At 39.1% G+C, this 57,671-nt stretch carries 48 protein-coding genes, 2 tRNA genes and 1 riboswitch (1 of these 51 running past the window's edge); of the genes, 1 reads left to right on the plus strand and 49 read right to left on the minus strand.

Features of this window, described 5'->3' with window-relative positions; genetic code table 11:
- Window positions 1–5: 5 nt before the first annotated feature.
- From J6O61_RS15725 to J6O61_RS15780, 12 genes are all read right to left on the minus strand, one after another.
- Window positions 6–94 (minus strand) — tRNA-Ser (locus J6O61_RS15725).
- A gap of 60 nt (window positions 95–154) precedes the next feature.
- Window positions 155–240 (minus strand) — tRNA-Ser (locus J6O61_RS15730).
- Window positions 241–368: 128 nt separating this feature from the next.
- Complete coding sequence (locus J6O61_RS15735) at window positions 369–875, minus strand: acyltransferase (RefSeq protein ID WP_292215120.1); 507 nt, start codon at window positions 873–875, stop codon at window positions 369–371.
- 2 nt (window positions 876–877) lie between these two features.
- Entirely contained in the window at window positions 878–1,951 is a 1,074-nt protein-coding gene (locus J6O61_RS15740; RefSeq protein WP_292215122.1) for a glycosyltransferase family 4 protein, read from the minus strand.
- Between the two features lie 56 nt (window positions 1,952–2,007).
- A complete protein-coding gene (gene ispD / locus J6O61_RS15745) occupies window positions 2,008–2,715 on the minus strand; it encodes a 2-C-methyl-D-erythritol 4-phosphate cytidylyltransferase (RefSeq protein ID WP_292215124.1) in 708 nt (235 codons plus the stop codon).
- Window positions 2,716–2,800: 85 nt separating this feature from the next.
- Window positions 2,801–3,889 carry a tRNA (adenosine(37)-N6)-threonylcarbamoyltransferase complex transferase subunit TsaD gene (tsaD, locus tag J6O61_RS15750; protein ID WP_292215255.1) on the minus strand — a complete coding sequence of 363 codons (1,089 nt, stop codon included), beginning with the start codon at window positions 3,887–3,889 and terminating at the stop codon, window positions 2,801–2,803.
- Between the two features lie 55 nt (window positions 3,890–3,944).
- On the minus strand, window positions 3,945–4,835 hold the full coding sequence (locus tag J6O61_RS15755) for a ChbG/HpnK family deacetylase (protein ID WP_292215126.1): 891 nt from the start codon (window positions 4,833–4,835) through the stop codon (window positions 3,945–3,947).
- Window positions 4,836–4,853: 18 nt separating this feature from the next.
- Window positions 4,854–5,417 carry a DUF6715 family protein gene (locus tag J6O61_RS15760; RefSeq protein ID WP_292215128.1) on the minus strand — a complete coding sequence of 188 codons (564 nt, stop codon included), beginning with the start codon at window positions 5,415–5,417 and terminating at the stop codon, window positions 4,854–4,856.
- A gap of 25 nt (window positions 5,418–5,442) precedes the next feature.
- Window positions 5,443–6,363 (minus strand): ribonuclease Z, encoded by a 921-nt coding sequence (locus J6O61_RS15765; RefSeq protein ID WP_292215130.1) that lies wholly within the window; start codon window positions 6,361–6,363, stop codon window positions 5,443–5,445.
- Window positions 6,364–6,366: 3 nt separating this feature from the next.
- Window positions 6,367–7,578, minus strand: a complete 1,212-nt coding sequence (gene tsaB, locus J6O61_RS15770; RefSeq protein ID WP_292215132.1) for a tRNA (adenosine(37)-N6)-threonylcarbamoyltransferase complex dimerization subunit type 1 TsaB — start codon at window positions 7,576–7,578, stop codon at window positions 6,367–6,369.
- A 13-nt stretch (window positions 7,579–7,591) separates the two neighbouring features.
- Window positions 7,592–8,029 carry a tRNA (adenosine(37)-N6)-threonylcarbamoyltransferase complex ATPase subunit type 1 TsaE gene (gene tsaE, locus J6O61_RS15775; RefSeq protein ID WP_292215135.1) on the minus strand — a complete coding sequence of 146 codons (438 nt, stop codon included), beginning with the start codon at window positions 8,027–8,029 and terminating at the stop codon, window positions 7,592–7,594.
- A 149-nt stretch (window positions 8,030–8,178) separates the two neighbouring features.
- Window positions 8,179–8,961 (minus strand): ECF transporter S component, encoded by a 783-nt coding sequence (locus J6O61_RS15780; protein ID WP_292215136.1) that lies wholly within the window; start codon window positions 8,959–8,961, stop codon window positions 8,179–8,181.
- A 93-nt stretch (window positions 8,962–9,054) separates the two neighbouring features.
- Window positions 9,055–9,180, minus strand: a riboswitch (FMN riboswitch).
- Between the two features lie 144 nt (window positions 9,181–9,324).
- Here J6O61_RS15780 and J6O61_RS15785 point away from each other — a divergent pair.
- Window positions 9,325–10,413: an HD-GYP domain-containing protein gene (locus tag J6O61_RS15785; protein ID WP_292215138.1), complete on the plus strand. Its 1,089-nt coding sequence runs from the start codon at window positions 9,325–9,327 to the stop codon at window positions 10,411–10,413.
- A gap of 69 nt (window positions 10,414–10,482) precedes the next feature.
- Here the strand turns inward: J6O61_RS15785 and J6O61_RS15790 are convergent, their stop codons facing one another.
- From J6O61_RS15790 to J6O61_RS15970, 37 genes are all read right to left on the minus strand, one after another.
- Window positions 10,483–11,772, minus strand: coding sequence for a UDP-N-acetylglucosamine 1-carboxyvinyltransferase (locus J6O61_RS15790; RefSeq protein ID WP_292215140.1), 1,290 nt, complete (start codon window positions 11,770–11,772; stop codon window positions 10,483–10,485).
- Between the two features lie 93 nt (window positions 11,773–11,865).
- Window positions 11,866–13,353: a peptidoglycan DD-metalloendopeptidase family protein gene (locus tag J6O61_RS15795; RefSeq protein WP_292215141.1), complete on the minus strand. Its 1,488-nt coding sequence runs from the start codon at window positions 13,351–13,353 to the stop codon at window positions 11,866–11,868.
- A 139-nt stretch (window positions 13,354–13,492) separates the two neighbouring features.
- A complete protein-coding gene (locus tag J6O61_RS15800; protein ID WP_292215142.1) occupies window positions 13,493–13,882 on the minus strand; it encodes a hypothetical protein in 390 nt (129 codons plus the stop codon).
- Between the two features lie 322 nt (window positions 13,883–14,204).
- Window positions 14,205–14,861 (minus strand): GTP pyrophosphokinase, encoded by a 657-nt coding sequence (locus J6O61_RS15805; protein WP_292215143.1) that lies wholly within the window; start codon window positions 14,859–14,861, stop codon window positions 14,205–14,207.
- A gap of 1 nt (window position 14,862) precedes the next feature.
- Window positions 14,863–15,801 carry a glycosyltransferase family 2 protein gene (locus J6O61_RS15810; protein ID WP_292215144.1) on the minus strand — a complete coding sequence of 313 codons (939 nt, stop codon included), beginning with the start codon at window positions 15,799–15,801 and terminating at the stop codon, window positions 14,863–14,865.
- A gap of 122 nt (window positions 15,802–15,923) precedes the next feature.
- Entirely contained in the window at window positions 15,924–17,261 is a 1,338-nt protein-coding gene (locus J6O61_RS15815; protein ID WP_292215146.1) for an LCP family protein, read from the minus strand.
- 130 nt (window positions 17,262–17,391) lie between these two features.
- Window positions 17,392–18,795 carry an undecaprenyl-phosphate glucose phosphotransferase gene (locus tag J6O61_RS15820; protein WP_292215148.1) on the minus strand — a complete coding sequence of 468 codons (1,404 nt, stop codon included), beginning with the start codon at window positions 18,793–18,795 and terminating at the stop codon, window positions 17,392–17,394.
- Window positions 18,792–19,763 (minus strand): glycosyltransferase family 2 protein, encoded by a 972-nt coding sequence (locus J6O61_RS15825; RefSeq protein WP_292215149.1) that lies wholly within the window; start codon window positions 19,761–19,763, stop codon window positions 18,792–18,794. The genes J6O61_RS15820 and J6O61_RS15825 overlap by 4 nt, the downstream gene beginning before the upstream one ends.
- A gap of 11 nt (window positions 19,764–19,774) precedes the next feature.
- Window positions 19,775–21,187: a glycosyltransferase family 2 protein gene (locus J6O61_RS15830; protein WP_292215151.1), complete on the minus strand. Its 1,413-nt coding sequence runs from the start codon at window positions 21,185–21,187 to the stop codon at window positions 19,775–19,777.
- 100 nt (window positions 21,188–21,287) lie between these two features.
- A complete protein-coding gene (locus J6O61_RS15835; protein WP_292215153.1) occupies window positions 21,288–23,027 on the minus strand; it encodes a phospho-sugar mutase in 1,740 nt (579 codons plus the stop codon).
- Window positions 23,028–23,228: 201 nt separating this feature from the next.
- A complete protein-coding gene (locus tag J6O61_RS15840) occupies window positions 23,229–25,265 on the minus strand; it encodes a glycosyltransferase family 2 protein (RefSeq protein WP_292215155.1) in 2,037 nt (678 codons plus the stop codon).
- Between the two features lie 59 nt (window positions 25,266–25,324).
- Window positions 25,325–27,433, minus strand: coding sequence for a glycosyltransferase family 2 protein (locus J6O61_RS15845; protein ID WP_292215157.1), 2,109 nt, complete (start codon window positions 27,431–27,433; stop codon window positions 25,325–25,327).
- Between the two features lie 11 nt (window positions 27,434–27,444).
- A complete protein-coding gene (locus J6O61_RS15850) occupies window positions 27,445–29,607 on the minus strand; it encodes a class I SAM-dependent methyltransferase (RefSeq protein WP_292215159.1) in 2,163 nt (720 codons plus the stop codon).
- Window positions 29,608–29,686: 79 nt separating this feature from the next.
- On the minus strand, window positions 29,687–31,051 hold the full coding sequence (locus J6O61_RS15855) for an ABC transporter ATP-binding protein (protein ID WP_292215160.1): 1,365 nt from the start codon (window positions 31,049–31,051) through the stop codon (window positions 29,687–29,689).
- A gap of 115 nt (window positions 31,052–31,166) precedes the next feature.
- Complete coding sequence (locus J6O61_RS15860) at window positions 31,167–32,168, minus strand: ABC transporter permease (RefSeq protein ID WP_292215162.1); 1,002 nt, start codon at window positions 32,166–32,168, stop codon at window positions 31,167–31,169.
- Window positions 32,165–32,710, minus strand: a complete 546-nt coding sequence (gene rfbC, locus J6O61_RS15865) for a dTDP-4-dehydrorhamnose 3,5-epimerase (RefSeq protein ID WP_292215163.1) — start codon at window positions 32,708–32,710, stop codon at window positions 32,165–32,167. Before rfbC ends, J6O61_RS15860 begins: the two co-directional genes overlap by 4 nt.
- Before the next feature lie 93 nt (window positions 32,711–32,803).
- Entirely contained in the window at window positions 32,804–33,310 is a 507-nt protein-coding gene (locus tag J6O61_RS15870) for a hypothetical protein (protein ID WP_292215165.1), read from the minus strand.
- A 45-nt stretch (window positions 33,311–33,355) separates the two neighbouring features.
- The gene (rfbA, locus tag J6O61_RS15875; protein WP_292215167.1) at window positions 33,356–34,225 is read right to left on the minus strand and encodes a glucose-1-phosphate thymidylyltransferase RfbA; all 870 of its coding nucleotides are present in this window, start codon (window positions 34,223–34,225) and stop codon (window positions 33,356–33,358) included.
- A gap of 226 nt (window positions 34,226–34,451) precedes the next feature.
- A complete protein-coding gene (rfbB, locus tag J6O61_RS15880) occupies window positions 34,452–35,537 on the minus strand; it encodes a dTDP-glucose 4,6-dehydratase (protein WP_292215169.1) in 1,086 nt (361 codons plus the stop codon).
- Window positions 35,538–35,577: 40 nt separating this feature from the next.
- Window positions 35,578–37,011 (minus strand): hypothetical protein, encoded by a 1,434-nt coding sequence (locus J6O61_RS15885; RefSeq protein WP_292215171.1) that lies wholly within the window; start codon window positions 37,009–37,011, stop codon window positions 35,578–35,580.
- A gap of 41 nt (window positions 37,012–37,052) precedes the next feature.
- Entirely contained in the window at window positions 37,053–39,986 is a 2,934-nt protein-coding gene (locus J6O61_RS15890; RefSeq protein ID WP_292215173.1) for a GH25 family lysozyme, read from the minus strand.
- A gap of 12 nt (window positions 39,987–39,998) precedes the next feature.
- Window positions 39,999–41,714 carry an LIC_10190 family membrane protein gene (locus J6O61_RS15895; protein WP_292215174.1) on the minus strand — a complete coding sequence of 572 codons (1,716 nt, stop codon included), beginning with the start codon at window positions 41,712–41,714 and terminating at the stop codon, window positions 39,999–40,001.
- 142 nt (window positions 41,715–41,856) lie between these two features.
- Entirely contained in the window at window positions 41,857–43,503 is a 1,647-nt protein-coding gene (locus J6O61_RS15900) for a hypothetical protein (RefSeq protein ID WP_292215175.1), read from the minus strand.
- A 4-nt stretch (window positions 43,504–43,507) separates the two neighbouring features.
- The gene (locus tag J6O61_RS15905; protein ID WP_292215176.1) at window positions 43,508–43,852 is read right to left on the minus strand and encodes a multidrug ABC transporter; all 345 of its coding nucleotides are present in this window, start codon (window positions 43,850–43,852) and stop codon (window positions 43,508–43,510) included.
- Window positions 43,845–44,216 carry a transporter gene (locus J6O61_RS15910; protein WP_292215178.1) on the minus strand — a complete coding sequence of 124 codons (372 nt, stop codon included), beginning with the start codon at window positions 44,214–44,216 and terminating at the stop codon, window positions 43,845–43,847. Before J6O61_RS15910 ends, J6O61_RS15905 begins: the two co-directional genes overlap by 8 nt.
- Window positions 44,213–45,169, minus strand: coding sequence for a hypothetical protein (locus tag J6O61_RS15915; protein WP_292215180.1), 957 nt, complete (start codon window positions 45,167–45,169; stop codon window positions 44,213–44,215). The genes J6O61_RS15910 and J6O61_RS15915 overlap by 4 nt, the downstream gene beginning before the upstream one ends.
- Before the next feature lie 12 nt (window positions 45,170–45,181).
- The gene (locus J6O61_RS15920; RefSeq protein WP_292215182.1) at window positions 45,182–46,369 is read right to left on the minus strand and encodes a hypothetical protein; all 1,188 of its coding nucleotides are present in this window, start codon (window positions 46,367–46,369) and stop codon (window positions 45,182–45,184) included.
- 13 nt (window positions 46,370–46,382) lie between these two features.
- On the minus strand, window positions 46,383–47,861 hold the full coding sequence (locus J6O61_RS15925; RefSeq protein WP_292215184.1) for a DUF6056 family protein: 1,479 nt from the start codon (window positions 47,859–47,861) through the stop codon (window positions 46,383–46,385).
- Window positions 47,862–47,877: 16 nt separating this feature from the next.
- Window positions 47,878–48,873 (minus strand): hypothetical protein, encoded by a 996-nt coding sequence (locus J6O61_RS15930; protein ID WP_292215186.1) that lies wholly within the window; start codon window positions 48,871–48,873, stop codon window positions 47,878–47,880.
- A gap of 153 nt (window positions 48,874–49,026) precedes the next feature.
- Window positions 49,027–50,571, minus strand: coding sequence for an MBOAT family O-acyltransferase (locus tag J6O61_RS15935; protein WP_292215188.1), 1,545 nt, complete (start codon window positions 50,569–50,571; stop codon window positions 49,027–49,029).
- 8 nt (window positions 50,572–50,579) lie between these two features.
- Window positions 50,580–51,293, minus strand: a complete 714-nt coding sequence (locus tag J6O61_RS15940) for an IspD/TarI family cytidylyltransferase (protein ID WP_292215190.1) — start codon at window positions 51,291–51,293, stop codon at window positions 50,580–50,582.
- 48 nt (window positions 51,294–51,341) lie between these two features.
- A complete protein-coding gene (locus J6O61_RS15945) occupies window positions 51,342–52,220 on the minus strand; it encodes a LicD family protein (RefSeq protein WP_292215192.1) in 879 nt (292 codons plus the stop codon).
- Between the two features lie 60 nt (window positions 52,221–52,280).
- Window positions 52,281–54,473, minus strand: coding sequence for a CotH kinase family protein (locus J6O61_RS15950; RefSeq protein ID WP_292215194.1), 2,193 nt, complete (start codon window positions 54,471–54,473; stop codon window positions 52,281–52,283).
- Between the two features lie 27 nt (window positions 54,474–54,500).
- Window positions 54,501–55,283: a hypothetical protein gene (locus tag J6O61_RS15955; protein WP_292215196.1), complete on the minus strand. Its 783-nt coding sequence runs from the start codon at window positions 55,281–55,283 to the stop codon at window positions 54,501–54,503.
- A gap of 9 nt (window positions 55,284–55,292) precedes the next feature.
- On the minus strand, window positions 55,293–56,420 hold the full coding sequence (locus tag J6O61_RS15960; RefSeq protein ID WP_330613808.1) for a DUF6077 domain-containing protein: 1,128 nt from the start codon (window positions 56,418–56,420) through the stop codon (window positions 55,293–55,295).
- Entirely contained in the window at window positions 56,421–57,041 is a 621-nt protein-coding gene (udk, locus tag J6O61_RS15965; protein ID WP_292215199.1) for a uridine kinase, read from the minus strand.
- A 60-nt stretch (window positions 57,042–57,101) separates the two neighbouring features.
- Window positions 57,102–57,671, minus strand: the 3' portion of a protein-coding gene (locus tag J6O61_RS15970; RefSeq protein WP_292215202.1) for a hypothetical protein. The gene runs 918 nt beyond the window's last position; only the last 570 of its 1,488 coding nucleotides appear in the window; the start codon falls outside the window, past its right edge; the stop codon is at window positions 57,102–57,104.

Consider the following 57,671-nt stretch of genomic DNA (forward strand, 5'->3'; position numbering starts at 1 on the left):
GGCAACGCAGAAGGAGGGATTTGAACCCTCGCGCCGCTATTAACGACCTGCACCCTTTCCAGGGGTGTCTCTTCAACCACTTGAGTACTTCTGCAAAATAGTTGATTAACAATAAATATGTTATTGTTTGTAAAGCAGCGTGTTCATAATTAAGCGGAGCGAAAGGGATTCGAACCCTTGTGGCGTTGCCGCCAAACGGTTTTCAAGACCGCCTCGTTATGACCGCTTCGATATCGCTCCGAATATTTACAACTCTGCGGAAGATTTGTTTTGTTCTCGCCGCAGCGCAAGAATTATATTAACAAAGGCCGCCCACTATGTCAAGCATATTTTTCAATTTTTTTTAAAAATTTTCTCCACGTGAACTTTTATACTCTTTTTTGAATAACTTTTTCACCTTCAGAAACCTCTCCTTTAATCACGCAGCCCGCACCAATCACGGCGTTGGCTCCAATTTTGGTTCCTCGAAGGATAGTTACATTGGCTCCAATCCAGGTTCCATTCCCAATTTCAATTTTTGAGCTGATAAACTCATTTTCACCATCGTTTTTGAAGTTATGATCATGGTCAACTATAACAACATTATTTCCGATTTTGCAATTATCACCAATAATAATCTGCTCAGTAGAAGAAATACAGGTTCCTGTATTAAAAAAGCAATGATTGCCTATTATAATCTCTCCTCCGTCAGCCACAAGGTAAAGATTACCCCTATTCTGATTATAGCTTCCAAGCTTTACTTTTCCGCTTCCATGGATTTCAACATGCAGTTTATCAAAAGTTTGAATTATGCCTGCCGAAAATTTTGACATATATCTTATCTTTTTTAATCCTACTACAAAAACATTTTTTAAATACAGTAACGGTGAACGCATTTTTATCCCTCATATCCCAAAACCAAATCGTATACTTTGAACAATTTTTCCAAATGTGCATCAAAGCTGTAGTTTTGCCCTGCAATCCTGTAACTTTCTCTTGAAGCAGAAATATACCTGTCTCTGTCTGACAAAAGTTCTTTTATACGTTCTCCCAGAGCTTTTGTATCTCCCGGCTCACACAGAAAACCATTCTTTCCGTTTTCCACAAGCTGCGGTATTCCGCCGACATTTGTAGATACCACCGGCAGACCATAGGCCATTGCATCAAGAATAGACATGGGTAGTCCCTCATCATAGGACGGAAGCATAAACACGGCAGACTCCCTGAGAATGTTATCCTTTTCATTTCCTCTCACCCATCCCGGGAAAAGAGCTTTCTCTTTGGAAGTCACCTTATAAACAGCTTCTTTTATCTCGTTAACTTCAGAATCTGTCCCACTTCCGCACAATGCAAATTTTATATCTATATCACCCTTATGTGCATTATCTATGATACCGGCAAAATCAAATCCACCTTTTCTTTTACCAAGTTCCCCAAGAAAAAGAACCTGCTTTCTTTCAAAACGCTCCGAAAACAGCTTCTCAATCAATTCTTCATTCTTTGGTTTACAGTAGTTCTCAATAACTACCATCTTATCGTCAGGAAGAACCTCTCCCATTTTTTTCTTCCATTCATCAGAAAGAACAATAACTTTATCGAAATCGTTATATACTTTACGAATACGTTTTTTCTTTTTGTCTGATGCATTTACGTAAAAGGTGTTAAAATCAGCGCCATGGCAATGATCTATTACCGGTATATTCTTCTTTTTTGCCATGTAAAGAAATGGCTGCATTCTGTAAAAGCTTGGCCCAAATGAGGAATGAACATGAACCAATTCAGGCTTAAAACCTCTGAGACATTTATAAAATTGTATATATGATTTTAACGCTTTAACAGCTTTTTTTATCTTACTCCCGTCACAATATGACTCTATATAACAAAGTTTGTATTCTTTTTCCAGTCTACTGTCGTAATAACCATTTGTAACTGCAGCAATTCCGCCCTTAACGTCAGGTTGCTGGACAATCATACAAATTCGGGGATTTCTGCTACCTTTTTCCATATATTTTCACCCGGTTTTCAAAATCAAATATTTTTCAAAATTGCCTCTGCAGCCGGAATATCCTCCGGTGTTGTAATTTTGATATTGTTGTAAGACCCTTCAATTAACTTGACTTTTTTATCCGAGAAATACTCTACAACCATGGCATCATCAGTGATATTCACACCTTTCGCCATAAGTTCTCCCTCTTCTCTGTCAAGTCTTTGGTACAATTCCAGAATCAGTTTATATGAAAAGACCTGCGGAGTCTGGATCATCCATGTTTTGGCCCTGTCAGGTGTTTCCTTGGCAAACCCATTTTCGTCTGCAATCTTTATGGTATCCTTTACGGGCATACCAACCACGCAGGCTCCAAACTCTTTAACTCCATGAAGAGCCCTCATGATAATATCGTTATCCACAAAAGGTCTCGCCCCATCGTGGATAAAAGCATAGTCGCAGTCACTATCTGCTGCCTGAAGTCCCAGTCTTACACTGTGATATCTGTAAAGTCCCCCTTCAACAACAGCTTTAACCTTATCAAACCCGTATTTATCCACAATTTCCGTTCTCACATAGTCAATGTCTCCGCGTGAGACCACCAAAACTATGTCATCTATAACACTTTCTTCAAAAGCCTTCAGAGAATAATATATAAGGGGTTTTCCGCCTATCTCCATATACTGCTTTTTGACATCGCTTTTCATCCTGCTGCCACTTCCGGCAGCAAGTACCACTGCAACTGTCTTCATACCTCAACACCTCATCCCCTTGTAAAACGTTATTAACATAAGTAACGCAGCTATAGACGCTGTTTTTCATATGCATTCAGCATATTTATCGCCTTCCGTGGAATCTCCGCTCACGGTCTCCCAAAGGCAAATTAGGCACAGCATTCATATCAAGCCCAAAGCGAACACCTTTCTTGTATTCATAGTAAGCTGCTGCCCCGATCATCGCCGCATTGTCCGTACAAAGAACCGGTGAAGGCCTATAGAAACTGATATTTTCCTTTGCGCACTCTTTTTCCATAAGCTCACGAAGTCCTGAATTAGAGGCAACACCTCCTGCAATTGCAAGCTTATCGTGGCCATATTCTTTGCAGGCTTTTATGGCATGAGAAACAAGTACTTCAACCACTGCCTTTTGGAATGAAGCGGCAACATCAGCCTGATCAAGGTCATGCCCCTGCATCTTGGCCTGATTTATATAATTCAGCACTGAAGATTTTAATCCACTAAAAGAGAAATCGTATTCCGCATCAGCTATCTGAGCCTTGGGAAAAGTAAAGGCATCAGGATTTCCCTCTTTTGCTGCCTTATCAATTTTAGGTCCCCCCGGATAGCCGAGCCCAATAGCCCTTGCCACCTTGTCAAAAGCTTCTCCTGCCGCATCATCTCTGGTCTGTCCGATAATCTCATACTCGCCATAATCCTTAACAACTACCAGATGGGAATGTCCGCCGGAAACCACAAGACACACAAAGGGCGGCTTTAGATCTTTATTTTCGATGAAATTTGCACTGATATGACCTTCGATATGATGAACTCCGATAAGTGGTTTTCCTGTAGCAAAAGAAATCGCTTTAGCTTCGGAAACCCCAACAAGAAGTGCCCCTACAAGTCCCGGACCGTAGGTCACTGCAACAGCATCAATATCCTCCAGTGTCAGATTAGCTTCAGATAAAGCCGCCCTTATGCACCCATTCATCTTTTCAACATGTTTTCTTGATGCAATTTCAGGAACAACTCCGCCATATATCGTATGAAGCGCAATCTGGGAAGAAATAATATTGGAAAGGACCTCCCTGCCGTTTCTCACAACTGCTGCCGCCGTCTCATCACAGCTGCTCTCAATAGCAAGAATTGTCACATCTGAGTCCACCGCCCCCTGCTGCTCATTATTTTTCCCCTCTTTTATCGACATGAAGATAACACCGTCATCCTCAATATTCTTGTTTATTTCCATATCTGTATTACCTTTATCTCTTAAGATTACCGCCGAATTTCTTTAGAGCCTGTGCCTCTTTAAACCTGTTCTCACTTGTAAGGAAATTATAGTCATCCTTGCTGGTCAAAAGAGCTATATCTGCATCGTTTGAAACATCTCCGGGATGGAATAAAATTTCCATTTCACTTTTTCCTCTGTCCGCAAGAATATCTCCGGCTATTGGAAGGCACGCCTTTACATTGTCGTAGAACATATGTCCCGACATCATAACACCCATGAAAAGCTTGTCTTCTACCTTTAAAATCTCAAGTTCATTTCTGTACTTTCTTATATTTCTTTTTGAAAGAAAATTAAGAATAAGAACCTTTAAGACATTAACAAACGAAATACCGCTTAATTTCGAAGCTGCCTTCTGATAAATTGATATCTCTTCTTTAGGAAATCTGATATAGGAAACATTAAGATTCTTTTCTTTAATAACTTCCATAACAGAGTCAAAAATAACAGGCAACATGTGATAATGCACATGGCCGTCAATTCTGAAAATTCCGTCGTTCATATAAGGTCTGCAGGCTTCAATCTGAGCCTCAACCTCTTTTTTTATCTGCTTTTTGTAAAGAAGCCTTAAAACAGGCAGATAACTTATAACCAATAACTTAATAAATCCAATATTAAAATTACCATCAGAATTTATAAGTCTCGAAGCCTTGCTTCCTGTAAGTGGTTTTCCCTCTACAAAATTAAGGTGAACAGTAACAAAAAGCTCCTTTTGTATATCCTTTATCTGCTCCATGCACTCTTTAAGGTACGGACTGTTTGGCATAATACTTATGCCATTAAGAGCCCCGTTATGATAACAATCTATAATATGACGACTTTGCTCGGGAAAAAGACCATAATCGTCTGCATGGTACTCAACCAAAATACTTTCCTCCTAAACTCAATTAGATACTTCCGACCACCCAAGAATCTTCCATTTGCCGGAATCATCCTGTCTCAAAATAAACATGTAATAAAGCCCCTGACTTGACGTTCCCTTCCTTAGGTTAAAATAACAGTCAACATTGCACATTTTCCTGCCATCGACTGTAACGACTTCAGGTTCCCTGCTTTGAACCTGATATGAAGGAATGGAGTAATCCTCATCACGTTTTGTCTTTACCTCATTTTTCATGGACTGATAAAAATTGGACTGATTGGCTAAAAGCTCATCATCCATTATACCCGCAAGAACTTCCAGCATTTTTTGTTGCTGATCATCAGTATAAGTCTCCTTGTACAGAACCTTCATGATGTTGGCATACATATCCACAACCTTCCTGGGATTGGCAGGATAATTCTTTTCAAGGTTGGTTGTTGTAATCTGATCTACAACCGTCAGATCATACTTTTCCTCATTGGATGTCTTATTTCTGGTAAAAAGAAGAAATAATCCCAAAACCACAAGTGCGCCAAAAACTACAAGTAATACTGACTTAATTACTGCTGATTTAGTGTTTTCCATAGCCCCCTCGCTTTCTTAAGCTCTTTTAATCTTCAAACTTAAGTGTGACACTTCTGCCGTCTTTTGCTGCAACTACATTTTGGAAAATCTTTTTTGTTTCAGGTAAATACTCAGCAGGGTTGACCAGTGAAGGGCTGTAGTGAGTAAGCCACATCTCTTTTACCTCTGCTCTTTTCGCCATCTTGGCTGCTTCATAAAATGTCATATGCTTGTATTCCTTGGCCTTTACAATTTTGTCAGGCTCGCCATACATCCCCTCGCATATGAAAAGATCTGAATCTTTCGCATTTTCCACGATACTCTCCGTCGGGCGGGAGTCCGTAGTATATGTAAGTTTCAGCCCCTTTCTGGTCTCTCCAAGAACCATCTGAGGGGTGAATACTCTTCCATCCTCAAGCTCTATTATATTACCCTTTTGAAGTCTGTTCCAATACTGTCTGTCAATACCTGCTGCCATGGCAGCTTCTACATTAAATTTCCCTTGCCGCTTAAGTTCTAAAGTATACCCATAACAGGTTATATTGTGATTAACTTTGAATGCTTTGATAGTAAACTCAGGAAATCCATCCAAAGAAAATATGGTCTCATTTTCAGTTAATTCTTTAAAAATAATCTTAAATGGCAATTCAGGTGCAATCACACGAAGTGAATTGACTACTTTCTCAAGCCCCTTTGGTCCTACCATCAGCAACGGTTCCGTGCGCTCTGCGTTTCCCATTGTTAAAAGAAGTCCCGGCAGACCACTGATGTGGTCGGCGTGATAATGGGTAAAACAGATAACATCAATTGGTTTAGCGCTGATTCCCTTCTTTTTCATGGCAATCTGAGTTGCTTCACCCGAATCAATCAAAACACATTTTCCGTTGTATCTCACAAGAAGCGACGTGAGATAGCGGTTTGGAAGCGGCATCATTCCGCCGGTTCCAAGTAAACAAACATCTATCATATATTATTTCCTTTTCCAATAAATAACGGCATCCTCTTTGGGTTCCTCGTAAAATCCGGGTCTTTTCCCCTCCGAGACAAATCCCAATCGCTCATATAGGCCTATCGCAGGTGCGTTACCTGCTCTGACTTCCAGAGTATATGCCTCGATTCCAAGTCCACGTCCCCTTTCAAGGAGCTGGCGCATCATCTTATATGCAACACCTTCCCTTCTGGTATCCATGGACACAGAAACGTTAGTAATCTCTCCATCACCAGATATATTCTGAACGCCGCACAATCCAACAATCCTGCCGGCCTTTTCAGCCACAAGATAAATAGTGTCATCCCTTGTCATAGCATCAAGAAGCTGCTTTCTGGTCCATGCCTCTTTTCCCAGATTCATCTCTTCCAGTTTATAGGCATCATCCACATCCTCAGCTGTCATCTCCCTGACTCTGATAATTCCGGGAGCCTTTGGATTGTTATCCTTTTTAGGTGCTGCCCCGCCATTTTCCGCAGCTTCGCGCTCTGCCTGTGAAAGTCTCAAGTAATCAGGTGCAAACTCATCCGCACTTACAAACCTGTTCTCTGCAGCATAGACGTTGGCAAGGGCGCAAAGAGCCGCCGCATTCTGCCTGCTCTGATGAAACGGCGCAATAGAGTATGGAACAGTTAACAGTCCCTCAAGTTTATCCCTGTAAACAGGTACACCATCGCCCAAAAGGACTACCGGCTTGCCAATCTTGTTAATCTCTTCCGCAATATTATCCACAGAAGTAGCAAATTGCTCATGAATAACCTGCATGTCAAAAGTCTGCTCGCGAACTTTCCCCTCCTGCCTGTTTGGCACAAAGGTATAAAGACCTGTATAAACTTGATTTCTCCTGGCATCCATAATAGGACATATTATCTTTTCAACACCATAGAGATTGTAGGCAATTCCATCAACCGTAGGAATTGCGACTATAGGCTTATTCAGCGCAAGAGCAAGTCCCTTGGCCGTTGCGCTTCCTATCCTAAGTCCTGTAAAAGATCCGGGCCCTTTAGCCACAGCAATAGCATCAATCGTGGATAAATCCAAGTGAATCTTTTTGCATATGTCATCAAGCATAGGCATTAGGATCTCTGAGTGTGTAGTTTTGTACTGAATAAGGAACTGTGAAAGCAACATGTCACCATCTGAAACAGCAACAGCCCCCACAAGTCCCGATGTATCAATTGCTAAAATCTTCATGTATATCTCCGGGTTATTTCTTTGTCATTGTTATAAGGCGATAATCAAAGCCTTTCTCTAAATTTTTTTCTATAACAATCTCTGTGTAATGTTCAGGTAAAATTTCCTCAATAAGATTGGCCCATTCAACAAAGCAGATTCCATCGCCATAGAAATAATCCTCATAGCCAATCTCATCCATCTCACTGACATCGCCAATTCTATATACGTCAAAATGATAAAACGGAATTCTTCCCTCATCATAAACCTGCAGGATTGTAAAAGTCGGGCTGCTGACAGGTCCACTAATCCCAAGGCCTGCCGCAACTCCCTGGGTAAGAACCGTCTTGCCAACTCCAAGGTCACCAATTAGTGTGTAAACCATCCCGGGAGCAGCGCTTTCACCTATTCTTTTTCCTATTTCGAAGGTTTCCTTCGCACTATTTGTCTCAAGTTTGGTTACTATATCCATATAAAACCTCACAAATATCACATTCTAATTAATAGTATAGCATATTAACCAAGGCACAAAAAGAGCCGCACTTTTACATGCGGCTCCTATACCATGAATCATTTCTGATATGAAATGTGAAACGCCCTCATAATAAACGGCGTTTACCATCACGCGTCAGCTTCGACAGTTTTCTTTTTGGCTACAATCATAGGCTCTGCCTTTAAAATCGGACTAATCTGCTTGTAGATAAGGAATGTCACTGCACTGTGAACTACACCCTTAATCAGGTTAAATGGTGCTACACAAAACAGACAGAATGTAAAAAGATTATCGACAAATGGATAAATCTCTGTTCCTGCTTTTAAAATATTCTCAATGCCGCCAAACATAAGAGCATATGCCGGTATCATAAAGAATGCATTTAATGATGCTCCGATAATAGCAATGCAAAGTGTTGCGAGAATACATCCGATAAGAGCAGTAGTCCTTGTTCTCTTAAATCTGTAGACAATAGAGGCAACCATTACAAAAGACGCTCCGATCACAAAGTTTGCTATCTCTCCGACAAAAGCAGATGTTGTTCCCTGAATAAGAACATTGAGTGTGACCTTGATAAATTCTACCATAACGCCGGCAAACGGACCTGCCGCAAATCCAACTATAAGAGCCGGAATATCGCTGAAGTCAAACTTGTAAAAGCCAGGTGCAATTGGAAGCGGAAACTCTATAAGCATCAGCACAAAAGAGATTGCTGAAAAAACACCGATAATTGCCATCTTTCTGGGTGTTAAGATTCCCTCCGTTTTTCTTCCTTCCTTCAAATCTTTCTTCGCCGCTATCTTTTCAGCCAGATAAGCCAGTGCAAATGCAAGTACTATTAACAGCACCAACCCTATAAATCTGCCTGAATTCCCCGCAATGATCTGAAGTAAACTTTGTTCCTGTTTCATTTCTTCCTCCTTTTGTTCGGGGGAGGAGTCCTATACACAGCTGTTGTCAAAAAAACCCAAGTACACAGTACTTGGGGTATGCAAACAAAACTATGCATTCTTCTCTCATCCAGACTTTACTGTCGGTTTTGGAATCTCACCAAATCAGCCGCTTGCATAAGCAAACGGGTCGCGGACTATACCGCCGGTTGGGAATTACACCCTACCCCGAAGAACTATATTTTTTCTATAGCTCATACTATTATGGTTTACCTCATATGTCAAGGTGTTTGACAATAAAATTTTGCACAACTATAATTTTAATATATTTAGTATGATACATAAATGTGTGCATTTACGCTTATCAAAATCCACGAGGTTATCATGAAAAAAATTGACCGTAAGAGCCTGAAGCCCGGAATGGTTCTGGCCGAAGACGTCTATGTTAATACACAAAAAGTTGTTCTTTTGAATAAAGGAGATGTAATCAGCAGAAAAGATTTAGCAAAGCTTGCTTTCTACTCCATTGATGAAGTTCTGGTAGATGACAAAAAAGCTATAGACACTGATGACTACTCAAATGATTTTAAACAGAATCCAACCCGTTCCGAACGCATACAATCGTCCTTGGAATTTCGGGAGTTCAAAAAAGATTTTGAAGAATGTTCATTAGCCTTCGAACATTCTATAAATGACATCATACTAAAAAACAAAGAATTCAAAATTGATGAGCTTATGGCTCCCATATATAGCCTTATTGAAAAGGGCGGCAGCACAAATGAAATTTTTGATATGCTTCACAACTTAAGGCTTTACGACGACGCAACTTATGCACACTGCATCAATGTAGCCCTCATCTCCAACATCCTGGCAAAATGGCTTAAGATGGATGATACAGAAATAGATATCGCCACACAGTCAGGTCTTTTCCACGACATAGGTAAGATAATGATTCCTGACAGCATAATAAAGAAACGTGGAAAACTGACAGCCAAGGAATATGAAGAAATAAAAAAACACCCTCAGATAGGATACGATGTTTTAAGCAGGCAGTCCATCAATAATCATATAAAAAACGCCGCTCTTATGCACCATGAAAGATGTGACGGTTCAGGTTATCCACAAGGTCTTTTGGCTCCACAGATTGATCGATATGCAAAGCTGGTTTCGATTGCCGATGTTTATGACGCAATGACAAGTGCAAGATACTACCGTGAACCACTTTGTCCTTTTATTGCAATTGAACTTTTTGAAGAAAATGGATTTACCAAATATGACTCCGAAATGATAATGACTTTCCTAAAGCATATTGTGGAAACCTACATTGCAAGTACCGTCCAGCTAAACTCAGGTGAAATCGGAGAAATAATATTCATAAATCAGGATACTCTGTCAAAACCAACAGTTAAGATTGGTGATGATTATATAGACCTTTCCAAGTGTCCCAAAATATTTATCGAAAAGATTCTTTGATTATTATAACCGTAAAAAATAAAAGGAAAGCTGTCAGCCCCTTTGGGAGACTTACGGCTTTCCTTTTTTTTAGGCATTTTTCAATTTAAATTTCTGCATATCGTAATCCGAATCTACTTTTTCAATGTGAGCTCCCAGTTCTCTAAGCTTCTTATCAAAGTCCTCATATCCTCTTTCTATGTACATAATGTCCTCGACAGATGAGAAACCTTCAGCTGTGAGAGCTGCAATTACAAGGGCTGCTCCCGCCCTAAGATCCGGAGCAGATACTGTAGCTCCGGTGTACTTATCAACACCTTCAATAATAGCAGTGCTACCTTCTACCTTAATACATGCCCCCATCCTTGTGAGCTCATCCACATATTTAAATCTATTTTCAAAAATACTCTCTGTAACAATACTGATTCCGCTTGCAAGTCCAAGTGCAACCGTTATCTGAGGCTGCATATCGGTAGGGAATCCCGGATATGGAAGAGTCTTGACATGAGTGTTTGTAAGACGTTTAGTAGCAACTACTCTTACAGCATCATCTGATTCATGTATCTGGCATCCCATTTCTATAAGCTTGGCGCTGATGGACTCCAAATGCTTGGGAATAACATTTTTGATAGTGATATCACCTTTGGTGGCAGCTGCTGCCATCATAAATGTTCCGGCTTCAATCTGATCAGGTATGATGGTATATTCTGTTCCGTGAAGCTTCTCAACGCCCTTGATTCTGATAACATCAGTACCTGCGCCTTTAATATTAGCACCCATACTATTGAGAAAGTTTGCAAAATCAACTACATGCGGTTCCTTGGCTGCATTCTCGATTATAGTCTTACCATCAGCCATAGTCGCTGCCATCATGATATTGATAGTAGCTCCTACACTCACAACATCCAGATATATATGGCTTCCTATAAGCTTATCTGCGTGAGCGTCAATAATTCCATGTTCGATACTCACCTGTGCACCGAGGGCTGTAAAGCCCTTGATATGCTGATCGATAGGACGAAGTCCGATATTACATCCGCTTGGTAAAACAACTCCGGCCTTTTTATACTTGCCAAGAAAAGCTCCAAGTAAATAATATGAAGCGCGAATTTTCTTAATGTAATCCTCTATTGTAAATGTGTGGATCTGCGAAGCATTGATCTTAACTGAATGTCTGCCTGTTCTCTCCACAAAAGCACCTGTAGAACTTATGGCCTGAAGCATAGCATTAGTATCTGACTCATCAGGCATATTGTCTATATATACGGTTTCGTCCGTCATTGTAGCAGCGGCCAAAATGGCAAGAGCAGCGTTTTTTGCGCCGCCTATTTCAACCTCTCCCACAAGAGGAACGCCACCCTTTATTACATATTTATCCATAGGAATCCCATCCCAAATAACCAAAATTTAATATTTTTAACACTTTTGCCAAATAATATTAATAGCACAATATGATACATGTGTCAAAAAGCCTCAGTTTAGATAGTTCAGTGGATTAACCTGAGAGCCACCTATAAGTATCTCAAAATGCAAATGAGGTCCGGTTGAGACACCTGTATTACCCGAAAGAGCAATCTTCTGTCCCTGAGATACTGACTGGCCTACAGATACAAGCACTTTAGAAAGATGTCCGTACCTTGTTTCTCTTCCATCCGAATGTCTGATATATACGCAATATCCGTATCCGCTTCCCCAACCGGCTCTTGTAACAACACCGGATGATGATGCAACAACCGCCGTACCAACAGGAGTAGCCCAGTCAACCCCCTTATGGTAGGAGCTTGCTCCCTTAGTCGGGCTGGTTCTTTTTCCAAATCCCGATGTTAAACGACCGCCGGAAATAGGCTTAATATAAGTAGGAGGAACAATGGTGCCTTTCTCTACAATTTTTGGAACAGCCTGATAAGTGATCTCCTCTTTTTGAATTTCACTTGAAACTTCAGTGTCGTCATTGTAAGTGACAAGAGCCACCACCTTTCTGTGCCCTGCAGACGGCTCCTGAATAACTTTGCTCTGAGTCGTGTACCATGAATCATTGTAGACATACTCAACCTCAGCCTCGTAATCCTCTTCATAGTACTCCTGAACAGTATAAACTACTGAAAGTTCCGGTTCAGGAACTGTAACTATAAGTTCATCCCCTGTTCTGATGGTTGTATTCTCACTTTCAAGAAATCCATTCATGGCAACGATGTCCGCAACTGTCAGATCATACTTAAGCGCAATTGAGCCCAGCACATCACCTTCCTGAACTTCATAAATCTGGTTAGTTTCTTTATCCTTGGTGACCTCGTCAATAGCAGCAGAAATATCCGTTATCTCTTCTTCAGGAAGGTAACTCTCCACGATTTCAACCTTATCGGCAAATTCTATGGACATAAGCCCAAGCTCATAATCCGAAAAATCTTTATCATAAGAAAGAGGTGTAGCTTCCTTAACTGTCTCAGTAAGCATAGCTGAAAATCCTGCTTCAGGCATGCCTGTCTGAGCGCTTTCCTCTTCTTTTTTTACTTCTTCCTTGCTCATTACAACAGGTGTCAAAACGTTAACTTCTCTTGTAGGATCAAGTTTTAAAGTGACATCATATTGATCCTCCGTATCATAGTTTGAAAGGGCTGTTTCAAGAAGAGTCATCACATCATCAATTGATGAAAGATTAACCGAAAACTCATTTATTTTAATGGAATAAGCTCTGTTTAACGTACTTTTTCTGCTACCTGTCAACACATCAACCATGGCAGATGTCACATCAGATATAGAACTTACAACACCAAAAACTTCATTGCTGCCCTCGACAGTAAGGTCAGCTCCTGCCAACGTCAGTTCATCGTTACTTTCTGATATCTCTTTTCTTGCAGATCTGTATGCTTCATATGCATCTTTTTTGGCTGCAACTGTACCTACAATCTGTCCATTAAGAGTAATGGTAAAAAGATTACTGCCTCCCCTTTGAAATTTCACAAATGTGGGCATAAACAGTATCCAAAATGCTATCACTATCAAAGTAGAGTGTAAAAACCATATTTTAATTCTATTTCTAAAAATTGTATTTCTAAAATTCATGCTTTAAATCTTTCTATGGAACATTTTTCTCGCAATATCAAAGTATGCCGATTATTTTGAGAATATTTATAACAAGATCAGCTCCTGCAACCAAGAGGGTAACAATCAGAAGTGGAAGAAGTGCAGTATTCTTTGTTTCAACAGCAACCTGAACCTCCTCAAATCTCTTTTGGATTTCCTTGTACTCTTCCTGATGTTTTTCTTCCTGTTTGTTCAATACTGCCTGAATATTTCGATAGGTCTGAACCCCGACATCATGAGTTTTTGTGCTGTTTTCATCAAACTTCTTGTTAAAGCTCTCTTCCATTTTCCTGGAGACAGCTTCAACCGATTCACTGATAGCAGATTCAACCTCAGCCTGAGTGTTAGCTTTAATCATATCCTGGGCACTGATCTTTTCAGCAAGTTTATCCATAATGTTATCCAAAATATTCCCTCCCAACATCGTTTGTTCTTCCTCTATTCTGCATACAATATAGATTATCATCCATTGTGCAAATTAGACAAGACAATATTTATAAAAAGTGATTTGTTGTTCACTTTTACCATTTATTTACGTTTTGTTCATAATTTATTAATATTTGAATTGTATATTAATACCATAGCCGATGGAAATACGGCAACCCAATTTAGAAAGATAGATTTTTTCATAATAGGCCAGGTGCGGGAAACCGTGTCTGGCCACTCCTCATTAATTATCAGTTTACATATTCAACAGTAAAGCAATTCGTTCTTCTCTCGACCGATTCCTATTCTTTCTTTTCTCCTACGGCCTGAATTTCTTCATTAAGCGAAAGCATACGTGCATCAAGATCCGCAACCATCTGTGCGCACTGTGTAAGTTCCGAATTAATGTGACTCGGAGCCTTACCTTCAAATTTGTACTGAATTTTATGCTCAAGAGACGCCCAGAAATCCATAGCTACAGTCCTGATCTGAATTTCAACCTTTACATTTACAATTCTGTCTGACAAGTAAACAGGAAGGGAAACTATCATGTGATAGCTTCTGTAGCCACTGTTTTTGGGATTCATGATGTAGTCCTTGACTGTTAAGACCTGAATATCCTTCTGATTGCTTATCATCTCGGCAATTCTATAAATATCCGAAGTAAAAGAACAGATAATACGGATTCCGGCAATATCATTGACATAACGGACCATATTACCAATAGTGGACTCATAACCGTTTCTCTTAAGTTTTTTTACAATACTCTCAGGAGCCTTAACCCTAGCCTTAACATGCTCTATAGGATTGTACCTGTGAACCTCCTGAAATTCCTCGTTGAGGATTTCAATCTTGGTTGTAATCTGTTTAAGCGCAGCATTATAAAGGAGGCTTACTTCCTCCCATGTATTAATATCATCTGAAATCTTGATGCCGGTTCCGGCTAAATCCAATTCCATATCAGCCCCTCGTTTTCCAATAGTCCTTGTTCAGACTACAAGCTTTCACTATGCACATCGGAAGCTTCCGATAATTTCTTCCAAGTTTGTAGCCCATCCATCTAAAGCCACACATTACTATATATCCGGGTATAAGATATGCCTTACCTATATGTCTGAAATGATCTATAGTCTGGCGCACCATCTTTTTACCTTCAGACTCTGACTTGAGCCTGCCAAAAATCTCAGGATGATCAGTCTGTGAAACTCCCAGATCAAAGTTCCTGTGGAACTGTTGCATGCAGGTGTAATTGTGTGAGTGAATAACTCCGGCCTCCGGAACATACATAATAGCATATCCTCTCTGACAGGCATTACCCGCATAGACCATATCCTCGTTGAAAATAGTTCTATGAGTAAATCCACCAATTACATTATATACATCTCGCCTATACATCGCACACACATTTGAACAAAAATATGTTTTTATACCAAGCTTATCCACATCAGCCTGTGTCTTTTTCATAGGTTCGTTTGGATAATTGAACTTTCTTGAATATCTCTCCGCAAGATTGCAGTCGGTCTTGGGATACTGTCTTGCATATGCTGCAGCCACATCCGGAGAGAGTGCCTTTGAAAGACTGCTGATAAGCATCTTATCCCTCGGGAACGCATCCTGTGTCATCATCAAAAAGAAATCCGCATCAGATAATGCAACACCCTGATTTCTGGTCTCGCCGTGATCAAATTCTGCCTTGGTCACATGCCTTAAAATAATATTGTCATATTTCTCCAATGGGTTCTCATTTGAACTGTCTAATAGTTTATCCCAATACTTTTTTTCCGTATTCATGATAATGATATGACTTGGTCTAAGTGACTGTCTCTCAAGATCATCAATAAGTCTGAATAATGAAATATCCGGTTTGTATGTTGGTATTATTACATCAACTGTATTCATGTGTTTCCTCATCAATGTAAAGAGTCGCTTTTATATCATAGAAAATTTCCCATGATGTTAAAAATGGTATGTGCAGTTTTGTGCAAGCACAATACGCACATACCATCTAAGTGTTTATGCATTTAATTCAAATATGGATCAGTATCTGACTTGATTTTGTCGCTGTACTTCTGAACATCAGAAGAAATTGTATAATCTGCATCATCAAACAGGAACTCGTGAAGCCACATAACATTGCTTGCAAGATCAACCGGAATTACGCAACTTCCTTTCTTACCGATAGTACCTGTTGCTCTCATGCTCTCCTCAGGGAATCCACCATTATCTACTACATTGTAGTTGGCAACATTCTTAAGAAGCTCAAGAATCTCTGAAATATCAAGAGAAGTATATGTTTCATCAAATGCCTTGTTTGCAATTGTTTCAAGATCTGAATAGTTTTTGGTCTTAGCTTTTTCAAGACAAGCCATCAGGACCGTTCTTTGTCTCTCGGCACGCTTAAAGTCATCTCCTGCTGTGTATCTGATACGGCAGTAAGCAGTTGCCTGAAGTCCGTTTAGAGTCTGAAGTCCTGTGCTTGTTACAGGCACATATTCAAGTCCAAGCTCTGTAGCCATTGTAGCCTGATAGTTGTTAAGATGCGAAATCTCAGCCTCTGTAACTTCAATATCAACGCCGCCCAGAGCATTAACTACATCAGTAAGTCCCTTAAATCCTATAGTGATAAAGTCCTCAATATCCATATCAAGGTTCATGTTAAGCATTGAAATTGCCTGTTCAGGACCGCCTTCAGCATAAGCTGCGTTACACTTTGTATATTCATCATTACTAAGGTTAAGGTAAGTATCACGATATACTGAGCAAAGCTTAACCTCACCGTTTTCATTGTTAATAGAAGCAATAATAATCGTATCTGTTCTGGTGTTTTTCTTGATAGCACCCTGATTCTTGGCTTCGTCTCTGGTATCAACACCAAACAGAGCAATATTGGTATATCCCTTCATCTGCTCATTTTCAGCAGCTGTCTCACTGATACTGTTAGAGATAACTTCCTCATTCATGTTGACCTTGCCAACCTTTGTGACATCCACCTTAAAGAATACATGGTAAGCAACAAGTACGAGAATACATGCTACCAAAACCTCTGCAATAAGAATGATAATTGCTTTCTTATTATTTTTCTTTTTACCTGATCCGCCATGCGAACCACTTTTTCTGGAAGAATGGCTTCTGGAAGAATTTGTATGACTCCTTGTTCCACTCTTCGAAGACGAATGACTCTTAGATGAACTACCTGAGCTTCTCCTTACAGGTCTGTCTTCATAGTCATCGTAATCATCATAGTCCTCATAATCATCACGGTATCTATCATCTCTGGAAGACTTTCTTATTTCATTATTATTTCTATGAGAAGAACGTCTTTCATCTCTGTCATAGTATTCATCATCACGCTTTGACATTTTCTATCTCCTTGTCCCAACAAAAAAATTATAATTTTCATAAACAGAAAACCACATTATACTATGCCACAAAACAAAAAAATATACAAGCACAGGATTGAGACATCACTCTGCGCTTGTATATGTATTTTTAGTAAGCATTCTTATTGACAAAACCGTAACGGATAGTTCCAAGCATTATCTTGAAATCAAAAGTCATGGTCCAATTTTCGATGTAATAAATATCGTATTCAATTCTTTTCCTGATAGAAGTATCACCGCGATAACCATTTATCTGAGCCCAGCCGGTAAGTCCCGGTCTAACCTGATGCTTCACCATATAACGTGGGATCTGCTCTTTAAACTTTTCAACAAATTGCGGTCTCTCTGGGCGAGGTCCAACCAGAGACATTTGACCGATAAATATGTTAAAAAACTGCGGCATCTCATCAATACTGGTCTTTCTAAGAATTGCTCCAACCTTGGTAACTCTCGGATCCCCCTTTGTCGTCCAGCCCTTCTTTTCCTCCGCCTCAGTCTGAACCTTCATGGTTCTGAACTTATACATCTTAAAAGGAACACCGCCAAGGCCGATTCTCTCCTGCTTATATATAATAGGCCCCTTACTTGTAGCCTTAACTGCAATAGCCGCAGCCAGCATGACAGGTGAAAAGAGAATAATAGCAAATAAAGATCCCACAATATCCACCAGTCTTTTTGCTACCTTGTTGAATGAATTGGAAAGGGGCACATATCTTATGTTGATGACCGGCATTCCCTGAACATCCTCTGTGTAAGGATTACTCGGAAAAAGAGATGAATAATCCGGAATGAACTTGGTATGAACACCTGATTTTTCACACTGTGCCACAAGCTCTTCCAATCTGTCATAATCATCCAAAGGAAGTGTTATCGTTATCTCATCATAATTGTTATTTTCAAGGTAAAGCCCCAGCTGCTCGATTTTGCCTACAACCTTAACTCCGTGGTAATTGGTTCCAAGAGGTACAAAATCATCCAAAACGCCTGCAATCTCATAGCCCCATTGCGGATTGTCAAGAATACGACTGATATAACCTTCTGCTGCCCTTGAGTAGCCAACCAGCAAAACGTGTTTTAAATTGTATCCCTTTTTCCTGATATATCTGAGAAACTTTCTAAGCACAATTCTGAAGGCAGTTGCAAATGTTACATTGAGCACTGCAAATATAATCATCATTGATCGCGAAAAGTCGTTGTGCTTTAAAAGGAAAAGAATTACCCAAAAGCCGAGGATTCCAGCCACATTGGCCTTGACCACATCCATGAACTCATCCCACATTCTGAGGGCTCGCCTGGGTGTGTAAAGCTGAACCATATAGTAAAGAACAAGGTACGCAGGCACCAAAAAATAAAGCGCTCTGAAGTAGATTTCCATAGGCAAATGACCACCCGGAAGTCTCTTACTAAATAATTCAAACTTTATAAAATAAGACGCAATGTAAGAACCGGCTACAATGAGCCCGTCCGCAACCACGTGCGCCCTGTTTAAATGAACCTGATTGTCTTTTATCATAAAAATACAGCCCCAAACTTCCTGGCACAGTTAATCCACAGCTCCAGCTGCATCCTAAAACTGTTAAAAATTTCTTTTCTCCCAAATGCCACTTTTTTGTCGGCATTATTTATAATCTTGGAAAAGCCTATAGACAGCCCCTTTAGATGTGCTCCTCCAAGTCCCCTCTTTGTATAGAAAACATGCTTTATCAATATGCCTGCTATAATAAGCGGCAGATTTATCACTATTTGCCAAAGCAACATATTTTTATAGATAAAGTATAAATTATTTCCAGCCGTAAGTTCAACCTTAAATCTGTTATATCTTGAGCCGCTTGTTCCGCTCCCTGCATGATAAACAACAGCCTTGGGCTCACAAACATTTATATAACCTTTGAGCCTTGCCCTGTAGCCGATATCCACATCCTCAAGGTAACAAAAATGTACCTCATCAAACAGCCCCACCTCTGAAAAGAGCTCTCTTCTGTAAATTGCAGCTCCGGCACAGGCGCTGGTCACAGGCTCTAAGCCCGAAAAATACTTATTGTCCTTATCTCTTCCCGGTGAAAAAGCCCATCCAAGAGCGCAGTACAAATCACCCGAATCATCAATAAGATGCGGCTCTTTAAACTGAAGCATTTTTGCCTGAGCACTGAATATCTTCTTTTTTCTGTCCATTGTTGCAACGAGCTTTTCCAAGACATCTTCGCAGCAGACAGTATCATCATTTAATAAAAAAACATATTCCGCATCACAGGATTTTATTCCCACATTCACAGCGTGGGCAAATCCCGTATTCTCCGGAAGAGCAACCAGTGTCACCCTCGGATAATTATGCGCTATAAACTCCTGACTTCCATCAGTTGAGCCATTGTCAATTATATACACTCTGAAATCCCTAAAAGTCTGTTTTTTTAAACTTTCAAGGCAATCAGTCAAAAACTTTTTTCCATTGTAATTAGGTATAATAACGCCTACTTTATCCATAAGCGATGTCCTCATATATTCCTTATGATCTGCGGATCCCACATAACTCTAAGTCCACGCCTTTTCATCTCTTCACCGATTTTCAGGTTAATCCTAAGGATTTCTTCCTCTGTCAAAGTATCAATCTTTTCACGATAAGATTTTAATGATTCAGTATTACCTGTAGATTCATCCACGTAATCAAAACCTGCAATTTCATTAAACACTTTCGCAAGTTCCGGTCTTAAGTTCATGCACCTTATATCTACTGCAAAACAATCCTGCTGTACTACAGCCTTGTGCTGAAGACCGCCACTATAGTAGACTCGCATTCCCTTATAGAGAGAAGTGCCATCCTTCTTATAAATACCACCTGCGATTCTGCCTTTCTTGTTAACGAGCTTACCTCCGACACATCCTATATCCTTCCTCTGAGAAAAGATATCCTGTGTATAATTAATGCGATAGAAACCAAGATGAGGTAGCCCTACTACTTCGCAGTCTATGCCAAAGCTTTTCATATTGTCTCGTACAGCATCTTGCCCTGCCTGATAAGCATACATCTTACTGGTCGGATTGGCCGCAGTAGATCCCTTGTGACATCTCCAATGATAAAGAACTTTATCTATATGCGCTATCTGATCCTGTGCCATAGGCATAGACAAAGTTGCCTCTAAAGTAGCCCTAAGAAATAAATCAAAATCCTGAGCTCCGTCGTATTTTTTTCTGAATTTAAGCCTCTTTATAACATCTGCTCTCATTACAGTAAAATGGCAGATATAATTATTGGACAAAAGATAATCCAGATTAAAAGAAGGCTTTGCATGATGCTCATAGTATAAATTCTTATTGTCATCAAATTTGTCTTCATCAGAATAGATAAGCCTTATGGGGCATGCCTGAAACTGAGACAGGCGGTTTCTTTTCATGCTCTTTATGATAACTCTGGACATTTCAAACAAGGCATCGGGAGTAAGGATATCATCGTGATCCAAAAGACCTATGTAATCGCCCTTAGCTTTCTCAATACCTCTGTTGGTATTCTCTGAAATTCCATCATTGGAATCAAGATGATAATACTTGATTCTGGGATCCTCCTTCACATATTCTTTTACCAGATCTGATTCTTCCAAGGATGCATCTGCAAGTACCAGTTCCCAGTTCCCATATGTTTGGTTAATTACAGAATCAATCATCTGGCGAAGGTAATTTTCAGGAGTATTAAAAAGAGGCACTACGATGCTAAAACGCACAGCGCCTCCTGTTTCTGCCAAAGACTTGTATTCCTGTTTCTGTTCTGCAAGTACAGCTTCGGACAGATTATTATAAGTATATTTTTCATTGAAATTATTGGAGATTCTCTCAAGAGCAGCAAAGAATGCGGGCTTTAAGCCATTGCGTTTTGCATATGCTATTGTTTTCTTTGCCGCATTCTTTATGCTCATGTGAAATAATTCTCCATTTTTTATAAGGAAGTTTTGCTCTCAGCTAATGCTTCGCCAAAACACGTTCACACCAGACTCGAAATTACCTCGTCAAGTGTTCTCAGCCTATTACAGCCTTTACAGCGTTAGTAAGTTCATCCTGAAGCTTGTCTGCATCAGCAAGGTCTTTACCCTTAACTCCCATATAGAATTTAATCTTAGGCTCAGTTCCTGAAGGTCTTGCGCAACACCAAGCGTCATTATCCAGTGCAAAGTAAAGAACATTTGATGTAGGAAGTCCTGTCTCGCCTTCTTTACCTGTAGCCATTTCAAGAGTCTTACCTGTCTTGTAATCTCTGAACTCTTCAACCTTCCACTGACCAAATTCCTTAGGTGGATTGCTGCGGAGCTTATCCATAAGTGCTGCGATCTGCTCTGCGCCTTCCTTGCCCTTCATTGTGATTGAGTACTGGCCTTCCTTGTAATAACCGTACTCCTCGTACATATCGATCATAGCGTCCCATACGCTCTTGCCCTGCTTTTTGTAGAAAGCAGCAAGCTCGCAGAGACACATAACTGCAACAACAGCATCCTTATCTCTTGCGTGTGTTCCTGCAAGACATCCATAGGACTCCTCAAGACCAAATACATAGTTGTGAGACTGACCGTTCTGTTCAAAGAGCTTGATCTGCTCGCCGATGTACTTAAATCCAGTAAGAACTTCAATGTAGTGGCAGCCGTACTTCTTAGCAACAGCCTTAGCCATGTTTGTAGTAACGATTGTAGTAACAAATGCAGGGTTAGCCGGCATTGTGTTTGTCTTTGTGCGCTCTCTTAAAATATAGTCACCAATGAGCATACCTGACATATTTCCTGTAAATCCAACATACTCGCCTGTCTTTGTATCTTTTGCATAGATTCCAAGACGATCTGCATCAGGGTCAGTAGCAAGAACGATATCTGCATCTTTTTCTTTTGCAAGCTCAAGAGCCAGCTTAAATGCCTTAGGATCCTCGGGGTTAGGATACTCAAGTGTTGTGAAATCAGGATCCGGAAGCTCCTGTTCAGGAACTACAAATACATTCTTAAATCCAAGCTCTTTAAGAACTCGTCTGACAGGAAGATTTCCTGTTCCATGGAATGGTGTATAAACAATTGTAAACTTATCAGCCATCTCATCAATAACATCCTGATGAATGATCTGCTTTTTAAGTTCAACCATGTACTTGTCATCAAGTTCTTCGCCAAAAGACTCATAAAGACCTGCCTTTACAGCTTCTTCCTTTGGCATTGTCTTTACTTCATTGTAATCAGTAATTGCCATAACTTCACTGATGATTCCGGTATCGTGAGGAGGTGTAATCTGTGCGCCATCCTCCCAGTAAACCTTGTATCCGTTATATTCAGGCGGGTTGTGTGAAGCTGTAACCATTACACCTGCGATACATCCAAACTCTCTAAGTGCAAAAGAAAGCTCCGGTGTAGGACGAAGAATATCACTAACGTAAGCCTTGATTCCATTAGCAGCAAGGCAAAGAGCTGTTTCCTCTGCAAACTCTGGAGAAAACCTTCTGCAGTCATAAGAAATTGCAACACCCTTTTTAGCTGCATCAGCGCCGCCATGCTTCTTGATATAGTTGGCAAGTCCCTGTGTAGCCTTTCTTACAGTATATTTATTCATTCTGTTGGTGCCGGCACCGATTACTCCGCGAAGTCCGCCTGTACCAAATTCAAGCTCTCTATAAAAACGATCCTCAACCTCATCTTCATTATTTCTGATTGCAAGGAGTTCATCTTTGGTCTCCTGATCGAAATAATCATTGTTAAGCCAATACTCAAATTGTTCTGTAGCTTTGCTCATCTCTCTTTCCTCCTGGTATTTATCTGTGGACGCTACATATCCATTTCAGGGACGTTTTCACTCTATCTCGCACGCAACGGTACTAATGCATCAAAAAACAATGCATAAGTACCGGCGTGCTCAAAAGCCCTAAAATGAATATGTAGCTTTCCACAGTTTAATATTCTGAAACACTTATAATATTATAGCATATAAAGCCGCTTACTGCGTTCTTAAGCTGGAATACCCTTCAACATTCAAACTGAAATCACTTCTGTCAAGTGAGAAGTTTGGATTGTAGTATGGATCTCCTTTATCAAGAACTTCTTTCCATTTAGTCCTGAAGTGCTCTGACTCTGCCTCGTAGCGCCTTGCATTTTCTCCCTCAAGGTCAAGGCCTCTGGAAAGTGACTCAAAGTGGAAAAGCTCTGCAAACGGTGTAAATACGTTCAGGTATCCCTTGTCACGAAGCTTTAAGCAAAAGTCCACATCATTAAGACTAACCTGGAAACTCTCGTCAAAGCCACCGACTTCGTCATATTTAGCTCTGCTTACCATAAGGCATGCACCTGTAACTGCGCTGACATCCTGAGCGTAGCAAAGTCGGCCCATATATCCCAGATTCATTCCTGCCTGTCCGTAATGGGAATGTCCTGCTGTCCTGTGCGCTCCAAGCTTTAGAACCACTCCGGCATGCTGGATCTTCCTGTCAGGGAAGTAAAGCTTGGCACCAACTGCGCCGACATCCTTACGCTGAGCGTACATCAAAAGCTCTTCCATCCAATTTACCGTAATAACCTGTGTATCATTGTTCAAAAGAACTACATACTCACCTGTAGACTTTGAAACACCGTAGTTAACAACTGCCGAATAATTGAAAGATGGCTTTGAACCATCAGCATTTAAATGAATACCACCTTCATAATAGTCAACAACCTTAACTATATCCTTTAAGGCGCCGTTTCCTAGTTCCTCGTAATAGCCCTTAATCTCCGATCCTGTGCTTCCATTCTCAACAACAATTATCTCGTAGTTGTCATAAACCGATTTCTCATAAATAGAATCAATGCATCTCTTAAGATCCTGTGCGTGCTCACAGTTTGGGATCACTATACTGATTTTTGGAGTGCCCACAACTTCATATGAAATCTTAAAGATAGTTTCAAAAGCTCTGGTACTTGTAATCTTAAAGTGGTCATAACCATGACGGCGAAGATGATCTGCCACCGCCCCCTTTGCCGCTTCGATAGCATAGGGCTTGGCATTAATATCAGATGCCACAGAGCCTGCATGACTTCTCCAGTAATACAAAAGCTTTGGAATATGTACTATATGCTCAGCCCTATCTGTAAGACGAAGAATCATATCATGATCCTGACTTCCGTCAAATTTCGTCCTAAAGAGTTCTGTTCCATCCAAAAGAGTTCTCTTGAATACACTAAAGTGGCAAATGTAGTTATTGGCTCTTAAGTTATCAATTGCATAATCAGGCTTAAAATGCATTGTTATCATCTTATTGATGTCATCACCTTTAAAGGTAGTCTCATCACAGTAAAGATAATCAGCCTTTTCCTCATTTATAGCCTTAACATACCAGTAGAGAACTTCAGGATGCAGAATATCATCATGGTCAAAAAGACCTATATATTCCCCTTTTGCAAGTTCAAGACAATGGTTGGTATTTCCTGAAATACCTTCATTTTTTTCAAGCTTCATGTAGCTGATACGATTTTTCCCATCTTTGTCCCGGTACTCTTTTACAATTCTTGAAACCGATTCAATATGCTCAGCATCTGATCCGTCAGCAAGGCAAAGCTGCCAGTTTTTGTAAGTCTGAGCCAAAACGGACTCCACCATATCTCTCAAAAACTTCTCGGGAGTATTGTACAAAGGCACAAGGATTGAAATTAGCGGTTCATACTCAAATACAGTATTCTCCTGCTGCTTTCTGGTATCTTCACTTGGGAAGCTTTCAGTTCCATAGTGAGTCATGGCTTTTTTTTCAATCTGCTTATACTTAATCTTGGCAATAACACCTTTTAAAGAACCCTGATTTCTTATCCTATCCCTCTGCCTGATAACCCAGTGCATGGTATTTCGGGCAGGTGTAGAAGCCTTCCAGATAGGATTGTTTTTGATTCTGTCCAGTTTAAACTGAAGCTCCTGGTTTTTATCTTCAAGCTCTGCTATACGACTTGCAAGATCCGCAGTTTTCAGCTTTTCTCTCTCATAAGCAGCCTTATAATCTAAATCACTCATTTAAATCTCCAAATCAAATGCTGTTTCACATAATACAGCTCATAAAATAATTGCCGGCCTTACTTAATATTCAGGATATTGGGTACCCAGTTAACCAACTTAAGATGACTTGTCTTATCAACAGCCAGCATTCCAATCTGATAATACCCGGGCGCAAGATCTCCTTTTTTAATCTTGGCTTTATAACCTGTAAGATCGACATTTACCTGATCCTGAAGTCTTATACGTATGTCAGGTCTGTACCAGGTATAAAACGGCACGACATACACCCTTGAATCAGCCGGTCCTGCGCCATCCTCATGCCGCTCCACAAGGCGAAGCAAAAGCTTTTTCTCAAAGATGGCATTGTCCGAACCAATTACAAAGCTGTATCCTTTGAGATAATATCCTTCATCATTGCCCTCAGCAGTAACGCCGTAAAGCCAGTTGTCCAAAGTGCCGTTATATTCACACCCAATCCTAAGGCACTGATCCTCTCTGGCGTCAACAATTCCTTTATCCTGGGCTGTTATCTTGCTGTAAGGAATATCCTCTACAGGCAGATAATCTTCCTTGGGTATGATAGCCGAAATAGTCTCATCATCAGTGAGGTGTGGACTATAAAATGGATCAAAATTATACAAATGGGAATGACGCCTCATAAGAGCATCTCCCTCACGGGCAAGTCGCTCCATCTTTTTGGGATCAAGATTATCAAGCCCTCTGGTAAGAGACTCATGATGATACAAATAGATATGATTACAGCATACATTGTAGTATCCGGCCTCTATTACTGAATAGCAAAAATCCACATCATTAAAGGCAACCTTAAGCTCCTCCGAAAGACCGCCCACGTCATTGTATTTCTTGCGGCTTATAAGAAGGCAGGCTGCTGTAACGCCAATATGATTGTGAACCCCTCTGTTATAGCCAAAATAGTGATTCTTGCCATCATGCATCTTTTGAAGCTTATGAACAGGACCTCTCCTTACATTGGCAATTCCTGCATGCTGAATAAGATCAGAATCCGGGTAAAGAAGCTTTGCCCCGACTGCCCCAACATGTCCAAGCTGAGCCTGGGAAAGCATCTCGCGAAGCCATCCTTCCTTTTTTGCCTCAATGTCATCATTAAGGAAAAGAAGGTAATCCCCGCTTGAATTTCTCACCCCTTGGTTACACATGGCAGAGAAATTAAACTCCTGAAGCTTATAAATATAATTGATATTGGTAAGACCGTTCTTTCTGGGTGCACGGCTGCAATAAACGCCATACTTTACCCTGTTGGCCGCAGAAGAACCATTATCAATAATGATTATTTCGTATTTTATATTGTCATCACGCGTGGTCTCAATAACAGAATTAATACACTGTTGAAGTACCTCGGGGTGATCTTTTGACGGGATTATGATACTGACTGTCGCAGGTCTTAAAAGCATATGTCTTGAATTGTGGAACGACCTTCCGTAAAAAACATCCTGCTCAGCGCTTCGATGAAACAAAACCTCCCTTATATGACCAATCGGGAGCTCCATACCGGTTCTTTTAGCAAAAGCTCTTTCATGAATTGCCAGCATGCAAAACAAAACATCTGCAGAAAGAAGGGACGCCTCAAGCCCCATCTGCTCAGGTGAATTCTTTTTATTAGAGACTCCTCCCAGCATCCTGACAGCATTGTCATACTCAGGTGCTGAATCGTGCATTATTTCAGATCTGCAGGCAAAAAAACTGCCTATATAAAAAGCATTTAAATATGAATCCGGGGACCAGTCAGGCTTAAAATACGGATGTATATACTTGCCACCGTTTCCTACTTCATCCTCATCTCCATATACAACGTTATGCTCCGGATGAGCAATAAAATACTGTTTGATGACATCAGCTGCCCTCTTTGTAAGCCTCCCTTTAGGACTTACAAAGATATATATAGTATTCTCATCGTCCTTGACACCCGAAGCTTCCCAGACCTTGGCATAAGGTATGATTTTAATCTGAGGCTCCGGCTTTTTGTGAGGTACAACCTCACCTGTTTCCAAAGTCTCCATGATCACAGGAGCTTCTGCCTTTCTAACAGTCTCCTTCTCAATAGCTTTCTGCCACTTGTCATAAGCTGAAGACTTAGCATTAACTGTTCTGTTGTATTTAGCTACACATATGTTTATTAGAGCACTTTTTGCCAGGTCTTTAAGCATTTCCCCTTTATTTACTCCTCATCGTCTTTGTAGTAACGTTCTTCACGCTTACTGATTATCTTTTTTCCAATCTTTTTTATTATATTTTCCTTGGGTTCAAAAATATTTTCAAGCTCAGGAATAGAATTTACCACTGCATCAGCAGCATTCTTTGGAATAAGCGTAGTCAATAAAGTCACACATAAATGGTTTCGTTCCTGAATACTGAGCTTGTTACTTGTCAGCTTAAATTCTATACCGGGGTCGTCACTGTTGAAAACAAAGGAATCATCAGATATCCACTGTCCGTTAACAGGATTTATATTTACATCAGCTCCGCCATCAGAAATAGATATGCCATTCCATGTAGCCTCAACAATGGTAACAATACATGGTGCAAACGCAGGATCAATCCTTGCTACTTTGCAATCGGAATCTACCCTGATATCCAGACTCACAGTATTTTTCTCATCGTACTGTTCCTCCGGATAAATTGATTCATCCTCTGAATAGCCTTCGCCCTCATCAAGATAAATCTGAATAACATCTGCAGGCCTTGCTGCGGTTGTTGTCCCTGAAGCAACTTCTTTGGGCACAATGACCTTGCGACCTATTTCCTTCCAGATCTCAACCATTGACTTTCTATTTCCTGTCACATATTTCTGGAACGCATATTCCTCTTCAAGAAGAATCCTGATTTCCTTCTCGGTAAGGCCAAGCCTGTTAAATAAGAGCTTTGGATCAAACTTTTCTCTTTTCCTATCTTCCAACCTGTAGCAGTATAGTGCTCTCCACATCTGTTCTTTGGCAGGAATACACTTACCATAGGTCCACTCATAATCTATTATAGTCCAAATAGGACCATTAACCATAATATTTGAAAAAATAAGGTCATAATCCGATACAGGATAATCCTCTTTATATCTGATTCTCCGATAATACTCATTTATAAGAGCATTAAATCCTTCAATGTCATCCTTATCTATACACTCATCGAGAAGTGATGACAACGGAACACCGTTAACAAATGAAAAGATGGCGCATCCGGACTTTTCGTCAAGCTGACAATCATTGATTTCAAGATCTCCGCCCCTGAACTTCTCCACAAGACCAAGGTAAGCATCTCTCATACCATAGACATGCTCTTTTGCCGCCTCTGTCAAAGGATACTTCTTTATTATTTTTCTACCTGCCCTGTCTATTGCAATATCAGTACGGATTTTGAACTCATCCACCCTGTCATTACTGTACTTACTATATATTGTATCAAATCCGGGACCTAAAATTACCAAAAAAGAGTTGGCAAAATCCTGATACATTCCGTCTTTAATGAGATCTTCATAAGCATGTTTTTCATTAAAGAGCACCAATCTGTCCCTGTCATAATTTCTGACATTATCCTGTAGCTCCCCGAATTTGGGGAGATATGAATCCGAGTGCAAAAGAGTCATAAGCTTATAGTCAGGATATGGATAGTAGAAATGGTAATCATTCATCCCACACTTTTTGAAAATGTTAATGAGACCGTTTCTGGTGAAGGTTTTAGCCACACTGTCCGGTGAATAGCCTTCAATTCCGGTAAAATAGCTTCCAAGATGATCCTCGGCACATCCGGCGAAGTACTTAAGCCCCAGACGATTCTCAATGGCAATTACAATCCTTCCGCCCTTTTTAAGATGCCTTGAGAGCATTCTCAAAAACTTCTCGTAAGGATTATCAGTTCCAATATAGCCCTGACCGTATTCGAAAACACCGATCAGAAAAATATAATCAAAATCATTGTCAAGATCAGGCTCAATGTCTCTAAAGTTACCAACGTGAATAGTAACATTTGAACACTCCTGATTTCTGGTGGCATTAATCTCAGAGCGCCTTCTTGAAAGGTCACAGGCAACAACCTGCCCGGCTTTACTTGATAGCATTCCTGTGATTGCTCCGCAGCCTGCCCCTACTTCCAAGACCTTTGCCTTGGGATCCATTGGAATCCACTCTACAATATTGGCCCTTTGATCCGATAAATGATAGAGAATAGGCCAATTTGCTCTCTCTTCAATTATCTGCTGATATTCTTCTTTTTTATGCTTTTTTACAATTTCGAGAAGATCGTTCTCAATAGCTCCGTCGCTGTAAAGATCAACCCCTGAATAATGTCTGAAGTTAAGGGTAACTTCTCCAATCTTAATTTCTTCTTGCATTCTGCATGTACCTCGCAAGTGTTATAATGCCAACAAAATCCTCTTTAAGTAACAATATTCTAACACTTGTTTAATATTTTTAAGTCTCTTTAGCGTCACTAACCTTGCATATTGTATTCATGTCGTAGTATCCAACAGTATTTTTATCGGAAACAACAGATACACTAAGTGCATCATAAAGCCTGTGATATACTGTAAAATCGTTTTGCTCAAAGCCTGTTACTCCAAAGCTCAAAAGATAATCCCCGCCTTGAAGGGACATGTTCTGAGTAAATGTAATGTCTTTTTCGGCACCTGCTTTTACAGGTTCCAGAAAAGCCTTCTCAACCATGGAATTAGTTCCGGTTATCTCAATACCCATAACATTTTTAAAGGTCATGGCAAAAATAGGAGCTGAAACATCTCTGTTGAACTTAACTCTCATATGAACTGTAAAGTCTGTCCCCTTTATAATCGAATTGGTGCGAACATTCTTGTTGTCAGTAATGTAATACTCCGTGATAACAGCAGCTCCATCTCCGTACTCAAGCGCATCAACTTCAGATACCGTTTCCGAATTTTCAGAGTTATTTCCTGTTCTGTCAACTTTAGATGCCTTCTTATCCTCTTTAATCTTGGAATCTGCTTTTCTGTCAGCAGTTGCAGCTGCCTCTCTGATAGACTCATCATCTAAAAGATTCTCAACATCGCTACTCGGAAGTGGGTACTGTCCGACTAAAACCTGTTTGTAAATATCAATCATTTTTTTGGGAGTTCCCTCACCAAGCAATACCCCCTGATTTAATAAAACTGCTCTGTCACAGTATTTACTTATGCTGGACAAATCATGAGATACAAAAAGAATTGTCTTACCTTTCTTTTTAAATTCCTCAAACTTGTGATAACACTTGGCCTGGAAGAATACGTCTCCTACCGATAAAGCCTCATCAACGATAAGAATCTCCGGATCTATGTTTATGGCTACTGCAAAGGCAAGTCGCACAAACATACCGCTTGAATATGTTTTCACCGGCTGATAAACATAGTCACCAATATCAGCAAACTCTAGAATCGCATCCATCCTCTTTTCTATCTCTTCCTCAGAAAAGCCAATCATCATACCGTTTAGATAAATGTTGTCGATTCCGTTGTATTCCATGTTAAATCCGGCTCCCAATTCCAAAAGAGCTGAAATATGACCATCTACATTAACTTCGCCCTCAGTAGGAGAAAGAACTCCTGTGATGATCTTAAGAATTGTAGACTTTCCTGATCCGTTTGTTCCAATGATACCGACAGTCTCGCCTTTTTTTACAGAAAGACTTACGTTGTTAAGTGCCCTGTGCTCCTTGAACTTCCCCCTTTTAGCAAGTCCAAGAGAATCTTTTAGCCTGTCAATCGGCTTATCGTAGAGCTTATATATTTTAGTCAGATTTTTGACTTCGATAGCTATATCTTTATCCATTTAAATCTCCGATCATAGTTAGTTATGATACTACGGATTGCTTCACTTCGTTCCCGCAATCCTACAAGCATTCGGAATTCGGCAAATATACCTTCTTCCTCATGTTTGTTCGGTATCATAATACATCTGCAAAATGTGGTTTGGAGCGTTTGAATATCAGCGAGCCGATACAGAATACCGATACAACAAAAATCCAAAAATATGTGGAAGAATAAAAATGTTCAAAGAACCACGTATCACCATAGATTGCATTTCTGTACCCCTCAACAATGTATGTCATGGGATTCAGCTTAAAAATCCATTTAAATTTATCAGGGATGATCTCAAGATTCCAAAGAATAGGAGTCGCCCACTGAAAAAGCTGAAGACCAATGTTGATAATCTGCAAAAGATCTCTGAAGAACACAACTATTGCACAGGTAGCGTAGCTTATGGATAAAACCAGTATAAACTCGCATCCCACGTAGTAAATAAGCTGAAGCCAATAAATACTTGGATAATAACCATATACACAGGCAATGACCAAAAGTACACAGATAAAAAACACGTGGATAAACATAGCTGCTATTATCTTTATAATAGGCAGGATACTTATCTTAAAAAGCACCTTTTTTACAAGATAGTTATACTCCAGAAGAGATGTGGTTCCGTTAGTTAAAGCCTCTGAAAAGAAGAACCACGGCACAAGGCCTGCTGTCAAAAAAAGAACGTATGGAACTTCAACACCTTCAGATACAGCCTGAGCTCTTGACTGAAAAACCTTATCAAAAACAATGTAGTACATCACAACAGTAACTACAGGCTGAGCCAATGCCCACACGATTCCCATATATGATCCGGCATATCTTTTCTTGAAATCATTTATAGAAAGTCTTTTTATAAGCTTTCTTGAGTTGTACAATTCTACAGGCAAAACCAAAAGCCTGTCATACCAAAAGAAGACCAGAACACAGCTGATGCCTATCAAGATACATCCACATATCTTTTTAAGCATCTCTGTGTGCGGGTCTGCAAGAGTGTTTGTATGAAAAATAACTAGAAGTGCCAGTGAAACTGCCAGCACGTAGAAAAGTCCCAAGCCTGCACGCTTGGGAAGTTTCTTAAGCCCCCTGATCAATACTCTTTAATTCCTTTCCACTTTGTGTCCTTGTCTGAAAGGTCTATTTCTACGCCGTCAAGAAGCGGCCACTCTACTCCGATATCCGGATCATTCCAAATAAGACCGCCCTCATCATTAGGATGGTAGAAGTCAGAACATTTATATGCAAATTCAGCATAATCGGATAAAACATAGAATCCATGAGCAAATCCCTTAGGAATAAAAAACTGCTTTTTATTCTCTGCTGAAAGAGTAACACCGTACCATTTTCCAAAAGTTTTAGAATCTCTTCTAAGGTCTACAGCCACATCAAATACTTCACCGTTGATGCATCTTACAAGCTTATCCTGTGGAAACTGTTTCTGGAAATGAAGACCTCTAAGTACTCCCTTATGACTGGCTGACTGGTTGTCTTGAACAAACTCCACATCAATTCCGGCTTCCACAAAATCATTTTTATTGTAAGTCTCAACAAAATAGCCCCTTGAATCTCCAAAAACTGTAGGTGTTATCACTTTAAGTCCTTCGATTTCACATGTCTCTACTGTTATCTTACCCATTTTTAAACTATCTCCATTATATATATTTATTCTTTAAAAACTCATTTGTCCCTTGTGCACAAAATACACGATTATTTTTATTTTTATGTTCGATCAATTTCCCGGCACTGTACCGACAGGCGTTCCGGGTGCTGGCCCTGCAGGAGGCGGTGTCTGCGGCATTTCTCCATTATACTGAAAAAGGCTCACATCAAGAGTGCTGGGATCAACTCCCTGACCATTTGGATTTATGAGTTCTCCCACAACTGCCATTCCTGTACCCGTCTGTTCCTGAGAATTCCCCAGTGTAGAGCTCTCGGAAGACTCCACTGAAGACGAACTCTTTTTTATGACTACAGCAGAAGAAACTTTCTCGGTCTTATCAAAAAACTCCTGATCAGCCAAAAATCCGTCAAGGTCATCGCCTATCTGCTGTCCATACTCAGATAAATCTCCGCTATAATAGGAGGCCGCAACTTCTGCAGTATCATCTGCTGCATTCTGCCCCCATCCAAATAGTTCGTTTATCTTTTCAGTATTAGCGGCATACACTATAACAAGTACCAGCAAAAAAGCACTGATAATAGTGAGTATCGCCATGCGAAAAACTCTCTTATCCATACATAAGCCCCCTCAGTAAGTGATTAGAAAAAACCCGGTAAGTGCTCACAGCCCCTCTGCTACTTCTTTAAGATACTTACCGTAATCTGTTTTCATTAATGGCTCAGCAAGTTTTAGAAGCTGCTCCTTATCAATGAAACCTCTCTTATATGCAATTTCCTCTATGCAGGAAATGTACAGTCCCTGTCTCTTTTGGAATGCACATACAAAATCTGAAGCATCAAGAAGTGAATCGTGATTACCTGTATCAAGCCAGGCAAAGCCTCTGCCCATTGTCTCTACGCGAAGCTCACCTCTTCTTAAGTACTCATTATTGATACTTGTGATTTCAATTTCGCCTCTGGCTGATGGTTGCACATTAGCTGCTATATCAACTACCTGATTGTCATAGAAATAAAGACCCGGCACTGCATAATTACTCTTTGGATGTTCAGGTTTCTCTTCGATGCTGATAGCCTTGCCATTTTTATCAAACTCAACAACACCGTAAGCTCTTGGATCTCTTACATAGTAGCCAAATATTGTTGCTCCCTTATCTCTTGCTGCAACTTCTCTAAGAAGCTTTGAAAAACTCTGACCGTAAAAAATATTATCTCCAAGTACAAGTGCAACCGAATCGTTTCCAATAAACCCAGCACCGATAATAAATGCATCTGCAAGTCCACGGGGCTTGTCCTGAACGGCATACTCAAACTTCATTCCAAGTTGTGATCCATCTCCAAATAGTTCCTCAAACATAGGAAGATCTCTGGGAGTTGAAATAATGAGAACTTCTCTGATTCCTGCGAGCATAAGTGTTGAAAGCGGATAATAAATCATTGGCTTGTCGTAAACAGGCATCATCTGCTTAGACATTGCTCGTGTAAGTGGATAAAGTCTTGTTCCTGATCCACCTGCTAATATGATTCCTTTCATAAATCCTCCTTAAAAGGACGGCAAAAGCCTTGTGGCCTTGGCTGGGAATTGCTCGTGTACATACCAATTTCGGGACGCTTTCGCTCTATCTCAGACGTAGCAGTACTAAGTTGCTAAAAAACAGCAACTAAGTACTGACGTCCTCAAAAGCCCTCAATTGATATATACACTTAGCAATTCCTAATTAAATTCAAATATGCTTTTGCCTGTTTATTTGTATTCTTGATTATTTATTTTTGTACATTTTCTCATAGTACTTCTCGTAGTCACCGGATGTCACGTTGTTCATCCAGTCCATATTATCAAAGTACCATCTGATAGTTTTCTTGATTCCCTCAGCAAACATTGTCTCAGGCTCCCAGCCAACTTCAGATTTAATCTTATCTGGAGCGATAGCATATCTGCGATCATGACCTTTTCTATCAGTAACATATTTGATAAGGTCGTAAGAAAGATGTGCTTTACGTGGATCACTGTCATCCAAAACTTCTTTTAATGTGTCGATAATTGTCTTAACAATCTCAATGTTCTGCTTCTCGTTGTGTCCTCCGACGTTATATGTCTCAAAAAGACGTCCTTTTTCCTGAACCATATCGATGGCCTTAGCGTGATCCTCAACATAGAGCCAATCACGAACATTCTTACCATCACCGTATACCGGAAGTGTCTTACCTGCAAGAGCATTATTGATGATAAGCGGAATAAGCTTTTCAGGGAACTGGTAAGGTCCATAGTTGTTAGAGCAGTTTGTGATATTTGCAGGGAACTTATATGTATCCATATAAGCCTTTACAAGCATATCTGAACTTGCCTTACTGGCTGAATATGGGCTGTGAGGTGAATATGGAGTTGTCTCATAGAAGAAAGCTGTAGGGTCATCATCAAGCGAACCATAGACTTCATCTGTTGAAACATGAAGAAACTTCTTGCCCTCTTTAAATGTTCCATCAGGATTTTCCCAAGCTTTTTTGGCAGCATTGAGCATTGTTGCTGTTCCCAAAACATTGGTCTGAACAAAGATCTCAGGATTGACAATCGATCTGTCTACATGACTCTCTGCTGCAAAATGAACTACTCTGTCGATGTCGTTTTCCTCAAAGATTTTGTTAATAGCATCTCTGTCGCAGATATCAGCCTTTACAAATGTATAATTATCTCTGCCTTCGATATCCTTTAGATTCTCAAGATTACCTGCATATGTAAGAGCATCAACATTGATGATTCTGATTTCATTGTCATACTTTTTGAACATGTAGTGAATGTAATTTGAACCAATGAAACCTGCTCCGCCTGTTACAAGATAAGTTCTCATTTATTTTTCCTCTTTTCATTAAATTACATAATTAATCAAGTTAGAGTATATCACAAGTTGCCATTAAGTAGAAGAGCCCCATTGAGTAACACATATATCTTGGCTGAGGAAATATCATTGAGCCCGTAACCACGCTGTTTATACATATTCCTGCCAGCACAATAAAAGACATTAAAACAAAATCTTTTCTCTTTTGAAGCACTCCCATTCTGAACATCAAAGTCAGATACAAAATATAAATTACTAAAGAAGCAGTTATTAAGATTCTTGGAGAAATGTTGGCTACAGAAATAACAAAAGCCTTAAGCACATTAGCCTTAAGTACATAAGTAAACGCTTTAGACTGCCCCTTAAACATTCCCAATAAATCGTTTTTTAAAAGTTCTGTCAAAAGAACTTTCTCAACCGCATCCTCTTTTAGCTGAGCTGAAACCTCATCAAGTTCAGGGAAGTTCTCTGCCACATACTCCTCACATAGAGGAAGTACCACATCAAAACCTATAATATCATAACAGTCAGCATAGTGAGCTGCCATAGATACCCAGTCAGAATTCGAAATTGCAGACTCATCACCAAGTTCATAACCTGACGGAGCAAAGTCAATTGTAAGTTCCTTCTCTATAAGTACATTATATATATCAGTATACAACCGGCTTAAGTCTGGATAATCTTCAGAATCGTCATATTTCTCATATAGAGCTGAATCTGAAGGTTCTGCAGTATAAAGAACTGTATCAAGACCTCCCTTACTGTTTCCTGTATGTTCTGCAAAAACACCTCTGACACAGTAGTTGTATCCTCTGTCCACAAGGCTGATACAAATAACCGCAATTACAATAAGGATGCAGTTTTTCACAAATTTTCCAAAATCTCTGGTTCTTTTCCACAAAAGGTGCAGAACAAAAGACACAAATCCCCATATAAGAAGTGTTATAAGCATCTGTTTTCTGATACCGGATATAAAAACGCATAATAGAAATAGAATAGCATTATTTTTCAACGAATAATCCTTCAGAGCCATAAACAGCCTTATGTTAAAAAGTACAAACAGAGGCATTGCAAGGCTTTCAGTCATGATACATTCAGAGTACATGGAACCTCTTGCAGCCACAAAACGATTCAGCACGCATACAGCAATCTGAAAAAAAACTGCCATAAAGCCTATAAGTCTGGCCTTACCCTCATATGTATTGTCCAATGCAACCTTGTACATAAAAAATCCAAGTCTCGCCGTAACATACACCCAAAGAAGACTCTGCATGATCACTGCACAAAACAAATACGAAGGCTGTCCATACATTTCTCCTGTAAAGTCAAAAAATTCAAATATCTTTCTTATCCCCAAAAGAAACAATGGATAAACCGGCTCTCTCGAAAAGTCCATACTTGTGTAACTTGGAGAATCCACACACCACACTGTCCCATCAAAAACAGCCATTCCTGCAAAAAACAGGAATGGCAATAATACATACATAAAAATCAAATTTTTAGAATACTTATTTTTTAACATAACCATTAGTAGTAGATATTCATATCTACATTTCCCGAAATTCCACTTACAGTGCCCTTTGAGGTATACTGCCACATATTAACCTTTGAAGCAGAATAATCCATAGCTGACTTGTACTGAGCAAGCCATATATTGTAGCTTCCGAGCTGAGAAACATTCATCTTCTCAGTAAACCAAGTCTTGTTTGAGTAAACACCAACTGAATATCCCGCATTGGCAACAGTTCCGCAAAAAGCTTTGATATTGGCTGTTCTCTGATCATTGCTGATACTATCGCCTCGGCCATTACTTTTTTCTATATCAAGATAAACCGGGTAAGAGAGGCTATATCCCTTTATGAGACTTATTACCATGGATGCCTCTTCTACTGCCTCAACCTCGTTGACTGCCTGCGAAAAGAAATATACTCCGACCTTAAGCCCTGCTGCCTGAGCACCCTTTATATTGGATTTAAACTTAGAATCCTCAATAAGTGCACCCTCTGAAGAGCCTCTGTATCCGCATCTTATGATAACAAAGTTTACACCTGAATTTTTAACTGCTGCCCAATCAATGTTGCCATTCCACTTGCTGACATCAATACCCATAACATTGGAAGAACCTGCAATAGCACCATCACTTCCAAATGTGTACTTTGCTCCCTGAATGACCTGCTCTCCGGTAACAGGGTTACCATTTTTATCAAAATAGTAAGTCTTGCCGTCTATTGTCTGCCATCCTGTGTACTTATAAGTCGCAGCACCGTTTCTGAGATAGAATGCCGACTCAATATAATAGTCTCCGTAATCAGCTTCTATATAGTTTCCTTCGCTATCCTTGATGTAAACCTGCTTACCATCTTTGGTCTGAAGTTTTTCAGCATTGCTCTTAACAGTAACTGTAACTTCTGTCTCAGTATAGCCATCTGCTGATACTGTTACAGTCGTCTCACCTGCATCTTCTCCTTTTATGGTAGTACCGTCAACAGAAACCTTACCTGTATCTGCTGAAGAGACCTTTAAAGATATATCAGAGCTCTTAGGCTCAATCTTAAAGGTTCTTCCTTTAACAAGTGTGACCTTTGTGATACTGATCGGTGCGCTCTTATCAGCAGAGGAACTACTTGAACTTGAGCTTGATGAAGTGCTGCTTGAACTTGAGGAGGAGCTACTTGAGGAACTACCGGAGCTTGCGCTTGAAGATGAACTGCTTGACGAACTTTCAGAGTTCGAGCTCTCTTCTTTCTTAACAGTTACCTTAACAATTTCTTTCTGATATCCTTCAGCCGTAATTGTAATATATTCAACACCTTCGCCAAGTGCTGAGATTGTTCCGTCATCAGATACTTTAACAAGCTCCGAATCAGATGAAGAATAGTTAAACTCTGAAGGGCCGTCCTCAATTTCAATCTTGAACGTCTCGCCTATTTTCAAAGTAACATCATAACTGTTTACCTTAAACTCTTTATCTTCCTCTTCATCAGAATCGCTGTTGTCACCCTGATCTGTCGTAAGTGCCAGGAACATAAATCGTGAAACACCATTCATGGCACTGCTTGATGGATCTACAATATTGCTCTTATCCACCGCCTCATATGTATATCCGCCATCCCCACTGTCAGTTCCTTCACTAACAGCCGTCTTAGTGCTTTCAACCCACTCAACAGTATCCGTCAAGGCTGATTCAACCTTGTCAGCAACAGCCGTATCTTCTTTTGCGACGTTTACTTCGGATTCCTTTTTTACTTCGTTTGTGACATCAACGACTTTCATCTCAACAGTATTTTTAACAGTAACAGACTTGGCTGTTGTATCAAGCTTAATCTTTGCGTAGTCTCCCGAAAGGGCATTGGGAGTTACTGTATACTTACCGGCCGTTAAATCTTTTTTATAAATGATACCGTCCTGATCATGGTCATCGTATGTTACGCTGCTTCCGTCAGGATTGACAACAGAAACCGTAAATGGAGTACTTGCTATAAGTTTTCCGGTTTTTGAGTTAGTAAATTTAATCTTTAAGTCACTCTTAATAGTAGTAACAGACATGGAAACACTGATAGTTTCGCTCTCATCTTCCTTCTCACTACTTTCTTCAGCTTCCTCATCCTCAGAAATAAGCTGTGCAGCTTCAAGCTTTGCTCTTTGGGCATCAGCAATGGCTATAAGTCCGCTCTCGCCCACAATCTCTGTTTCTCCGTAGTTTTTTCCCACATCGGTAAAAGAACTGATCTCATTGTTTTTGTCCATGGCTTTCTTGTAAAATACACCTGTTGCCACAGCTCCAACTATAAGAAACACGAATATCAGAGCAGCTACCCTCTCAACAGCAGAAGACTCAGTGATGATGCTAAGAAAGCCGGCTTCTGAACCTTCTCTTTGCACACTTCTTTTGTCATGCCAATCATCTAAGGCTCTGTCCCTTCTTGATTGTCCATCATCATACTGCCGATCATTTCTACGATTATATCTTCTATCTTCTACTTCAGATCTTCCACGGCGTTCATCAGACACATAGTCATCATAAACATCGTCATCGTCTTCATCATCCTCGTAGTAGTCGTCTTCCTCATAATTCCTACGATCGTCAATTTCCTCTACACTTCTGTAATTTTCATCGCCTTCATAGTACTCATCATCTTCGTCATCATAATCATCTTCGTAGTAATCACGGTCATCTTCATAGTCCCGGTCATATTCATCATCTGATATTCCGTCTGTCTCCCGTTCATACTCCTGATCATCTGATTCATAATCACTGTCATAATCATCAGTATCATCATAATCACGATCATCTTCATAATAATCATCATCTTCTACGTTTCCATAGCCGTCATGATTATCTTCCGGATAATCCTCGTACTCATCATCATATTGCTCTCTGTAATCTATGTCCTCGTCATGGCGTTTTTTACGCGAACTTTTCCCAGCAAGTCCCAAACCTCTTTTTGAACTTCTTCTCATACGTTACTCCCTTTAATCACCATCGGTAAAATCCTTTGGCTTAAATCCCTCTTTAATTGTATCCCCAATCAGTTCTGTCCTATTCATCATATCGTGATAACAGGTATTTGGGTAGTAGTAATAACTATTAACCTCTTCATCTGTGGAATTGTAAACTATAGCCCCATCCATTTCACAGATATCAGTTTCAGCATTTTCAAAAGGAATTGGCCAAAATACATACCCATCAAAAGCATAATTCTGAATAAATTCTATATCATCGCCTATATAATTTACAGTCCATGTTCCAAATAATACTACACCAGCAACTACTATCGTAATTAAACGAATCTGCCATCTATGGAACATTTCGCCAAAGTAATCTCCCAGTGCACACATGGGAAAAAGAAAAAGATAAACCAGCCCATACCTGATAAAAGGCGCTGTCAAAAACCATAAAGCAACTCCGGCAAACAAAGTAATATAGAACATAAGCATATCGTTTCTAATTCTATGCTTTCTATCTACTCTTCTAAGAAATATAAAAGTCACAAGCCCCATAGCAACAGCCTGAGATAAAATCAAAAACTTCCCATATACCTGTTGTCCTTCCCACCATATTGGAAGCCACTCTGAAAGTGGCAGGTCAAGCTTTGTTATATCATAAAGAGCTCTCCCCCAGGCTGTAATCTGATCAGAATCAACTTTCACATATTCAGCGGGGATTTTCCAAACCACATTGAATAAATCTATGGCTGTTACAGGGTAAATAAGATAGCCTGATATAATAACATTTCTTATCAGAAATGGAAGAAATGATAAAAATCCAACTAATACATATGTCCCTATCATATGATATTTCTTTTGTTTTATCAAAAGAGCCAGCGGAACAATTGCAAGCAACACTATGGCTGAAGCAGAAAGTTTCATGCTCACAGAAAAAATTGCCAGAATAGAAAGATATCCATATACTGCCAAATCTTCAGACTTATCCTTTTTCTCCTCAGCATGGATTATCCATGCTGAAAAAATGTACATGGTCATGTATAGAGTTCCATAATCCGTTGCCGGAGACTGTAGCCCGCTAAGAACAGTTACAGAGTACATTATTATAGATACTCTTGCCATATCTGAGCCTTTCCAGCCATGGCCTCTTGATTTTATAAGGCCAAGGATTGCATAGCTCGTAAAGAGTACCATAAAAAAGCCGGTCATGGTATGCAAAGCTTCGGGCAAAATAAAGCTCAGGGTAAAAAGCGCACACAAAGCCAAATAAGAACTATTATAAGCAAAGTGAAGCTGAAAATTGCCTAGTCCTTTAAGACACCCATATTCCTCTATAAGACGGATAGCCTGAGCATGATAAATACCTGTATCTGTATGGAATTGACCTCGGGAAGCATAAAAAGATGCGATAACGCTTATGACAGACAATATAATAATCTTTGTTTTGTTATCTGAATTTAAAATTTTTTTGAAAATAGAAACTATTTCTTTTCTATATATAACGAAACTGATTATAGCGGCTATAATCATAATACCATGACATAGCCCACCAACCTTATAAAATATACTAAAATACTCAGCATATACAGTCATACTGACAAGCCCTGTCACCACAATACCTGTAATGCCAAAAGTCTCAATAGACGGCATCGGAATAATCCCGGATAAAAGTTTCAACATAACATATCCAAGAATCAAACTCAAAACAAAAATATATCCCCAACTGATTATTGTTACTATCATTGCTAATTCACCTCTTTTTTCTCATACCTCCATAAAAACATAATAATCCCCCCAAAACATTCTAGCATTTATAAAAAACATCAGCAAGTTTAGGGACTGTAGCAAAATGTTCAAGTTATTCCGCTACAGTTTCTAAGTACTACTACCTCTCCCACAAGGTATAATCCTGATCAAGAACATATATAGTAAATTTTCCGACCGTGGCAGTATCAACAATCTCAGGTTCATAGGTTTCCAAAAAAGTATTAAAGTCCTCTGCCATAGCTTCTGAAACAATATAACATGTTGCTCCATCCTGTGACTTAACAGGCGGATACCATGTTTCATCCGAAAGCCACCTGCACCCTGCCATCTCTGACATATTGTTTACCGCACGAACCTTAACGGTATTATTACCCATAACAGTAATGTAATTGGCATAGTCAAAAGTCGTATATCCGTAAGCATAGCCATTTTCAACCATCCAACTGTAAACTTTGTAGGCATCCGTATCTTTTGCGTTGTCATTTTTGATTAGATCTTTATAAAAGACAGCAGATGAAAACATGCCATAGAAAGTAATCATCAAAAGAAGAACAGTAATAGCAACTCCTCTTACTACACCATAATCCTGAAACTTTTCTTTCAATCGATGGATCAAAAGACAAAATCCCGTTCCAACAGTAAATAAAAGCATAAGGAAATATCTCCCCGCCACATCTGCTGTAGTGAAAGTCTCAAGAAGGACGCATAGAACAAATCCAAAAGGAAACACCATCATGCTCCAAAATTGATAAGTTTTGTCCAAAGAATTAAGTTTAGAATCCGATAAAGCCGCCCTGTAATTGTAAAACAGATCTTCGTCAAATTTTTTTCCTGCAAATTTAATAAGCTTAATTACATAAATTACGTATCCAAATATGGCCGCGCATAAAACTGTAATAACCAATACAGGCAATCTGTTAAAGCTAAGAGTCTGTCCAATAGTAGGGCAAACCTCACCAATAAATTTTTCAAAGGCATGCCTTATATTTCTATTTGCTCCAAAGTTATTTGAAGCAAAAACCTTAGTTGTTCCAAATGAAACTGCAAATAAAACAAACACCCAAATTAAGATTAGGATATTACTCTGCTTTTTACCTCTTATCAAGAACACAACGCGTCGTAAAACTTCAACAGCCACCAGCGGAATATAACAAAAAAGACATGCATGCATTCCCTGCAAACCATTTAGAATCGCAATAGCAGCTGAAATGACAAAAGTCCACCATGACATCTTGTTTTCTTTTAACCACTTGTTATAAAAGATAAGGATTAGAAATAATGTTATAGCGTGACTGACATAATATGACGCATACAAAAACAGCATTCTCTGAAATTCATCTGCAGCGTTGGTAAAAGCCATCGTTATAGCAAGTACAGCCAGAATCTGTTCACCTGAAAATCCAATCTGCCTAAAATACACCGTCATAACAATAAGAAGTAAAACCATCATTATGACGCAGGCTATTCCTGCAGATAAATTTGCATTCTGCAAAACAAACGGATATATTAATGCAGCAAGATTAGGAACAGAAATCACTCTCACAGCCGTAGATGCATACCATGTAGGTGGCTGCACAAATCCATTATCATAAATTACTGTTCCTAAAAGAGTTTCCGACGCTATATCCGCCTCCATTCTGGCTGTGTAATGGAAAAGATTGGCATAGGCAAACACAAATAAAAGCGCAAGAACCACCGCAGCCAATAAAACTGTGATAATCCTTGCGATAATTAAGTTAATCTGTTGCTTTTTCTTCGTTTTCAATTTATCACCCCAATGCGTAGAATACTGCTATTCCCGCAATAATAAATATCATTCCAATAAGCTTTCTGTTAGTAATCTTTTCTCTGAAAAAGAATCTGGACATGAACATAACAATAATATAGCCCACAGGCTCCATTACTACTACCCCCATGTATCCCAGACCGTCATAGCAAAAAATTGAAATGACCATAGACAATACTAATAGTCCATATCCCCCAATAACAAGTCCGTTTAGATACTCCCTGATAAAGGACGGGTATTTTCTTCCGGCGCTCTGTTTTAGAAGCATCTGAGAAGTTGATGCAATAAATTCCGCAATTATCATGAGGAAAAAGTAAATATTAATCATCTTCACCTTCTCCCTTCACTGCACCTGTATTCATAATCACAACCCCCACTACTACCAAGAGCACTCCTACAACTTTAAAAGGCGTTATGCCCTGACTGAATATAATAAAATTCCAAAGCATTGACCACATTAAAGTCATAGCCTTATTGGCATATGCAACAGAGAGCTGAAACTTTTTTATCATCTGCTGCCAGATAAGAGCGTAGGCCGCAAGAATTAAAAATTCAAGACCAAAAAACAGAATATATCCCATGGATAAAAAATCATATTTTGATGCCAGATTAGCAGCAACTGTAGACAGGGAATATACAATAACAGCGCTCTGCAACAGCAGAATATCTGTCAGCTTTATTCTTCTTTTCATTGATAAATCACCCTCACAAAATGATCCGCCATATATGCATTGCATTCGGCGTTTACATGTATGTTATCCAGTAGCCATGTGGAACTGTTATCCTCATCTATTGTTCCATAATAGTTATCCACAAAAGAAACACCTGTCGCTCCGGACACATCAATCATAAACTGAAGATAGGTTGTTAGCTTACCATTTCCAAAATCGTATCTGTCACCGCTCACAAGCTGCCCCGATGAATCATAGGCGTAACACATAGGGAATGACATACACACAATTCTTATGAATGGATACTTCTCCTGAATCAGTTTAATACCTGCATTAAGAGCACCGCTAAAAGTGACAGGATCACTGTCATTGTCCGGATTCATACCAACTCTTAAATTAAGATAATCCTGTGCGTTGTAAAAAATAACCAGAGTATCTACAGTATTAAAATCAAGATTTTCCAAAAGTTCCGCACTCTTGTCGTACATTGAGTCCTCAAAGAGAGTTGCTTTTTCAATTAGCTGATCAAAATCCTCATCATATATGCACCTGGCAACGTTATAAAAACTAAATGCATCAAGAGCATAGTCATCTGTGTATGCAGCATTTTTCATAGCTACTGTAGAAGCCGGAAAACCGGCATTTAAACAGTTTGAGTTTTCAAGTTTAGACTGAACCTGACTTACAACACCGTTTTCAGAAGTGTCATACGTAAGCGCGTCATTTCCAAGGAAAAGAATTGTCTCAGTATCATCTACCTCATGTCCAGCCTTTTTATCCTCTGATAAAAGAAAAATCTGATCAAGAACTTCAATCTCATAGCTCTCGCCCGTAACTCCTTCAGTCTTGGCAGTTCCCTGATTCCATCTCCAGAGTTTAAAGCCTGAAAAAGCAAGGACACCTACAATTATGGCTATTAGAAGAATATGTACCCACATGGGAATTTTAATTGAATTTTTATTTGTATCTGACATAATAAACCTCTGTTATTCCGATTGTTTTAATTTGCTTATGATATCAATACTAATAGCAAAGTATGCAGCCAAATATATTACTGACACAGCTACAAATGGTACTCCATTTATTATATCAAAGTCAAACAGATAATAATTATACACAAGCATAGAGCACAAATTAATGGCTATAACTGCAGGTATCATTTTCCGGTTAAACATTATTGTTGCCGCCGTCATAATGATCACTCCCGCATAGTCGTATCTTTCATGCATTGCCGGCAAAAACAGGTAACAGGTCAAAATTGACCATCCTGCTAAAATAAAAGCTTTTTCATTTGTGATATTTTCTCTGTGCTCAAATACATATATAAGTGCAAAAGCAAAAACAGAAATTGCCAAAAGAATGGCCGGAATTCCAAAAACATCATAGCTTGTAAAGCCTAATCTATAAAGCGAGTTTGAAAGCCAGGTCATCTCATTGTATCCACTATTCTGCCTTAAATAAACTGAATAGGTCTCCCTTATTCCTCTTTGTGCCATAACGCAAGGTATACCGGCAACAACATACATAACAGGTATCCACACAAACTGAAGAACGCTATAGTTCTTTTTTACAAAGTACATAATAATGAAAAAAGGAATAATGAAGATAATCTGCAATTTAAAAGTAAAACCTATAGCTATAAGGATCAACGCACGTCTGGTTCTATCAGAAAAATAGTAATAAAGCCCCGCTATAATAAATGCTGTGTAAATAGCGTCGCACTGTTTCCACAATGCACCATTCATAATTGCTACAGGTAAAAATAGTACGCTTACAGAAACAACTACAGCCTTTTTTTGAGTCTGGCTATCATTGATTCCTGCAACAAGCATAAGCAACTTATATAAATAATATGCACCAATATACTCCGCTGCACATGAAGTAATTGCTATCCAAAGCCATGGCTCTCCGGGAATTCTGGCAACGAAGTCAAGGAATATATTGTAAGGAACATAGTAATTGCCAATAGTTCGCTCCAAACCGCCCCAAAAACTGAGACTTTTGTATTCGTTGATCCACGAAAGAAGCGTCACATTGTAATCGCCTGAAATAGTTTGCGGTGCAAGACAAACTCTCATCAGCACTGAAAACAGCAAAAGCGCCCCGATACATATCTGAAACATATATTTTTGAAAAAAGTCCGTTATAACTTCATCTATCCTATAGCGTTTCATTTCACTTCCCCAATTACTCTTCTCTGATATTTGTTATAGAATTAAGGCCATATGCCCAAGCAACTCCTTGATTTATCCTTCCGTCTGCCTCTTCCAGTAAAAAGAATGAATAATAGTTTTCAATTCCATCAGGATTTAAAGCTACATCTACCACAATATCTTCTCCCTGATGATTTGAGAAATCCTCTATCATTGCCCTTGTCTCATTGTAATGATCCTGAAATTCATGCCTATAAAGTTGAGCTACCTGACGATAAGCTTTATAACTCTTTACATTAAATCCTGAAAGAGCATTAGCAAGAACACAGATAAAAACCAATAACACTAAAACAGCCTTTCTGTTTTCTTTATTTATACCCTTATTCATAGCTACTCCAAGCATAATGCCAAGATTGGCTGAAGAATATATAAATGCAAACAATCCGACAAAAACACACCTTGGTGGCATCCATGGAACATTATATCCTGTAGTTACAGGGAAAATCACAGCAAATGGTGAAAAAATCGCAAATAATCCTGAAATAATCCATGCTTTTGCATTGGCTGTCATCTTATCAGCAACTAAAAATCCACATATAACAAACAGAATGAATACAGCTAAATAGTTTGTTCTTTCATCATGTCCAAACAACCAGTTCACATTGGACCACCAAACATTAAATGTATCTCCCAGCGATTTTAAAATATCAAGTTCTCCTTCGCTCGACTGTCTGACAAAATTTCCGGGAGCAACAGCATTTATAAGGGCTCCAATAAAAGAAACGCCAAACATTATCATATTGCTTTTTGATACTTTTCCATTCTTCACTGAATAATAAATGAAAAGGCTAAGTAACAAATAGCACGCAGTACCTGTTATTGCCAGGGATGCTCCAACTGCACAGAATCCGGAAACACAGGATATTATCACCCATTTGTTTCCTTTCGCATTTTCTCTGTTTGCCATCATGAATGCTGTAGCTGATATAAGCATAAGCGAAAATGGGAATGTATAAACTGATGCTCCAACCCACCACTCATATATCTCAGCAAATGACTCATATTGAGTCATTGCAAATACTACGCCAGCCATTACTAATGTTTTTACATAAAGCGGAATCTTTCCAATTCCATCCAAAAAAGTATTGATAAACCACAGAAGCGTTGCAAAAACAAGGGCTGAATTCAAAACCATCCAAAAGCGAAGCATTGGAAATCCGCCATGTGTCACAGGTGTAAAAAAGACACCAAAAAATTCTGAAAAATATGTTCCCTGATGGGTCATATAAACCCATGCAGCATATTTACATGACAAAACAAAATTTTCAAGAAGAGATACTCCTTTTACTCCGGCATCCTGAGCATACCAATAATCATCAGATACAAAAACCGAAAACCAGGAAACGGTTATAACAATTCCTGCCATAAAAACAATCCCTAGAATTGCCAATCCCAAAATCAGTCTTTTTACAAAACTTTCCGCATTTTCCCTATTAATCCCACTTTTATTCATAACACACCAAATCCTTCTACCACTCCTTATTTAATAATTCATTAAAATCAAATGAATCTATCATATCCCACATCTTATTTAATTCACTCTCCATTTCATCTAAAGAATGAATTTCATAATTACCATCACTAAAGCATTTTACCATAAATCTATTAATGTCGGGTTTATAATGTGTATAGTCCGCATAGTTATTGAGGTCTAAGGTCTCCGGCATAGTTTGAAAATAAAACAAATGAACATTGTCATACTCAAGGAGTCTTTCCGCAACATATTGATACTGACTAAATGTTGCGGAAAGGGTATTTTCCTGCATTACGTTATGCCAATACAATATACTGTATGGTGGGAAAAAGAAATAGAACTGTGTATTCGGATTATTTTCCACAAATGGAAGTATATTTACTTCAAGATTCTCTTTTGTCTGAGGTAAAAGAGCATCTGCTGCCGTTTCTTCATCCACATACTCCGGTTCATCATAGTTATGCATAACCCATTGAATATTGTAATAATCAGGTGTCCACCAGCTGGCATAGATCTCCGATAAGTCAGATCCCTGTCCCTGTATCATAGGGCGCATTATGTACTGAAGAAGAACATCCTTGTTAAGCAGATATTTAACATCGTTAAGATAGTTATTATCATACAGATATTCCGGAAGCGGATACTTTGTGGTCTCTGTATCTGCAGTCATTGTTGGAATATCCATGGCAAAAAAGACTGCTTTTACATCGCTGTTTTTTCTGGCATTGGTATTCTTATCAAAAACAATTGACAAAATGTTATAATCATCTTTGGGATACGCTCCGCTATAACTGAGTTTAATAGTATCCACGTCAAGCAACTCTTTAAAATCATCGGTATCAAAATTAACTGTCATGGATGAGCCTATGATGCATCCCTCGTACTTCATATTTTTTGCCATACCGGGATTTTGACTGAGCTGATTGTCCACCACATAAGGGAATCCTTCTAAAGGTGCATGGTAATGGAAAAATGGATCCACATATATCACTATTCCTCCGCATATAATAAACACAGTCACTATCAGCCCAATTAAAATTATAAATTGATTTCTATATTTCTTTTCATCCTTCATCTATTTAAATCGTCCTCAAATACGGCAACAAACTGCCACTTGTTACACATTTAATATATGAATCAAAAATCAGAAGTTCATGTACAGGAACGTACTTACGCCACCAAAGCTAAGAACACACCATACCAGCAATATTGCTGTAAAAAATGTTGTCAATAAGCTTATCCTACACTCTTTGGCAAAATAGATTGCTTTCTTAGAAAAAAATACAATCACAATTGCCACGGCCAGAAACAGCCACATACAAAGATCCCATGAAAAATTGTAATTAACAATAGGCGTAAGCTTAAACACATACCATATCTCATCAAGCCTGAAATAGTTGGCAAAGTCACTGTAATAGGGCCTGATACCACCGCTGAACATACGCTCAAATAAAAGAAGCGCATCAGAAACAGTGTTTGCTCTAAAGAATACCCAGGCGACTGTTACATAAATAAATGTGAAAAGTTGTTTTCCACAATTTGTCAGACAAATAAGTGTTTTATCCACAGTGGTATGATTTTCATTGTGTTTATTGCTTTCACCGGTAGGTAGTTCATTCTTTTGCCTTCTAACAATCAAATCCTCTTTTACCCTTGTCATCACATTTAAAGCACCATGCATCACGCCCCAAATAATAAAAGTCCAGCCACTTCCATGCCATAATCCGCTCACAAGAAAAACTATCATTATGTTGACATAGGTTCTGACAGTTCCTTTTCTGCTGCCCCCAAGGGGAATATAAATGTATTTGGTAAAAAACTTTGTAAGTGTAATATGCCACCTATTCCAAAAATCAATTATGTTAACCGCCTTGTACGGAGAGTCAAAGTTAATACTAAGCTCAAATCCCATAATCATGCAAATTCCACCAGCTACATCACAATAACCACTAAAGTCAAAATAAATCTGAAAAGAGTAGAATATAGCAACCAGCACAGCCTCCCACCAGCCAAGTGTTGCTAACGAGTTGTATCCATAATCTACAGCCTGACCTATAGTATCAGCCAATATCACCTTCTTAAATAGTCCAATAGATATGAGCAGAAGTCCTCTCATAACAATTTCCCAATCAAATTTGTGTCGTGATGACTCTTGTAATTGATCGTTATAATCACCATAGCTCATCAGCGGTCCCTGGAGAAGTTTCGGAAAAAAAAGAATATAAGAAAGATACTCTAACAGTTCAAACTTCCTGATTTCCCCACGATAAGACTCCACCAAGTATGATATCTGGTTAAAAGTATAAAAACTGATAGCAATTGGAAAGAATATGCCACTAAACTTAAAAAAAAGCAGAGTAAGTACATTAAATCCTATCCCTACCGCCAACAATATTATTACTTTTTGCTTTCCTTTTTTTGTGAAAAAGCTGTCTGAAACTGCCTTATCTCCATAATTTTCAGACTTCAATCCCCGGATAAAGAACAAATTAACCGCAATGCTTAGTGCAAGAACTAATAGATTTTTAATTCCAAAAAGAGCATAAAAAACTAATGAGCCTGCAATTATCCACAAATTGCACAGTCTCATTAGTCTATCACCAGTTCTAAAAAAATGCCTTATTATAAAATACCCAATGACAAATACCGGCAAAAATGCCAGCATAAACTCATATGAATTAAATAACATAACTCCCCTTACTTAAGCCACTCGCTTCTCTTACTTATAAGTAGCGCCTTAAAAATATCAATGTCATCTACTGTTGTGAGCTTAATATTCTTTTCAGATCCTTGTGAAAAGTACACCTTTTTTCCCATTTCAATCATAAGCGTGCAGGACGCTACAGATGCTGTTATTCCTTTTTCAAGTGCCTGTCTGTGAAGATCACAAATTTCTCCAAGTTTGAACCCTTGAGGAGTCTGAGTTCTTTTTAGTTTATCTCTGGAGTATGTTTCTTCCGAAACTATTCCGTCTTCAGTTGTGAGCATGGCTTCAGCACACGGAATTGCAGTAATGGCATTTCCATACTGTTTAGTCTTCATGATGCAATCTGATATTATCTCAGCTGAAACCATAGGCCTTATGGCATCATGAATCAGAACTATGGTGTCCCTGTCAAAAAACTTTTCCAGTTCATATACTCCGTTTCGTATGGACCCCTGTCCATTATCGCCGCCATTAACAACATGTTCAAGTTTTGTTATGTTGAACTGTTTAGCGTAAGCTAAAAGCATCTGCTCCCAGCCCTCAACACACACAACCGCAATTGAATCTATTTCAGGATGGTTCTGAAAAGCCTCCAGAGTGTACACGATAACCGGTTTTTCATTAACCGTTAAAAACTGTTTTGGAATATCCTGATGCATTCTTGCGCCAGTGCCGCCGGCTATAATCAGTGCTACAGTCTTCATAATCTATCCTCTTTTCAATACTAATATTTCATTTTCCACGAACATAAATCACTCTTTGATTATATTAACGTGCATGGGTATTCTATTTTCTTCCGGTGGAAGTGACATATAATCCCCATAAGTCTTTGTAAGCCATTTATCATGAAGCTTGGGGATGGGAAATGCTTTCCCATGGATATAAGCTGTATCAGGACCGTTAACCAAATGTTCAGAGTCAAAATCAAGGCCCCAGTATCTTGGATCCGGCTGTTCATTGGAAATAAACAACATATTCCCCTCACCTGCATTGGAATCGCCATTCTCATCAATGTCAGATGCAAGCTTGGCAATTCCTCCCTTGACCTGAAGTTTCATATATTTAGTAGCTATTTTTTGAAATGGTATACATTTCCCAATACTTGCAAGTATAAATGCCACAGCCTTCATTCCGCCCTTAAACTTGCCATAATCCACATATGGCCTGTGTCCCATGGCAAGGGCATAGAGTAGCTTCATCATTGTAAGTTGCATCTTGTGGTCATCTGCCTCAATATCAAAAACAAACATATCCAAAGTAGGATGTGAATATCTGTTTTCATAGAAGTCCTCAGCACCAAATGTTGTTCCTTCATAAGTCAGATTCATATCTGCGACCTTGGTAATAAAATCAAAAAACTGAGGATATCTCTCAAATCTTAAAAGCTTAAACCTTGAATTCGCCTCTTTTTCAAAAACTTCCAAAAACTTCTCGTAATCTTTTCGTAAAAATAAAATATCAACGTCATCATCCCAAGGTATGAAATCCTGATGTCTTATTGCCCCAAGGAAAGTGCCTCCATGAAGATAATACTGTATCCCATGCTTTTTGCAAATTCTGTCCACTTCAGAGAGCATGGCAAAATCTGACTCATGCACCCTTTTTAAATATTCCTGTACTTCTTTTTCCATAAAACTTATTATTTCTTTCTAAAAAACTTATTTTTTCTAAACACAAATACATAGATATGCTCATCTCTCAATTCCAAGGTGATCATACATATAACTTACAATATACCCTGTCCTGTCCCTAAAAAATGCATCAAGAATTTCTATATCTTTTTCATAATCATCTTGATCATATGGCGCCTCATATCCTTCAAATCCGGGATATTCATCAAGCCAAAACTCTCCTCTGAATCTGTTATTGGACTTTATTACTGCTACTTTGTATTTATCAGCCATAGCCCACAACTTTGCAGATACATCTTCATAATTAAAGTTATTCTCTGCAACTTCCATAAAAGCACTTGCAAAACGTTCTCTAAACTCTTCATTGGCGCAAAGAGCTGTAAAAAGTTCATCACCATTTAATGGATTGTTACCATACCAGTTTCCATCCACAAAAGAGTCTATATCAGCGGTATTAGCTCCAAGATTCATACTGCAAGAATCATCAAGGTCAAATAATAACCATCTCCACCTGCAATCCTCATATTCTGAAATTCCCGGATTTCGACTACGCCAAACAGCATAATTGTTTTTATACGCATCTGAATTTCCAACATAAGTCTCAATAGCGTAATAATCTATAAGGCTTTGTATATCCACCATTTTTTCAAACTTACGATAGTTTTCTTCCAGAGACATGTCATTTTCAGCAACGAAAGCCACAACCTCATCATAGAGTAAAACGTCATCAGGATCATCGGTCCTGCTCTCACCATTTTTAATGATTACTACATTATCCTGTGGGACGTCATAGTATTCTTCAATGTAACTTGCCCCTATTGTTTCCTGAAGATTATACAGCCCCCAATACTCACCATTTAAAAATACCACGCATGGCTCTGCTTTCTGTGTTCCAACAGCTCTGTCAGTTACCATTGACTGTACAAACACATCTCTTATTTTAGTAACAAATATATCAGTCGATCCACCTCCACGAAGCATGAGTTTATTATATATCTGTCCATTGCCAAAAAAGTCATAATTAAAAATACTATTTCCATCATATTCATCACGAGCATACAATTGGAAATTTTTCTGATTCTGCTCTCTGGTCCAGCCACCGTGAATACGGATTCCTGCTTTCTGCTCATGTATCTTCTCATGATCTGATGAGAAAAATTCGATATTCACTTCACGTTCCCAACCGCGTCCTTTTTTTCCAAAATGAGCATACTCTGTATCGTCAATACCAACAGTTTCCATATCATATTTTGCATATAGGAGATCATGAACCTTGCCATATACATAGATTCCCCTATCATAGCCAAAAAAATCATCCGGATCAAAAGAAATAGAAACTATCGACATTCCTTCATAATCATCCCTGGAAAGTCCAACAAAATATGATTCAGAAACAACATCACTAATTCCATCTTCTGAAATGGCAACCGCCTTTAAAACAGTACATTTATCCACATTATAGTCAGGCAAATAACCATTTTCAGAAGAAATTCCCCCAATATTGGAATATATATTGGGTTCATCTGTTCGATTGTCTATAACTACAGGTTCTGTGTATTTATAGGAATTCTCATCCGGAACTGAACCATCCAATGTGTAATAAATTTCTCCCTCTTTCGCAGAAAGCTCAACTATTATAGTATCATCAAACCATCCGCCCTCTACTGAATAAACCGGAGCATCAATGTTTCTTTTCTCTTCCGCAAGTGTTTCTTCCAAATAATAAGGAGAAGGTACCGAAACATAGTATTTATCGCCAATCAAAGAAACAGTCTCATCATCTGCAATTCCTGAATCAATTGTGGTAATGCAGGCAACATTTCCATCAGGATCTGTTAAAATACACTCTTCGCCTTCAGATAGGTGAAAAGAAACGCCGTGAACATCAACAGGCACATAGTCCTTTTTATAAAAATCTGTATCATCAATGTTTTCGTTGCACCAGGCAATAATACACTGTCCGGGATCAACAGTAATGTCTCCAAAATCATATTTGCTTAAATTATCAGCACTATCTGTCAGTCCCCATCCCTTAAGATTAACACTTGAATCTGATCTGTTATAAAGCTCTATATAATCTGCGCCATAATCACCATTGTCATCATAAGCTGCCGTAACATTATGTGGACACACTTCAGATATAACAATCGGAGACTTTTGTATATCTTCTGACAAAAAAGCTTTACCTGCACCAAAAGCAAAAGTCAACCCCAGTATCGCGCAGATATAAATTAACTGCTTATCTTTTTTCATCCAACAAACCTTTTAATTACTACTAATTCATTTTGCAACTTCCGGATCTTCATAAATGGTATAGCCATCAATATTTGCTATTGCATCCAGTCCTAAGTCTGATAAACTGCCATCAATTTCCCTGGTATCCGCCAAAACTATATAATGACACTTCGTCTGCCTGGTAGCTTCTAAAAGCGCCTTGGCATCTATAACTTCCGGTTTTTCCATAACCTCATAGACAACATTGTAGTAATCCCACTGTGTTACAACCATCTCGCGACCATAGGGCATCAGTATATCCGTATCATACTGCCTGACAAAATGTACCAATTCTGATGGAAATGCTGCCCTTACTCTGGGCTCTCCATCCTCAGGCGCAATTACATCGCAAATATCAATTACATTCTGCGGAATATGATAAATATTTTCTGCTACTGACATATACTGATTGGCATAGACAAAAGAACCTGTTACAGCAATTATAAGAACTATCAGCGCCAATATTCCTCTTCTGACATTATCCTTTCTGATGTTCATAAGAGCCTTGCAGGCACTATATCCGATAACTACATACATCGGAATAATCCATAATATTCTGTAATAGGTATCACTTCCATCATCAAAAAGCGCCACATACACAATTTTAGTAACAGGGAAAAGAAAACCAATCAAAATCAGTAATGGCAATATTCCAAGAACAATCTTTTTCCTTATGTCTTTTTCACTGACAACAATATAAACGCTTGCCACAATAAATAACGGAAGAAGCGCGCCATTTCCGCCATATAGTTTAAGTGCTACCCAGCACTCCATAAATATTCCGTACATATAGGCACCTCACATCCCACTTGTCCAGATTGAAAAATAAAGAGCCAGATAAACAAGATTAGGAACCAAACACAAAACTGTTCCGACAATAACTTTCCAGCTTCTGCTAAATATAAGAAGCAACAGTGATAAAAGTGCAATTATCCCGCTTCCAAAAATAACTCCCATAGCGCTGCACATTCCTGAAAGCATGTTTACAAGAGCAAGCATTATCCAAGGAGATATCCTGTTTATTCTGCTACTGCTTGTACTGTTACTCTTTTTTTCAATTTCGACCAAATTGTACATTTCCAGGAAAATCCAAAAAATCATAGGGAACACAAGATTTCCCACAAGTGCTTTTCCCTGCCAGGTTCTCATAAGAAAAAAAGTAGCCGGCGTGTAATGAGATACATTTCCAAACATCATAAGAAAACTTACAATGATCATAAATACCGGAAGCATTTCTTTTTTTTCTTTAAAAAGCATCTTTCCAATTTCAGCATAAACCAGATAAACGAGCGGAATAAATAAAAGCGGAATAACCGAATGTGACACAATTGTTGCATGAACGCCGCTCACCTTTGCAATAAATGCAATCCACATTGTTATAACCGCAAGCGCATGTCTTATATCCAGCGATGTAGAATTACCTGTATACGGAAGGATGGTATTCATAACATCCGCCTGCTGAGCAAGAAGAGACTCCACCACGTAATAGGCATCATCACCATCAAAGCTTGCCATAACAACAGACATAACAAGCTGGAATACCAGTAGAACACAAAAGATAAGCCAGTAAATTTTTGTCTCTGTAGCTTTCTTTTCAGCAACAGACTTCAGGACAATACTCCTGTCCTTCTTTACAAAAATACAATAGCAAACCCTTCCTATCCCAAACAATATCATTATCCATGCTGCTATAAGAAAATATTTCACACAATATGCAAATGCACTATACATGATAGTAGTCATGCAGTATATTGCAATAACTTCAAAAACCGCCAAATAAACTAAAAATCCCAGAAGAAATGTCACTCCTATGCTGCGCTTATTTTTCGGTAATAAAAAATTAAACAGCATGCCAATTATCATAGGTGCACTTAACATCCAGAATATTAACTTTATAACCTCACCAACAATATGTATCAATCCCAATCACCCCTGCATCATTAGTTTTAAGTGTTCCTGAAGAATGCTTATGCCTGTAAGATTCTCACCGCCACGAGGAATAATAATATCGGCATATTTCTTGCTTGGCTCCACAAACTGCTCATGCATAGGCTTAACTGTTTCTGTGTATTGCTTAAGAATCGAATCAATGCTTCTGGCTCTCTCCACCATATCACGGCGAATCCTCCTCATAAGCCTCTCGTCAGCATCTGTCTCCACAAAGACCTTAATATCCATAAGATCCCTTAATTCTTTGTTCTCAAGTATCAGGATTCCTTCAACTATAATAACTTTTTTAGGGACAACATGAACTGTCGCATCTGCCCTGTTGTGAACTGTGTAGTCATATACAGGCACATCAATAGCTATGTTATTCTTAAGCTTTTTTACATCCTCTATCAGAAGATCTGTATCAAAAGATTCCGGATGATCATAGTTAAGTCGGCTCCTGTCCTCATATGACAGGTCATTATGTGCTTTGTAATATGAGTCGTGATTTATTACAACAATATCATCCCCAAATTTCTCTTTTATCATACGAACAATTGTCGTCTTGCCCGACGCTGTTCCTCCTGCAATTCCTACGATACATACCTTATCGTTCATAAAAAACCTCCATTTAATCATTAAAACAAGTGCACAGTTCAAGTGATATGTCAAATTGCATCAGCGCACATAATTACCACCATTTGACTTATAATAATCATGCTCTACAATCTCGCCGTCATCATTATATATGATAAGCTGAATATCCTCCAGATAATGGCTCTCATCATACAGATAGTTAGTATCAGGATCCTCATCAGAATAAAGAAGTCTGAAATACTGCTCTACAGGGCGATAATTAAGTGTTCCCAACGCCGTACTCATGGAATAGATTTCCTCACTCTCACATGCCTCATATATTTGCCGAGTAGAATTATCCTTGATAAGAATATAGGGGCCGCTTGTACTCTCTACCTTATCGGACATTGAAGAATTGACTATCATTCTCTTTAAAAAGCTGTCAAGGAATACCGGTGAATTTCCATTTACATACAGCACGAAATTGTAGTCTTCCAGATTCAGAAGGTCAAGCTTGATATATAAATTATCCTCATCAAACAGCACATCATCAAGCTCCTTATTAAAATTCTCCACACACTCCTGCCAATATGCATAGTCGTCATCGCCACGATGATCTGCAAAATCACCTGCTTCACTAAGCCACTGTCCCATGTAATCCGTAACTTTTTT

Source organism: Butyrivibrio sp., from assembly GCF_017635265.1.
Classification (GTDB): domain Bacteria; phylum Bacillota; class Clostridia; order Lachnospirales; family Lachnospiraceae; genus Butyrivibrio.

Bases quoted from the DNA above. Each gene is read 5' to 3' on its own strand.
- J6O61_RS15815 (WP_292215146.1), bottom strand. From the start codon at position 17,261: ATGTCAAAGCGTGATGATGAATACTATGACAGAGATGAAAGACGTTCT.
- J6O61_RS15845 (WP_292215157.1), bottom strand. From the start codon at position 27,433: ATGCTTAAAGACCTGGCAAAAAGTGCTCTAATAAACATATGTGTAGCT.
- udk (WP_292215199.1), bottom strand. From the start codon at position 57,041: ATGAACGATAAGGTATGTATCGTAGGAATTGCAGGAGGAACAGCGTCG.
- J6O61_RS15840 (WP_292215155.1), bottom strand. From the start codon at position 25,265: ATGAGTGATTTAGATTATAAGGCTGCTTATGAGAGAGAAAAGCTGAAA.
- rfbA (WP_292215167.1), bottom strand. From the start codon at position 34,225: ATGAAAGGAATCATATTAGCAGGTGGATCAGGAACAAGACTTTATCCA.
- J6O61_RS15925 (WP_292215184.1), bottom strand. From the start codon at position 47,861: ATGAATAAAAGTGGGATTAATAGGGAAAATGCGGAAAGTTTTGTAAAA.
- ispD (WP_292215124.1), bottom strand. From the start codon at position 2,715: ATGAAGACAGTTGCAGTGGTACTTGCTGCCGGAAGTGGCAGCAGGATG.
- J6O61_RS15780 (WP_292215136.1), bottom strand. From the start codon at position 8,961: ATGAAACAGGAACAAAGTTTACTTCAGATCATTGCGGGGAATTCAGGC.
- J6O61_RS15760 (WP_292215128.1), bottom strand. From the start codon at position 5,417: ATGGAAAACACTAAATCAGCAGTAATTAAGTCAGTATTACTTGTAGTT.
- J6O61_RS15905 (WP_292215176.1), bottom strand. From the start codon at position 43,852: ATGATTAATATTTACTTTTTCCTCATGATAATTGCGGAATTTATTGCA.
- tsaD (WP_292215255.1), bottom strand. From the start codon at position 3,889: ATGTCGATAAAAGAGGGGAAAAATAATGAGCAGCAGGGGGCGGTGGAC.
- J6O61_RS15870 (WP_292215165.1), bottom strand. From the start codon at position 33,310: ATGGATAAGAGAGTTTTTCGCATGGCGATACTCACTATTATCAGTGCT.
- J6O61_RS15765 (WP_292215130.1), bottom strand. From the start codon at position 6,363: ATGATAGATGTTTGTTTACTTGGAACCGGCGGAATGATGCCGCTTCCA.
- J6O61_RS15910 (WP_292215178.1), bottom strand. From the start codon at position 44,216: ATGAAAAGAAGAATAAAGCTGACAGATATTCTGCTGTTGCAGAGCGCT.
- J6O61_RS15805 (WP_292215143.1), bottom strand. From the start codon at position 14,861: ATGGAATTGGATTTAGCCGGAACCGGCATCAAGATTTCAGATGATATT.
- J6O61_RS15850 (WP_292215159.1), bottom strand. From the start codon at position 29,607: ATGCAAGAAGAAATTAAGATTGGAGAAGTTACCCTTAACTTCAGACAT.
- J6O61_RS15935 (WP_292215188.1), bottom strand. From the start codon at position 50,571: ATGTTATTTAATTCATATGAGTTTATGCTGGCATTTTTGCCGGTATTT.
- rfbC (WP_292215163.1), bottom strand. From the start codon at position 32,710: ATGGGTAAGATAACAGTAGAGACATGTGAAATCGAAGGACTTAAAGTG.
- J6O61_RS15835 (WP_292215153.1), bottom strand. From the start codon at position 23,027: ATGAGCAAAGCTACAGAACAATTTGAGTATTGGCTTAACAATGATTAT.
- J6O61_RS15825 (WP_292215149.1), bottom strand. From the start codon at position 19,763: ATGGATAAAGTAGGCGTTATTATACCTAATTACAATGGAAAAAAGTTT.
- J6O61_RS15955 (WP_292215196.1), bottom strand. From the start codon at position 55,283: ATGTACGGAATATTTATGGAGTGCTGGGTAGCACTTAAACTATATGGC.
- J6O61_RS15855 (WP_292215160.1), bottom strand. From the start codon at position 31,051: ATGGATAAAGATATAGCTATCGAAGTCAAAAATCTGACTAAAATATAT.
- J6O61_RS15790 (WP_292215140.1), bottom strand. From the start codon at position 11,772: ATGGATAAATATGTAATAAAGGGTGGCGTTCCTCTTGTGGGAGAGGTT.
- J6O61_RS15915 (WP_292215180.1), bottom strand. From the start codon at position 45,169: ATGTCAGATACAAATAAAAATTCAATTAAAATTCCCATGTGGGTACAT.
- J6O61_RS15810 (WP_292215144.1), bottom strand. From the start codon at position 15,801: ATGAATACAGTTGATGTAATAATACCAACATACAAACCGGATATTTCA.
- tsaB (WP_292215132.1), bottom strand. From the start codon at position 7,578: ATGAAGATTTTAGCAATTGATACATCGGGACTTGTGGGGGCTGTTGCT.
- J6O61_RS15735 (WP_292215120.1), bottom strand. From the start codon at position 875: ATGCGTTCACCGTTACTGTATTTAAAAAATGTTTTTGTAGTAGGATTA.
- J6O61_RS15895 (WP_292215174.1), bottom strand. From the start codon at position 41,714: ATGATAGTAACAATAATCAGTTGGGGATATATTTTTGTTTTGAGTTTG.
- J6O61_RS15885 (WP_292215171.1), bottom strand. From the start codon at position 37,011: ATGTATGTATTATTGCCATTCCTGTTTTTTGCAGGAATGGCTGTTTTT.
- rfbB (WP_292215169.1), bottom strand. From the start codon at position 35,537: ATGAGAACTTATCTTGTAACAGGCGGAGCAGGTTTCATTGGTTCAAAT.
- J6O61_RS15740 (WP_292215122.1), bottom strand. From the start codon at position 1,951: ATGATTGTCCAGCAACCTGACGTTAAGGGCGGAATTGCTGCAGTTACA.
- J6O61_RS15890 (WP_292215173.1), bottom strand. From the start codon at position 39,986: ATGAGAAGAAGTTCAAAAAGAGGTTTGGGACTTGCTGGGAAAAGTTCG.
- J6O61_RS15950 (WP_292215194.1), bottom strand. From the start codon at position 54,473: ATGAAAAAAGATAAGCAGTTAATTTATATCTGCGCGATACTGGGGTTG.
- J6O61_RS15920 (WP_292215182.1), bottom strand. From the start codon at position 46,369: ATGAAACGCTATAGGATAGATGAAGTTATAACGGACTTTTTTCAAAAA.
- J6O61_RS15940 (WP_292215190.1), bottom strand. From the start codon at position 51,293: ATGAAGACTGTAGCACTGATTATAGCCGGCGGCACTGGCGCAAGAATG.
- J6O61_RS15830 (WP_292215151.1), bottom strand. From the start codon at position 21,187: ATGAGCATAAAGAATGCGGCAAAGAAAACAATAGCATATGCAAAACGC.
- J6O61_RS15820 (WP_292215148.1), bottom strand. From the start codon at position 18,795: ATGATAAAAGACAATCAGGTTCATTTAAACAGGGCGCACGTGGTTGCG.
- J6O61_RS15785 (WP_292215138.1), top strand. From the start codon at position 9,325: ATGAAAAAAATTGACCGTAAGAGCCTGAAGCCCGGAATGGTTCTGGCC.
- J6O61_RS15945 (WP_292215192.1), bottom strand. From the start codon at position 52,220: ATGGAAAAAGAAGTACAGGAATATTTAAAAAGGGTGCATGAGTCAGAT.
- tsaE (WP_292215135.1), bottom strand. From the start codon at position 8,029: ATGGATATAGTAACCAAACTTGAGACAAATAGTGCGAAGGAAACCTTC.